Annotated in this window: 48 protein-coding genes (2 of these 48 cut by a window edge); 30 read left to right on the forward strand and 18 right to left on the reverse strand. The window is 54.7% G+C overall.

Annotation, left to right across the window (positions count from 1 at the left end):
• The 3 genes from AAIE03_RS19290 to AAIE03_RS19300 all read right to left on the reverse strand — a co-directional run.
• Positions 1-804 carry the 5' portion of an AI-2E family transporter gene (locus tag AAIE03_RS19290; RefSeq protein ID WP_013027580.1) on the reverse strand. It extends 252 nt beyond the left edge of the window, so only the first 804 of its 1,056 coding nucleotides appear in the window; the start codon lies at positions 802-804; the stop codon falls past the left edge of the window.
• A 265-nt stretch (positions 805-1,069) separates the two neighbouring features.
• Positions 1,070-2,449, reverse strand: a complete 1,380-nt coding sequence (locus tag AAIE03_RS19295) for a nucleobase:cation symporter-2 family protein (RefSeq protein ID WP_028715893.1) — start codon at positions 2,447-2,449, stop codon at positions 1,070-1,072.
• A gap of 241 nt (positions 2,450-2,690) precedes the next feature.
• On the reverse strand, positions 2,691-3,005 hold the full coding sequence (locus tag AAIE03_RS19300) for a hypothetical protein (RefSeq protein WP_210532377.1): 315 nt from the start codon (positions 3,003-3,005) through the stop codon (positions 2,691-2,693).
• Positions 3,006-3,134: 129 nt separating this feature from the next.
• Between AAIE03_RS19300 and AAIE03_RS19305 the strand changes: the two genes are divergently transcribed.
• Complete coding sequence (locus tag AAIE03_RS19305) at positions 3,135-4,640, forward strand: CoA-acylating methylmalonate-semialdehyde dehydrogenase (RefSeq protein ID WP_014604821.1); 1,506 nt, start codon at positions 3,135-3,137, stop codon at positions 4,638-4,640.
• Positions 4,641-4,697: 57 nt separating this feature from the next.
• Entirely contained in the window at positions 4,698-5,516 is an 819-nt protein-coding gene (gene iolB, locus AAIE03_RS19310; protein WP_014604822.1) for a 5-deoxy-glucuronate isomerase, read from the forward strand.
• Positions 5,517-6,061: 545 nt separating this feature from the next.
• On the opposite strand, the gene AAIE03_RS19315 is transcribed toward iolB, so the two are convergent.
• The 4 genes from AAIE03_RS19315 to iolD all read right to left on the reverse strand — a co-directional run bounded on the left by AAIE03_RS19315 (position 6,062) and on the right by iolD (position 11,086).
• A complete protein-coding gene (locus AAIE03_RS19315; protein ID WP_013027575.1) occupies positions 6,062-6,913 on the reverse strand; it encodes a MurR/RpiR family transcriptional regulator in 852 nt (283 codons plus the stop codon).
• Positions 6,914-7,152: 239 nt separating this feature from the next.
• Complete coding sequence (gene iolE / locus AAIE03_RS19320; protein ID WP_013027574.1) at positions 7,153-8,049, reverse strand: myo-inosose-2 dehydratase; 897 nt, start codon at positions 8,047-8,049, stop codon at positions 7,153-7,155.
• Positions 8,050-8,074: 25 nt separating this feature from the next.
• Positions 8,075-9,085, reverse strand: coding sequence for a bifunctional inositol 2-dehydrogenase/D-chiro-inositol 1-dehydrogenase (gene iolG, locus AAIE03_RS19325; protein ID WP_013027573.1), 1,011 nt, complete (start codon positions 9,083-9,085; stop codon positions 8,075-8,077).
• Between the two features lie 60 nt (positions 9,086-9,145).
• On the reverse strand, positions 9,146-11,086 hold the full coding sequence (gene iolD, locus AAIE03_RS19330; RefSeq protein WP_019106369.1) for a 3D-(3,5/4)-trihydroxycyclohexane-1,2-dione acylhydrolase (decyclizing): 1,941 nt from the start codon (positions 11,084-11,086) through the stop codon (positions 9,146-9,148).
• 513 nt (positions 11,087-11,599) lie between these two features.
• On the opposite strand from iolD, the gene AAIE03_RS19335 reads away from it, so the two are divergent.
• A complete protein-coding gene (locus AAIE03_RS19335; protein WP_014604825.1) occupies positions 11,600-13,519 on the forward strand; it encodes a bifunctional 5-dehydro-2-deoxygluconokinase/5-dehydro-2-deoxyphosphogluconate aldolase in 1,920 nt (639 codons plus the stop codon).
• A gap of 106 nt (positions 13,520-13,625) precedes the next feature.
• Here the strand turns inward: AAIE03_RS19335 and AAIE03_RS19340 are convergent, their stop codons facing one another.
• On the reverse strand, positions 13,626-14,180 hold the full coding sequence (locus AAIE03_RS19340; protein WP_013027570.1) for a DcrB family lipoprotein: 555 nt from the start codon (positions 14,178-14,180) through the stop codon (positions 13,626-13,628).
• A gap of 117 nt (positions 14,181-14,297) precedes the next feature.
• A complete protein-coding gene (locus tag AAIE03_RS19345) occupies positions 14,298-14,963 on the reverse strand; it encodes a 7-cyano-7-deazaguanine/7-aminomethyl-7-deazaguanine transporter (RefSeq protein WP_014604826.1) in 666 nt (221 codons plus the stop codon).
• 205 nt (positions 14,964-15,168) lie between these two features.
• On the opposite strand from AAIE03_RS19345, the gene tusA reads away from it, so the two are divergent.
• A complete protein-coding gene (gene tusA, locus AAIE03_RS19350) occupies positions 15,169-15,420 on the forward strand; it encodes a sulfurtransferase TusA (RefSeq protein ID WP_014604827.1) in 252 nt (83 codons plus the stop codon).
• A gap of 26 nt (positions 15,421-15,446) precedes the next feature.
• Here tusA and AAIE03_RS19355 read toward each other — a convergent pair whose 3' ends face one another.
• Positions 15,447-17,732 carry a zinc/cadmium/mercury/lead-transporting ATPase gene (locus AAIE03_RS19355; RefSeq protein ID WP_210476302.1) on the reverse strand — a complete coding sequence of 762 codons (2,286 nt, stop codon included), beginning with the start codon at positions 17,730-17,732 and terminating at the stop codon, positions 15,447-15,449.
• Positions 17,733-17,820: 88 nt separating this feature from the next.
• On the reverse strand, positions 17,821-18,450 hold the full coding sequence (locus AAIE03_RS19360; RefSeq protein ID WP_013027566.1) for a lysoplasmalogenase: 630 nt from the start codon (positions 18,448-18,450) through the stop codon (positions 17,821-17,823).
• Positions 18,451-18,602: 152 nt separating this feature from the next.
• Between AAIE03_RS19360 and AAIE03_RS19365 the strand changes: the two genes are divergently transcribed.
• Positions 18,603-18,959, forward strand: coding sequence for a DUF2500 domain-containing protein (locus AAIE03_RS19365; protein ID WP_013027565.1), 357 nt, complete (start codon positions 18,603-18,605; stop codon positions 18,957-18,959).
• Positions 18,960-18,987: 28 nt separating this feature from the next.
• Here AAIE03_RS19365 and AAIE03_RS19370 read toward each other — a convergent pair whose 3' ends face one another.
• Together AAIE03_RS19370 and rsmD are read right to left on the reverse strand one after the other, a co-directional pair.
• Positions 18,988-19,257, reverse strand: coding sequence for a DUF1145 family protein (locus tag AAIE03_RS19370; RefSeq protein ID WP_013027564.1), 270 nt, complete (start codon positions 19,255-19,257; stop codon positions 18,988-18,990).
• The gene (gene rsmD, locus AAIE03_RS19375; protein WP_014594808.1) at positions 19,247-19,846 is read right to left on the reverse strand and encodes a 16S rRNA (guanine(966)-N(2))-methyltransferase; all 600 of its coding nucleotides are present in this window, start codon (positions 19,844-19,846) and stop codon (positions 19,247-19,249) included. Before rsmD ends, AAIE03_RS19370 begins: the two co-directional genes overlap by 11 nt.
• A gap of 233 nt (positions 19,847-20,079) precedes the next feature.
• Between rsmD and ftsY the strand changes: the two genes are divergently transcribed.
• The 4 genes from ftsY (at position 20,080) to rpoH (ending at position 24,578) form a co-directional block, all read left to right on the forward strand.
• Complete coding sequence (gene ftsY / locus AAIE03_RS19380) at positions 20,080-21,843, forward strand: signal recognition particle-docking protein FtsY (RefSeq protein WP_498563138.1); 1,764 nt, start codon at positions 20,080-20,082, stop codon at positions 21,841-21,843.
• Positions 21,844-21,848: 5 nt separating this feature from the next.
• Positions 21,849-22,517, forward strand: coding sequence for a cell division ATP-binding protein FtsE (ftsE, locus tag AAIE03_RS19385; RefSeq protein WP_013027561.1), 669 nt, complete (start codon positions 21,849-21,851; stop codon positions 22,515-22,517).
• Positions 22,507-23,490: a permease-like cell division protein FtsX gene (gene ftsX, locus AAIE03_RS19390; protein ID WP_019106693.1), complete on the forward strand. Its 984-nt coding sequence runs from the start codon at positions 22,507-22,509 to the stop codon at positions 23,488-23,490. Before ftsE ends, ftsX begins: the two co-directional genes overlap by 11 nt.
• A 230-nt stretch (positions 23,491-23,720) precedes the next feature.
• Positions 23,721-24,578, forward strand: coding sequence for an RNA polymerase sigma factor RpoH (rpoH, locus tag AAIE03_RS19395; RefSeq protein ID WP_013027559.1), 858 nt, complete (start codon positions 23,721-23,723; stop codon positions 24,576-24,578).
• A 45-nt stretch (positions 24,579-24,623) separates the two neighbouring features.
• Here rpoH and panM read toward each other — a convergent pair whose 3' ends face one another.
• The gene (panM, locus tag AAIE03_RS19400; protein WP_014604831.1) at positions 24,624-25,010 is read right to left on the reverse strand and encodes an aspartate 1-decarboxylase autocleavage activator PanM; all 387 of its coding nucleotides are present in this window, start codon (positions 25,008-25,010) and stop codon (positions 24,624-24,626) included.
• Positions 25,011-25,412: 402 nt separating this feature from the next.
• On the opposite strand from panM, the gene AAIE03_RS19405 reads away from it, so the two are divergent.
• From AAIE03_RS19405 to ugpQ, 10 genes are all read left to right on the forward strand, one after another.
• Positions 25,413-26,537 (forward strand): branched-chain amino acid ABC transporter substrate-binding protein, encoded by a 1,125-nt coding sequence (locus tag AAIE03_RS19405; RefSeq protein WP_013027557.1) that lies wholly within the window; start codon positions 25,413-25,415, stop codon positions 26,535-26,537.
• Positions 26,538-26,674: 137 nt separating this feature from the next.
• The gene (gene livH, locus AAIE03_RS19410) at positions 26,675-27,601 is read left to right on the forward strand and encodes a high-affinity branched-chain amino acid ABC transporter permease LivH (protein ID WP_014594805.1); all 927 of its coding nucleotides are present in this window, start codon (positions 26,675-26,677) and stop codon (positions 27,599-27,601) included.
• Positions 27,598-28,869 (forward strand): high-affinity branched-chain amino acid ABC transporter permease LivM, encoded by a 1,272-nt coding sequence (locus AAIE03_RS19415; RefSeq protein WP_013027555.1) that lies wholly within the window; start codon positions 27,598-27,600, stop codon positions 28,867-28,869. Before livH ends, AAIE03_RS19415 begins: the two co-directional genes overlap by 4 nt.
• On the forward strand, positions 28,866-29,633 hold the full coding sequence (livG, locus tag AAIE03_RS19420; protein WP_013027554.1) for a high-affinity branched-chain amino acid ABC transporter ATP-binding protein LivG: 768 nt from the start codon (positions 28,866-28,868) through the stop codon (positions 29,631-29,633). The genes AAIE03_RS19415 and livG overlap by 4 nt, the downstream gene beginning before the upstream one ends.
• 1 nt (position 29,634) lies before the next feature.
• On the forward strand, positions 29,635-30,342 hold the full coding sequence (gene livF, locus AAIE03_RS19425; RefSeq protein WP_013027553.1) for a high-affinity branched-chain amino acid ABC transporter ATP-binding protein LivF: 708 nt from the start codon (positions 29,635-29,637) through the stop codon (positions 30,340-30,342).
• A 274-nt stretch (positions 30,343-30,616) separates the two neighbouring features.
• Complete coding sequence (gene ugpB, locus AAIE03_RS19430) at positions 30,617-31,933, forward strand: sn-glycerol-3-phosphate ABC transporter substrate-binding protein UgpB (protein WP_013027552.1); 1,317 nt, start codon at positions 30,617-30,619, stop codon at positions 31,931-31,933.
• A gap of 55 nt (positions 31,934-31,988) precedes the next feature.
• On the forward strand, positions 31,989-32,876 hold the full coding sequence (gene ugpA / locus AAIE03_RS19435; protein ID WP_014594803.1) for a sn-glycerol-3-phosphate ABC transporter permease UgpA: 888 nt from the start codon (positions 31,989-31,991) through the stop codon (positions 32,874-32,876).
• The gene (ugpE, locus tag AAIE03_RS19440) at positions 32,873-33,718 is read left to right on the forward strand and encodes a sn-glycerol-3-phosphate ABC transporter permease UgpE (protein WP_013027550.1); all 846 of its coding nucleotides are present in this window, start codon (positions 32,873-32,875) and stop codon (positions 33,716-33,718) included. The genes ugpA and ugpE overlap by 4 nt, the downstream gene beginning before the upstream one ends.
• 2 nt (positions 33,719-33,720) lie before the next feature.
• A complete protein-coding gene (locus AAIE03_RS19445; RefSeq protein ID WP_029569238.1) occupies positions 33,721-34,794 on the forward strand; it encodes a sn-glycerol-3-phosphate import ATP-binding protein UgpC in 1,074 nt (357 codons plus the stop codon).
• Positions 34,791-35,534: a glycerophosphodiester phosphodiesterase gene (ugpQ, locus tag AAIE03_RS19450; RefSeq protein ID WP_014604832.1), complete on the forward strand. Its 744-nt coding sequence runs from the start codon at positions 34,791-34,793 to the stop codon at positions 35,532-35,534. The genes AAIE03_RS19445 and ugpQ overlap by 4 nt, the downstream gene beginning before the upstream one ends.
• Here ugpQ and AAIE03_RS19455 read toward each other — a convergent pair.
• Positions 35,531-35,818 (reverse strand): DUF2756 domain-containing protein, encoded by a 288-nt coding sequence (locus AAIE03_RS19455; RefSeq protein WP_014604833.1) that lies wholly within the window; start codon positions 35,816-35,818, stop codon positions 35,531-35,533. The genes ugpQ and AAIE03_RS19455 overlap by 4 nt on opposite strands.
• 203 nt (positions 35,819-36,021) lie before the next feature.
• On the opposite strand from AAIE03_RS19455, the gene ggt reads away from it, so the two are divergent.
• The gene (gene ggt / locus AAIE03_RS19460) at positions 36,022-37,773 is read left to right on the forward strand and encodes a gamma-glutamyltransferase (RefSeq protein ID WP_014604834.1); all 1,752 of its coding nucleotides are present in this window, start codon (positions 36,022-36,024) and stop codon (positions 37,771-37,773) included.
• Positions 37,774-37,806: 33 nt separating this feature from the next.
• On the opposite strand, the gene AAIE03_RS19465 is transcribed toward ggt, so the two are convergent.
• Positions 37,807-38,301 carry a GNAT family N-acetyltransferase gene (locus tag AAIE03_RS19465; RefSeq protein ID WP_498563139.1) on the reverse strand — a complete coding sequence of 165 codons (495 nt, stop codon included), beginning with the start codon at positions 38,299-38,301 and terminating at the stop codon, positions 37,807-37,809.
• A 363-nt stretch (positions 38,302-38,664) separates the two neighbouring features.
• On the opposite strand from AAIE03_RS19465, the gene AAIE03_RS19470 reads away from it, so the two are divergent.
• The 4 genes from AAIE03_RS19470 to gntU all read left to right on the forward strand — a co-directional run bounded on the left by AAIE03_RS19470 (position 38,665) and on the right by gntU (position 42,477).
• Positions 38,665-39,360, forward strand: coding sequence for a pirin family protein (locus tag AAIE03_RS19470; RefSeq protein ID WP_014594800.1), 696 nt, complete (start codon positions 38,665-38,667; stop codon positions 39,358-39,360).
• A gap of 99 nt (positions 39,361-39,459) precedes the next feature.
• Complete coding sequence (gntR, locus tag AAIE03_RS19475) at positions 39,460-40,455, forward strand: gluconate operon transcriptional repressor GntR (protein ID WP_013027543.1); 996 nt, start codon at positions 39,460-39,462, stop codon at positions 40,453-40,455.
• Positions 40,456-40,596: 141 nt separating this feature from the next.
• Positions 40,597-41,133: a gluconokinase gene (gntK, locus tag AAIE03_RS19480; protein WP_498563140.1), complete on the forward strand. Its 537-nt coding sequence runs from the start codon at positions 40,597-40,599 to the stop codon at positions 41,131-41,133.
• 3 nt (positions 41,134-41,136) lie between these two features.
• Complete coding sequence (gntU, locus tag AAIE03_RS19485; protein ID WP_013027541.1) at positions 41,137-42,477, forward strand: gluconate transporter; 1,341 nt, start codon at positions 41,137-41,139, stop codon at positions 42,475-42,477.
• 44 nt (positions 42,478-42,521) lie between these two features.
• Here the strand turns inward: gntU and AAIE03_RS19490 are convergent, their stop codons facing one another.
• Positions 42,522-43,115 carry a YhgN family NAAT transporter gene (locus tag AAIE03_RS19490; RefSeq protein WP_006121032.1) on the reverse strand — a complete coding sequence of 198 codons (594 nt, stop codon included), beginning with the start codon at positions 43,113-43,115 and terminating at the stop codon, positions 42,522-42,524.
• Between the two features lie 219 nt (positions 43,116-43,334).
• Here AAIE03_RS19490 and asd point away from each other — a divergent pair, with 219 nt between their 5' ends.
• The 6 genes from asd to glgP all read left to right on the forward strand — a co-directional run bounded on the left by asd (position 43,335) and on the right by glgP (position 54,763).
• Positions 43,335-44,444: an aspartate-semialdehyde dehydrogenase gene (asd, locus tag AAIE03_RS19495; protein WP_013027540.1), complete on the forward strand. Its 1,110-nt coding sequence runs from the start codon at positions 43,335-43,337 to the stop codon at positions 44,442-44,444.
• Positions 44,445-45,334: 890 nt separating this feature from the next.
• Positions 45,335-47,518, forward strand: a complete 2,184-nt coding sequence (gene glgB / locus AAIE03_RS19500; protein WP_015699381.1) for a 1,4-alpha-glucan branching enzyme — start codon at positions 45,335-45,337, stop codon at positions 47,516-47,518.
• Positions 47,515-49,494, forward strand: coding sequence for a glycogen debranching protein GlgX (gene glgX / locus AAIE03_RS19505; protein ID WP_167310104.1), 1,980 nt, complete (start codon positions 47,515-47,517; stop codon positions 49,492-49,494). Before glgB ends, glgX begins: the two co-directional genes overlap by 4 nt.
• A gap of 13 nt (positions 49,495-49,507) precedes the next feature.
• Positions 49,508-50,800 carry a glucose-1-phosphate adenylyltransferase gene (gene glgC / locus AAIE03_RS19510; protein ID WP_014604839.1) on the forward strand — a complete coding sequence of 431 codons (1,293 nt, stop codon included), beginning with the start codon at positions 49,508-49,510 and terminating at the stop codon, positions 50,798-50,800.
• A gap of 63 nt (positions 50,801-50,863) precedes the next feature.
• On the forward strand, positions 50,864-52,297 hold the full coding sequence (gene glgA / locus AAIE03_RS19515; protein WP_014604840.1) for a glycogen synthase GlgA: 1,434 nt from the start codon (positions 50,864-50,866) through the stop codon (positions 52,295-52,297).
• Between the two features lie 18 nt (positions 52,298-52,315).
• Complete coding sequence (glgP, locus tag AAIE03_RS19520; protein WP_013027535.1) at positions 52,316-54,763, forward strand: glycogen phosphorylase; 2,448 nt, start codon at positions 52,316-52,318, stop codon at positions 54,761-54,763.
• Between the two features lie 1,596 nt (positions 54,764-56,359).
• On the opposite strand, the gene glpD is transcribed toward glgP, so the two are convergent.
• On the reverse strand, positions 56,360-57,671 hold the 3' portion of the coding sequence (gene glpD / locus AAIE03_RS19525) for a glycerol-3-phosphate dehydrogenase (RefSeq protein ID WP_014604841.1). It continues 194 nt past the right edge of the window; the window shows 1,312 of its 1,506 coding nt (coding positions 195-1,506); the start codon falls outside the window, past its right edge — the gene reads right to left on this strand; it ends in the stop codon at positions 56,360-56,362.

Consider the following 57,671-nt stretch of genomic DNA (forward strand, 5'->3'; position numbering starts at 1 on the left):
AAACAGCGCCGCCACCATTGCCGCGTCAAACACGCTGTTGAGCAGCAGCGCCTGCAGGAAAGGAGGAATACCGGCAATAATCGGCCCGATATTGGGAATAAAGTTAAGGATAAAGGCCACCACGCCCCACAGTAACGCAAATTTCACGTCCAGCAGGTAGAGCGTCAGCCAGACCGCGATGCCGGTGATCAGGCTGATTAGCGTCTTCAATGCCAGGTAATGCGTCACCCCTTTTAAGGCCTTGTGTAAACCGGCGATACGAATTTTGGGGTTCACAAACGAGTTACGCATTTTATAAGGCAGATGGTGCACCTCAAACAGCATAAAGACCACGGTGAGGATCAGTAACACGGTATTGGTCATCGCGCCTGAAAAGCCACTCAGCGCCACACTGGCCAGATTCATAACGGTATTGGGGTCGAAACGCTGAACCAGGGCATCGGTTGAGATATTGAGATGGATGCTGGCTGCCAGATGCTGAACCACCGCCATTTTCTTTTCCATAATGGTGCGCAGTTGAGGATAGAGGTCGGAAAACTCACTCATCGAGCTTGCCAGTATGGCTCCCAGCAGCAGAATCACGATAAAAATCACCGTAATCACCAGGGTAATCGCCAACCCCCGCCGCAGCCCGCGCCGCATCAGTATCGTGACTAACGGATTCAGTACGATGGCAAAAAAGGCCGCCAGAAGTAACGGGACCAGAATGTCGGAGGCCGCTCTTATCCCGGCAAGGATAATCACCAGCATCGCGAGTTTGATTAAGATATTTTGTCCAATTTTTTCCTGCTGTAACGCGTTCATTCTGTATCTCTACGCATAAATAACTGATGAAAGTGTAGTTGAAGGAAAAGTAACGGTCTGATTTGTTAAGGGAAACGGTAAATCAGGCGAGTTTTTTACCCGATAAATGGCGGAATAAGCCGGATTTTCTGCTGTGTTGCCGTCTGGGTGTTAAAGGATTCTGGGGCGGATCCAGTGAGAAAGCTGTCGGAGACATCAAGGGCAGGGGGCCTGAGCGCACAGGCGGTCACCCGCAACGACTGCGTCGCGGGTGAATGAGGCAGGTTTACAATGACTGTGCGGATTCGCCCTCTTCTACTTCTTCACGTGCCGGCTTGTCTGCGCCAGGAATGAGAAGATTCAGGACAATGGCGACCAGGCCGCCGGTGGTGGCCGCGGAGCCAAACAGATTCTCAAACATGGGCGGCAGATGGGAAAGCGAAGCGGGAACGGATTCGATTCCCAGCCCGAAACTAAACGCCAGACCGACAATAAGTATTTCCCTGCGCGTTAGCGGAGCCTGGCTTAGGATGCGAATCCCCGCCGTGACGACGCAGCCGAACATCACCATTGTGGCTCCCCCCAGCACCGGTGTGGGAATCTGACGCAGTGCTTCGCTGAAAGGCGGAAACAGCCCCAGCAGGATAAGAATGACGCCGACGTAACGACCGACAAAACGACTCGCCACGCCCGTCATCTGGATCACGCCGTTATTTTGCGCAAAGGTGGTGTTGGGAAAGGCGCTCAGCATCGCCGCAATCATGCAGCTCAGTCCGTCTGCCAGAATGCCGCCCTTGAGACGGGCACTAAAGGTCTTGTCGGTAATAGATTTACCGGAAATCAGGCTGTTAGCAGTAAGATCGCCCACCGCCTCGATGATGCAGACCAGAGAGACCAGCACCACCGGAATGAAAAGCGTACTGTTGAAGTGAAAGCCAAACGGAAACAGAGAGGGTAAACGAAAGACGCTCTCGCCCAGATCGTGAACCTGAAATTTGCCACTCAGGGCAGCGGCAATACAGCCTGCTGCGATGCCGGCCACGACCGATGAAAGGCGTAGCCAGCGGTTACCGGAGCAGCTCAGCACAACGATGACGCCAAGCGTTAACGCACCCAGCGCCAGGTTACTGAGGCTGGCAAAATCCTGGGCTTTCTCACCGCCGCACCAGTTAATCACACTGACTTTGATCAGGCTGATACCAATCAGCGCAATCACGCTCCCCGTCACCACCGGCGTAAAGACCCGCTTTAAGGTATCGATGAAGCGGCTGACGATGACCGGCACCAGCGCCGCGACAAAGTTGACGCCAAACAGCATCGCCATGATGTCTTCTGGACTGCCGCCCTGTGCTTTGACCCACAGGCCGCCGGAGATGGCCACACCAAGAAAGGCAAAACTGGTGCCCTGCATGCATATCATGCCGGCACCTATGCCCCATACCCGGTTTGACTGCAGAAACGTCCCGATGCCGGAGGCAAGGAGCGACATGCTGATCAAATAAGGCAGCCACGCATCCAGACCCAGCGCCGTGCCGATCAGCAACGGGGGCGTAATAATGCCAACCAGGCCCGCCAGCACATGCTGTGAAGCGCTGAAGAAAGCCTGGAGTGGTGGGATTCGCTGGTCCAGTCCGTACAGTAAGCCGCTGTTTTTTGGGTCAGACATGATTATCTCTTTCGGGTGCAGGGAGGTCCGACGGTATTGCATAAAGCAGGCCAGGTTTTGCGTTGTGTCGAGGGATCTCATAAATAATGCTAATAATCATACAGATAGACCGTTACTCTGCGATGCAGGAAAGGCGGTAAGCTGTGAAACACATGATTCCTGATTTGCAATCAGGAAATTATTGGTTCAGAAAATGGCCGTGGTTGAGGGATTTTGCACCACTGTCGTGCACCAGTTTGGCTTAAGGGCGTTGCGCCAGCAGAGTGAACCTTGTCAAAGGCAGGCTGAGGGCAAGAGGTGCGTAAAAAGAAATATTCATTTCACTATGCGATTTAATGAAACTTAAAAGGAAGGCGGTGTTTTGTCTCTCCATGCTTATTTTGACGCCTGACCGGGAAGGGACGACCGCATCAGTGCAGGCTTCACGCTGGCGCTTGTCGTCACAGCATACAGGCACTAACTTCCCCCCAGACAAGTCATGTACAGCCATTGCTGGCGAGCCGTTCAGAGCGACATGCAAAAATGCGATCTGCCCCGCTAAAAAGTAATTTTTCAAAAATATTTATTTGAAAAATTTATTCCATTGTAATAGCTTCTCAGCATGCTTTTGGCTTTTCCTGCCCAGCCAGCATGCCACTTCTTGTGCTTTGCCTGCTGGAACCGTACATACCAAAGAGGCAACATCATGACTATCGTAGGAAATTTTATTGGCGGTAAAACCACGTTCAGTGCCAGCAACGAAACCATTCCTGTGTTCGATCCGGCAACCGGCAAGGTGATCCGTGAACTTACCCAATGCAGCGCAGACGAAGTGGCCCAGGCAATCGACGTGGCGCATGCAGCCTTTCCTGCCTGGTCCAAAACCGCCCCGCTGCGCCGCGCACGCGTGATGTTCAACTTTAAAGCCTTAATGGAACAGCATCGTGATGAGCTGGCGGCGCTGATCGTGTCCGAGCACGGCAAAGTCTGGTCTGATGCGTTGGGTGAACTGACGCGCGGGATTGAGGTGATTGAGTTCGCCTGCGGCATTCCTCACCTGCTTAAGGGGGAGAACTCGCCTAACGTGGGCGGCGGCGTAGACAGCTACTCGCTCATGCAGCCGGTCGGCGTGGTTGCAGGGATTACCCCCTTCAATTTCCCCGCCATGGTGCCACTGTGGATGTTCCCTATTGCCCTGGCCTGCGGCAACACCTTTGTACTTAAACCCCCGGCGCTGGATCCGTCTGCCGCCGTGCGCATGGCGGAGTTACTGAAAGAAGCGGGCCTGCCGGATGGCGTTTTCAACGTGGTACACAGTTCGAATGAGAATGCAGAACAGCTTTACAAAGATCCCCGAATTGCGGCCGTTAGCTTTGTGGGTTCGTCGGGTGTGGCTGAGCACATTTACAAAACGGCCAGCGCGCACGGCAAACGCGTGCAGGCATTTGGCGCGGCCAAAAACCACGCTATCGTCATGCCTGATGCTGACCTGGACGCCACGGTCAATGCCATCATGGGGGGCGCATTTGGCTCGGCGGGTGAACGCTGCATGGCGTTGCCTGTCGTGGTCGCAGTAGGCGATGACACCGCCGATAAACTGATTTCGCGCCTGACGCCGCTGATTAAAGCATTACGCGTCGGGCCGGGCATGAGTAAGGGCAGTGACGAGAATGAAATGGGGCCTGTCGTTTCGGCCGCCCATCAGAAGAAAGTGCTGGGTTATATCGACATCGGCGAGCAGGAAGGGGCAACGCTGGTTGTGGATGGTCGTCACCAGAAGGTTGCAGGTTATGAGGACGGCTACTATGTCGGTGGAACGTTATTCGATCACGTAACCCCAGAGATGGTGATCTGGCGTGAAGAAATCTTTGGCCCGGTGCTGAGCATCATGCGCGCGCCGGATTACGACAGTGCGCTGAAACTGGTTAACAGTCACGAATTCGGCAACGGCAGCGCCATTTTTACCAGTAATGGTCACACGGCGCGTGAATTTGTCCAAAACGTCGAAGCCGGAATGGTCGGCGTCAACGTGCCCGTGCCGGTGCCAATGGCATTCCACAGTTTTGGTGGCTGGAAGCGCTCGGTGTTTGGCGCACTGAATGTCCACGGTCCGGACGGCGTACGTTTTTATACGCGCATGAAAACAGCGACCGTCCGTTGGCCGAGCGGCCAGCAAACGGTTTCTGAATTCAGTATGCCGACGTTGGGTTGAGTGGGCGCTGAGTGACAGCGTATTGACGATAAAGGGCGATGGATTAGGAGACGGCGGATGTCATTACTCTCAAAGGTAAAACAACCCGATGAGCAGGGGCGCATACAGCAGGTAACGCCAGACAGTGCGGGCTGGCGCTATGTGGGTTTCGAGTCTTTCCTGTTAAAACAAGGACAGACGCTCGACATGGCCAGCGGTGACAGCGAGCTTTGCCTGGTGCTGGTGGCAGGCCTGGCCTCGATTAGCACACGTCATGCAAACTTTCCGGGGTTAGGTAAGCGAATGTCGCCGTTTGAACGTACGCCGCCTTATTCCGTGTATGTCCCTCATGATGATGCAGTGACGGTAAGAGCGGACAGCGATCTTGAGCTGGCGGTCTGCAAGGCACCGGGGCAGGGCGACAACCTGCCCGCTCGACTGATTGCGCCAGAAGATGTCGGCGTTGAGCGGCGCGGCAAAGGCCACAACCAGCGACTTGTGCACAACATTCTGCCGGACAGTGAACCGGCAAATAGCTTGCTGGTGGTGGAAGTGTTTACCGATGAGGGCAATACCAGTTCGTATCCGAGTCACAAGCACGACCAGGAAAACAGCGAGAACGAAACCTATCTCGAAGAAACCTATTACCACCGTTTTGAACCCGAACAGGGCTTCGCGATGCAGCGCGTTTATACAGACGATCGTTCTCTGGATGAGTGCATGGCTGTTTATAACCGGGATGTCGTCACCGTACCGCGCGGTTACCATCCTGTAGCAACCCTGGCTGGCTATAACAATTACTACCTTAACGTTATGGCAGGGCCGGTTCGCCTGTGGAAATTCAGCTGGGAACAGGATCATGCCTGGATCAACAGCGATCGCTATCCGTCACGTTAATCACGGCTGAAAGCAAAACGGCAGCCTGAGGGCTAATGCGGGTCATTTAAGGCCCGGTTGACCGATCCAGTGGCAGGGATCAAAGGGGTTCATGTTCATCATGAACCCTTTTTTATAGAACTCTCACAGGCTCTGGGCATCATTCATTCCACTTTTCCCGAACGCGCCCGCTCGCTCTCTGATCTTATTCCCGCTGAGCCTCAGCAGAGCCATCAGTGAGATATCGCGGCTCCTGATGAGTTACCCCGGGCACGGTTCCGGGCGAACTGAGAACGCCGTATAAAAAGGCGAGATGGCTGATACTGCCGGGGCGAAGAGAACGAAACTTTCCGCGGGAGCTGCGAATAAGATCACGGAAATATGCCGATAAAAAAAAGCTGGTCACCTAAGTGACCAGCATTGAGCCTGAGGACTGCGTTTTTGTTGCTGCAGAGGGCGTTTCTTGCCGGGACGCGCGGGGGCGTTATGCTCCCGGCTTTATTGAGGGCGCGTGTATCATGGTTCAGGTATGACCTGTAAGCAGAGCCGCCGCAGCTGGCGGCATGTCAGGAGAGCTGACCGGACTGCGCATTCGCCAGCGCCAGGGATACGGCCAGCGTTTGTGCCAGGCACAGCGAGGCAACCTGAGAGCGAAAACCGTCAACCTGGGCTTCGCGTACAACGAAACAGACGTCACTGAAGGCGGCAAGTGGGCTGACCTGGCTGTCAGTGATCGCGATTAAGCTGGCACCGCGTTTGGCACCCAACTCGACCACTTCTACCGCCTCCCTTGCATAGGGTGAACAGCTGATGGCAATCACCACATCTTTGGGCGTGACCAGATTAAGCTGTTCTGTAAACATGCCGCCCAGCCCGTCAATCAGGAAGGCACGGCGTTCCAGATGGCGCAGGGCATACACTAAATAAGAGGCAACGCTAAACGACCGCCGCAGGCCGATTACGTAGACATTTTCGGCTTCGTTCAGAAGCTGCACGGTTTTGTCTAACTGGTCCGGGCTCACCTGCATAGCCAGCTGCTGCAGGGCCTGACTGTTGACCATGGTGAAAACATTGAGAATTTCAGCCGGACTTTCGGGCGAATTCGCAGCATCGTCCGCTGCTGTCTGACGAAACAGCCGCGCTCGTTCTGTATAGTTGACGGTCTCTTCCATCAGATGCTGACGAAAAACCTGTTTCATTTCGTTGAAACCGCTGAAGCCAAATGCATTAGCAAAGCGAATCAGCGTAGATGGCGGAACGTCGGCCTGCTGCGCAATAGAGGCCACGGTGTCAAAAGCAATACTGTTACTGTTATCAAGGATATAACGAGCCACCTGCTTCAGGCGCTTGCTCAGCGTTTCGTAGCGACGGCGAATCTCGTCCTGCAGCAGTGAAAGTTGGGAGGGATTATTACTCATGACATCTGCTCATTTGCGGAAAACGTGGCTGGATAATGAACGCTATGATATCAGATGGTTGGAAAATTTCATTTTTTTGTTATGTATGCAGCTTTTATTTCATTGGTTTATGAAATGACTCACAGATTCACCGCGACAGGGGCGACGCGCGGGCGAGCTGGCCACTAAAACAGGCTGCATCCGATGAGGGCACAGCCTTACACAAGACCTGATCATTCTCTTCAAGGCGGATAACAGTCTTACAGTCCGGTATTCTCCCGAATATATTTTCTTGCCTTTACCGCGTACTCGAACGGATTGGCCAACGCAGGATCCTGTTCAGCCTCAACCACCATCCAGCCTTGATAGCCGTAGTCATCAAGAATTTTGAAAACCGGTTTAAAATCAATCACGCCGTCGCCTGGAACGGTGAAGGTGCCCTTTTTCACACCGTCCAGAAACGACAGGTGCTGGTCACGCACTTCTGCGACAATCTCATCCCGCACGTCTTTCAGATGAACGTGGAAAATGCGCGGCAGATGGGTTTTCAGCACTGCCAGCATCACGTCCTGTGAGCCTTCAGAATAATAGATGTGGCCGGTATCATAGAGTAAACCGACATTGTCATGCGTGAGCGCCATGAAACGGTCGATTTCCGCGGGCGTCTGAATGCCGGTGCCCATATGGTGGTGCAGGCAAACGCGCATCCCTTTCGCGGCGGCAAGGTCGGCAAGCGTATTGTAGCCTTCCGCCGTTCTCTGCCACTCGTCATCGTTAAACACCGGTTTGTGATCGAACACTGCCCGTGCTGTGCCCTGAATACTTTTACTCTGCTCTGAACAGCCGATCACCCGGGCACCCATTTCATAGAGAAAATTCATGTGCGCCGTAAAACCCTCAAGGGTCTCATCTTTGTCACCCTGCGCAAAAAATGTGCTGAACCAGGCGTTGCAGATCTGAATGCCGCGAATATCGAGCATTGGCTTGAGAATGGCAGGATCGCGTGGGTATTTGCTACCCACTTCACTCCCTGAGAAGCCCGCCAGTGCCATCTCGCTGACGGTTTGCTGAAAGGTATTCTCGCTGCCCAGCTCGGGCATATCATCATTTGTCCAGCCAATGGGCGCTATCGCCAGCTTTACGTTATCGTTGTTCATTGTTTACCTGCCAAAGGCGAGAGATTTAGTTATAGAATGCCGGACGAGCGGGCATTTCAATCGGTTCAATGGCACCGCTTTTCTGCGCCTTGATACAGGCGTCAGCGGCGACGGAGGCGGCAAAACCATCCCAGGCAGACGGACCGGTTAACTGCCCGGCTTTCACGTCGTTGATAAACGCCTGCAGTTCGACGTCGTAAGCCTCGATAAAGCGGTCTTTCCAGTCGACTAAAATGGTGTTGGAAAGTTTGGCCTGTTTGCGCAGCTGCACTGACGAAGGCTCCGGCAGTCTGGCGATGCCTTCTTCACCCACTACCTCACACTGAATGTCGTAGCCGTAGGTACAGTTAACAAAAATTTCTACATCGATGCGCACGCCTTTTTGCGTTTCAAACAGGACGATTTGCGGATCTTTCAGATGCGGACGCGCTTTGGAACTGACGCGCGGGAAAACCACCTGCACGCTTTTGTAGTCGTCACTCGTCAGCCAGCGCAGTACGTCAAGTTCATGAATTAACGTATTGGTGATCGCCATTTCCGTATTGTAATTTTCGGGCACCGTCGGATTGCGATGCGCGCAATGCAGCATGAGCGGCTCGCCGATTTCACCGTCGGTAATCACTTTTTTCAGCGCCCGGTAGCCGGCATCGTAAGGCCGCATAAAACCCACCTGAACCAGCCGCTTACCGTGCTGAATTTCTGCTTCGACTACCCGACGGCAACCCTCTGCGCTCATGGCCAGCGGTTTTTCACAGAACACCGGCTTACCCGCCGCGATGGCCGCCAGGGTAAACTCTTCATGCGTCGGATCCCATGAGGTCACCAGCACCGCATCCACATCAGGTGACTGAATCACCTCATAGCCATCCTTGCAGACTTGCGCATCACTATTCAGCCGTTGCAGTGCAGCCTGCGCGCCTTCAACGTTGATATCGGATACCGCGACCACTCTTGCCCCTTGTAAGACATTGTTGCAGCGGCGAATGTGTTCCTGACCAATCGCGCCTGTTCCAATCACACCAAGTTTCAATGTCATAATTACACCTGTAGGGTTAAATCGAAGAGAAGAAACAAGGGCCGTCAGACGGCCCGGAAATCAGTATTTGCGGGCCTGTGCCAGATGCGCATTCAGTTTGTCCGCCACATCCTGCGTGCGCGCCGATTGGGCAGTTTGTGCAACGCCAACGTGCCACCAGCTGAAATATTTATGAATCATGGTCTTGGGCAGTACTTTAATATCTATCAGCGTAGAAACCTGCTGTGTTTTCGCATCGTCCAGCGCAGCCTTAAGCTGTTCCAGCGTGCTGACGCGATAGGTCTTGCACCCATAACCGGCAGCAATTGCGGCAAAGTCTACCGGCACCAGGCTGCCGTTTAGCTTACCGCTGTCCGTATTGCGGAAGCGAAACTCGGTAATGAAGCTGTCCATACCGTGCTCCATTTGCAGGTTGTTAATGCAGCCATTGCTCATGTTATCCAGCAGCACCACGTTGATTTTGGCACCCTCCTGAATGGAGGTCACCAGCTCGGAATGCAGCATCATAAAAGAGCCGTCGCCGACCAGGGCATAGACTTCCCGCTGGGGCTCCGCAAGCTTAACGCCTAACGCCGCATTCACTTCATATCCCATACAGGAATAGCCGTATTCGAGGTGATAGCCGTTATAGCCGCGCGTGCGCCAGACGCGTTGCAGGTCGCCGGGCAGGCTGCCTGCAGCACCGACGATGACGGCATCGGCAGGCAAATGTTGGTTGAGGGTACCCAAGACACTGCTCTGGGTCAGCAGAGACTGCGTCAAGCGATTGAATTCGGCGTAGACGGCGTCCCGATCTAGGTGGTCGGCAATCTCGGGCACAAATTCAGCATCGTTATGTGTAACGTGATACACGCGCTGTCTTTCTTCTTCTAACTGGTGCCGCGCCTCGGCAACCTGCGTGCCCCAGTCGTTGCCGTAGTGCTGCGAAACCAGCCCATGACTGAGCGCCAGCAGGGCTTCACGCGCATCGGCAAGCAGCTGCACGCCATCCAGTTTGTAGCTGTCAAAATTGCTGACGTTGATGTTAAGAAAGCTCACCTCGGGATGCCGGAAAATCCATTTCGATGAGGTGGTAAAATCGGTATAGCGTGTGCCAATCCCAATCACCAGATCGGCGTCTTTTGCCAGCAGGTTTGCCGCCAGACAGCCGGTTTCACCTACGCCGCCAACGTTGAGCGGATGATCGGACAGCAGCGTCCCTTTTCCGGCCTGCGTTTCAGCGAACGGAATCTGATACCGTTCAGCGAACGCCTGCAGCGCCTCGCCCGCCCCCGAATATTTGACGCCACCGCCGCAGATAATCAGCGGCTTACGTTTGCGGATAATAAGCTTCAGCGCATCTTCAAGTTGGGCCACGGTGGGCTGACGACGGTCCAGTCGGTGCACGCGTTTCTGGAAGAAATAGTCGGGGTAATCCCAGGCTTCGCCTTGCACATCTTGCGGTAAAGAGAGCGTGACGGCCCCGGTTTCAGCGGGGTCGGTGAGCACGCGCATCGCATTAATACAGGCGCTCATTAACTGTTCAGGGCGGCTGATGCGATCCCAGTATTTACTGACCGCTCTGAAGGCATCATTGGTGCTGATGCTCAGATCCCAGGATTGCTCAATCTGTTGCAACACCGGGTCAGGTTGTCGGGTGGCAAAAACGTCACCGGGCAGCAGCAGCAGGGGAATTCGGTTCGCCGTCGCCGTGGCCGCCGCCGTTAACATGTTGGCCGCACCCGGGCCAACAGAAGAGGTGCAGGCGATGATCTGACGCCGCAGGGATTGTTTGGCAAAGCCGGTTGCAGCGTGCGCCATTCCCTGCTCATTGCGTCCCTGGTATACCACCAGATCCCCACTGTCCTGTTCCAGTGCCTGGCCCAGACCCAGTACATTGCCATGGCCAAAAATGGCAAAAATGCCATGGACAAACTTCGTCTCATGCCCGTCTACGTCAATGTATTGATTATCAAGAAATTTAACTAATGCCTGTGCGGTAGTCAGTTTGATGGTGGCCATAAACTTTCCTCAACGTGCTGGCTGTAGCGGCGTCCGGCCCCGCGTATAAACGGCGTGACGTAACGGAGAGAGCTACCGGGATAACTTAAATGTCAGAGGATTATAAACAAATGCATTTTTCATAAAATACAATTACAGAAGAAATATTTCATTTTGCGAGGGGGATCAAATTTACATTCCTGCCGATCCCACGTAATACGCAGGAAAGGTGGGAACTGGAATAATTGGTGAGAGTTGCCGTTTTTTAAGATATTTCATTTCATTGTCAGGTCAGCCCTAAAAGACGGGCGGTGAGTCTGCCGCCTTGTGGTACGCGGTGCGCAGGGCATGGCGATAAAGTACCGGGGAGCGACAGATTTTTAACTGGTTCACATAATTGCATTGTAAGTTTCATTTTGAATTGAGTTTGGAATATTTGTTCCTCATACTGTGTTTATCGCTAATCAGACACCTTCAGACCCCGATATCCAACTTGTCCACAGTGTCTGCTCATCACAGAAGGAAACCAGAAGCATGAGTACACAACAGAAGCGTCTTGATGTGATTTGTATTGGACGCATCGCCGTAGACTTCTATGGTCAGCAAATTGGCGCGCGACTGGAGGACACCACGTCCTTTGCCAAATATCTTGGCGGTTCATCGGGTAACGTCGCTTATGGCACCGCTATTCAGGGGTTGCGTTCAGCCATGCTGGCGCGCGTGGGCGATGAGCATAACGGCCGTTTTTTACGTGAAAGCCTGCAAAGGGTTGGGTGTAATACCGATGCGCTGATAACGGATAAAAAACGCCTTACTGCCCTGGTGATTCTCGGCATCAAAGACGACGAAACGTTCCCACTCATTTTTTATCGTGATAACTGCGCCGATATGGGGCTGGTGCCAGAGGATATTGAGGAGTCCTTTATCGCCTCCTCCCGCTCGGTAGCGGTCACCGGCACGCACTTGTCACATCCCCAGACCCGGGCGGCTGTGCTAAAGGCGCTGGAGCTCGCCCGCAAAAACGGCCTGCGAACGGCGCTGGATATCGACTACCGGCCAGTATTGTGGGGATTAACCTCGCTGGGTGACGGTGAAACACGTTTCATTGCATCGTCAGAGGTAACGGCGCAACTGCAGCAGGTCGTCCACTATTTCGATCTTATCGTAGGCACCGAAGAAGAATTCCATATCGCGGGCGGCAGCACCGATACGCTGACGGCGCTGAGAAATGTCCGTGAGGTCAGTAAGGCTACGCTGGTCTGTAAGCGGGGTGCAATGGGATGCGTTGTCTTTGAACATGAGATTCCGGAAAGCTGGGAGCAGGTAACGCTGCACAGCGGCGTGCGCGTCGAGGTGTTAAACGTGCTGGGCGCAGGTGACGCGTTTATGTCGGGCCTGCTGCGTGGCTGGTTAAATGATGAAGGCTGGGAGCAGGCCTGCCGTTATGCCAATGCCTGCGGTGCGTTGGTGGTTTCACGCCACGGTTGCGCGCCGGCGATGCCGACCCGAGAAGAACTGGACGATTTTCTGAGCCGCGAAAACGCCGTCAAGCGTCCGGATCTGGACAGTCGATTAACGCACCTGCACCGCGTGACCACCCGGCAGCGTGCCTGGCCGGAACTCAATATCTTTGCCTTTGACCATCGTAAGCAACTGGTCGATATGGCCAAGGCAGCGGGGGCTGACGTCAGCCACATTCCTCAACTCAAGCTCCTGCTGCTCCAGGCCGCAGAGCAGGCGGTACAGCAGGCAGGCATTGAAAGCAAAAGCGGCATTCTGGCCGATACCACCTTCGGGCAACGGACGCTTAACGCCATTACCGGCAAGAACAGATGGATCGGGCGGCCGATAGAGTTACCGGGATCCCGACCGTTACGCCTTGAACACGGCAATATCGGCACACAGCTTGCCAGCTGGCCAATGGAGCACGTGGTAAAATGTCTGGTGTTTTATCACCCGCATGACAGCGCCGAACTGCGTGAAGAGCAGGATGCCGTGTTGCTGGATGTCTGGAAAGGCTGTAACAAAAGCGGGCATGAACTGCTGTTGGAAGTGATTCTGCCAGAGGGGCAGCCAGACCGTAATGAAGCCTGTTATCTGGCGGTTCTGAGCCACTTTTATGCGTTGGGAATCAAGCCGGACTGGTGGAAATTACCGCCCCTGTCAACAGCGAGCTGGCAGGCCATTGGCACCCTGATTGAGGCGCAGGATCCTCACTGTCGCGGTATCCTGTTGCTCGGGCTGGATGCGCCAGAGGAGACGCTGAAACTCGGTTTCGCTGCGGCTGCGGCTGCGCCATGGGTGAAAGGCTTCGCGGTGGGACGGACGATTTTTGCCCAGCCTTCAAGTCAGTGGTTGCAGGGTGAAATTGACGACGCGGCGCTGGTAACGGCTGTAAAAGATAACTATCTGCGTTTGATTGATTACTGGCGCACGGCACGTGAGCAGGCGTGAAAAGAACCAGAATCGAGCCGTGTGGAGACGTGCTTTTCCACGCGGCTCGCTGTTTTCAGGGCGGGAACCTGAAATAACACCCATATCAGGCAAGGGCCTGTTGCGGTTATTTCAGTTTAATGCTCTTCACTACCGTTTCAGCATCGCTTTGCGCCTGCTGCTGGTTCTGGCCCGGCAGCGTGATCTGCATGGTCATCAGCTTACCATCCACCTTTGCCAACACGACGGAAGACCAGGAGGTCTGGTTATTGGCTGAGATCACGGTGTCCAGCTGCTGTGCAGGTTCGCCACCCAGGGTGACCGCTTTGTTAGAGACAACCTGTAGCTGCGGATCGCGGTTACGCTGCTGTTGTTCCATGCGCTGTGATAAAACATCCAGCCCTTCGTTAGTGGGATCACCTGCAATGACGATAATCGCCCGCGCGCCGCTTTCATCAGCATACACGTGCATATTGGTGCTTTGTGAGCCCAGCTTGCCGCTCTTATCGGACATGCCCGGCGGTAAGGCGAAGCTTAACTTGCCATCCATCAGCGTCACGGTTTGTGCCGACTGACTGGCAGATGCGCCGTTGTCGTTTGCCGCGTCATCTTTCTTTTGGTCACAGGCGGCAAGGCCGAGGACCAGCAAACCAATTCCCGCATATTTCACTAAATTACGCATCAGAATCCCTTTTTAAATTTCCACTCAGGCGTTTATACAACAGGAATCAGGCTGCAAACGCAACCTGAGTATTGTCAGAAGATTTTAGCGGATTGTCAGGAAAGGCTGTATTGCCGGTTAGCCGAAATGTATCTGTGGTTGAGCCTGGCGTTCGGCCAGACGTTTCAACGCCGCATTGAGCAACACACCATAGGCAGGCAGGAAGAACACCATGCAGATCAGCACCTTAAAACTGTAATCGACCAGGGCGATTTCCACCCAGTGCTGCGCCATAAACGCATCGGAGCTTTTATAGAAGGCGATAAAAAAGAACGCCAGCGTGTCGCTGATATTACCTAAAAACATGGCACAGCCGGGCGCTATCCACCACTGCGGCAGGCGACGCAGGCGGTTAAAGACATGCACATCCAGAATCTGGCCCAGCGCGTAAGCCATAAAGCTGGCGCAGGCGATACGGGCGACAAACAGGTTCACCTGCTGCAATGCCTGCCAGCCTTGCCACTCGCCCTGATAAAACAGGCTGGAGATGGTATAGGAGATAAACAACGCCGGCACCATGACCGCCAGAATAATCCGCCGTGCAAGCGGCGCGCCAAAAATGCGGACGGTGAGATCGGTTGCCAGGAAGATAAACGGGAAACTAAAGGCGCCCCAGGTGGTATGGAAACCAAAAAGGGAGACGGGCAACTGCACCAGATAATTACTGGAGGTAATCACCAGCAGGTGAAACAGGGACAGCCAGAAAAGCGCATAAGTGCGCTGACGCGGAGTAAATGCGAGCATAGTTAGCCTTTTTAATCGTGGGGTGAGGGAACCCATTGCAGGGCGCAGAACGGTCCGCGCACTACGGTTTCATGAACAAAAAACGGCCGCATCTTACCCTGGTGTGCTATTAATGCAATGGCTAATTTTAACGCAATCGTTATCGCCTTGCGTCAAAGGGCTGACGCGCTAGAATAAGCGCCCGCCAACCTGAATTGAGATCGTGATGAGTGATGCATTTTCTTCCGCCGACCATCAACTGGATGCGTTAGGCCTGCGCTGTCCCGAACCGGTCATGATGGTTCGCAAAACCGTGCGCGGGATGCAGGATGGTGAAACGCTACTGATCGTGGCTGACGATCCGGCGACCACGCGGGATATTCCCGGTTTTTGCCGCTTTATGGAGCATCGCCTGTTGGTCGCGCAAACCGACACGCTGCCTTATCAGTTTTTGATCAGAAAAGGGATGGGCGAATAACGGCGGCACCTGCCGCCGTCAGGTTGTTAATCCCGCGTGCGCAGCAGCCGCAACGCGTTCGCCGTGACCAGCGCGGTCGCGCCAGAATCAGCCAGCACCGCCAGCCACAATCCGGTCAGTCCGAGAAGCGTGGTAACCAGAAACAGCGCCTTAAGCCCTAACGCAATGCCGATATTCTGACGAATAATTGCCCGGGTGCGACGCGCCAGACCGATCATTGGAGCCAGATGGCTGAGCTGATTGCGCGTCAGAGCCGCATCGGCTGCTTCCAGCGCGACATCGGTGCCGCTGCCCATGGCGATGCCCAGCGTGGCCGCCTTCATGGCTGGCGCATCATTGATGCCGTCGCCCACCATTGCCACAACCTGATGCTGACTGAGCTGGCGAACCCGCTCAACCTTGTCGGCGGGTAATAAGCCTGCGTGCCACGCGATATCCAGTTGTTGCGCCACCACAGCCGCCGCTCGCGGGTTATCCCCTGTGAGCATAATGCTGTTGATGCCGAGCGCCTTTAACGCCTGCAACGCGGCAGGCGTTTCACTGCGCAGCCGATCGCGCAACGCGAGCGCACCCAGCGCATCACCATTACGCAGCACAATCACCAGGGTTTCGCCCTGGGCTTCCTGCTCGCTAATCATGTCCAGTTGCCGGGCGTTCAGCGCGTTGACGTAAGCCGGTGCCAGCAGTTCAATGCGCTGGCCTGCAACCTCGGCCCTGATGCCGCTGCCGGCGATGGCCTGTTGATGCGCGGCTGCCGGAATTGTCAGGGATTTCGCCTGGGCCGCAGCCACAATTGCCGTAGCCAGCGGATGCGTGGAGCCTTGTTCAACGGCGGCGCCCAGCAGCAGAATCTCGTCTTCACTGAGATCGCCGAATGACAAAATGCGGGTTAACTGCGGTTTGCCTTCCGTGAGCGTCCCGGTTTTATCGAACGCAATCGTCTGCACCGTACTCAGGCGTTCCAGGGCTGCACCGCCCTTGATTAAAGCGCCGCGCCGCGCCGCGGTCGCAAGGCCAGACGTAATGGCCGCTGGCGTCGAGATCACCAGTGCACAGGGGCAACCGATGAGAAGTAACGTCAGCCCTTTGTAGATCCACGGTAGCCATGGACCCGCGCCGAGCAGCGGCGGTATGACCATGACCAGCAGCGCCAGCAGCATGATTGCAGGCGTGTAAATGCGGCTGAAATTATCGATAAAGCGTTCCACCGGAGCACGATGGCTTTCGGCTTCCTCAATCAGCTGCAAAATGCGGTCAATCGCGCTCTCGCCGGGTTTTGACACCACGTCCAGCGTCACCAGCCTGTCCACGCTGGTGGCGCCAGCAAGCACCTTATCGCCCCGCATGCGAAGAACCGGCAAAGACTCGCCGGTTAAGGCGCTTTCATCGAAGCTGGCGCTTTCCGCGACCAGGCATCCGTCAACCGGCAGGCGACCACCGGCGGCAACCTCTATACGGTCGCCTGGCTGCAGCGCCGCCAGTGGAACCTCACTGCGAACGCCATTTTGCAGGCGCACGGCCGATTCGGGACGGATCGCCATCAGCTGACTCACGCCACTGCGCGCACGGATTGCCGCATAGGCCTCCAGGCGTTCACCCAGTTGGAACAGCAGCAACACCATGGCTGCTTCCGCATGGGCGCCAATCAACAGCGCGCCCGCCGACGCCAGCGTCATCAGGGTTTCAATCGTAAAAGCGGAGCCGGTTCGTAGACGTTGCCAGGCTTTACGCGCGACCGGTGCCAGACCAACCAGCGTGGTGAGAATAAATAATCGATCGCCCCACACAGCATTGACCTGGCTGAGCGCAACGCTGGCCAGCATTAACCCGGCGAGCAGAAAAAGGGGGATATGTGTTTGCCAGGGGGCGGGTGAAGAAGCGGAAGCAGCGGCGGAGGAGAGTTGAAATCCGGCTTTTCTGACGGCGTCTTCTATCGCGCCTTGAACCGGTGCGCGGGCGTCAACAATCAGCTTCTCACTGGAGAATACGACGCGGGCCTGGGTGACGTCAGGAAGCTGACGAACGGCCGTTTCGATAGCGCGGGCACAGCTCGGGCAGTCCATGCCGCTGACCAGCCAGCTGAACTGAAAAGCATCTGAGGACCGTCGTCGGTCACCTTCGTCATTGGCTTCACTGCTGGATGAACTGCCGCACGCGCAGTCACCACCGCAGCCATTGCCGTCAGAAATTTCAGGCGTTGCCGCAGTAACAGACAGCGTACCGGAACGAACAGGGCGGATTGCACAAAGCGGTTTTGCGGCACGGTGCGTACCGCAGGGCTTACCGCAGCCACAAGCATGATGTTGATGCATATAACCTCCGGAAAACGTGGGCACCATGCCCACGCCTTATCTTACACCCGACGGTTTATTCCATCTTCAGATTTATTGTGACGCTTTCTTAGTAAATCCACAGGGAGCGGACAATCATAAAGTGGCCCGCAAAATAGCAGGCTGCGACAATGGCGCTGTCTGCGCTAAAGCGGCGACGGTAATGGCTGATAAACCACACAATATTGGCCAAAAGAAGCAGGGCCGAACCGACGAGAATCGAAAAGCTGTAATCGCTGGGACGGAAAAAATATTGCTCTGCCGCCATCCAGTTCATCACCAGCGTCATGCCGATAAGCGTACAGACCGGCCAGCGTAGCGTTTCCAGCTTGCTCCACAGAATGCCAATCACGACAACCCCGATGATCAAAAAGGTCAGCGGAATGGGCCAGTAGAAACTCATCGTCATGTTGGCGGCGAAGCACAGCGTATAGAGCAGATGCGACAGGAAAAACGCGCCCAGCGCGTAGAGCGTCTGCTGACGTGGAAGCAGCGTCAGCGTATCGCCGACAAGTGTGGCGACCAGCCCGGCCACAATCAGATAGTCTGACGTGTTGCGCGTGGGGGCTTGCCAGGCGAGGCCGACTAACAGCAGTAAGGTTACCGGCTTGAATAACCAGCGTTGCCATTGAGGTCCCCGGTAAGAGGCATCCACATACAGCCAGCCGGAGAAAAGTACCGCGAGAAAGGACCAGAGCATTGCTTCTCCCTATTGACCAAAAATGGTGACAGTTCCTGAAATACTCCTGTCAGTCTAGGTTACGCCAGCCTGATGTGACAATCGGTCAACTCTGGTTGTATGCTTTAGCGCGCCATGTACGCCATCTGTAACCTGAGAAACGTTGGGATATTATGAAACCACCGCTACTTTTTATCATTGTGCTGGCTGTTATCGCCGTTTTAGCGACTCGCCAGTTCATCAAACAGCGGCGTGAAGCCGCCGTCAACGATGCCTCGCCGGTTCGCACCCTGACAGTCGAAGTGAAAACCAAACGTGAGTTTTCTGTTTCCAGCCGGCGCTCGCGTGAACGGGAAGTGATCGCCGGTGATGAAATGCGCTATGAGGCCTGGTTTCATCCGCTGAACGGCGAAAGCGATATTAAGATGCGGGTAAGTGAAAGCGACTACCATCTGATGGACAAGGGCACGCAAGGGGAACTGACTCTGCAGGGCTCGCGCTTTATTCAGTTTACGCCCGCCCGGCACTGACGGCGGGCCAGGTGCCCGCCGTGACGACTTACTTACGTGGAAAGTTTTTTTTCTGCCACGCGACCAGTTCGAATACGCCAAACAAAAAGACTTTTATCTGGGTGACACGATCGATCGGCGGCGCATCTTTACCTTGGGTGGTGCGCAGCAGGACCAACTGCAGACCATGCATCAGAATCATAAATATCAGAGCCACATTGATAAACCAGGTCAGTGGCTTAGGATAAGGATGAATCAGGTTAAACAGTAAAAAACCCCATACGCACAGCATCAGCAGGCGTCCTAAATTAAGTAACATCGTGTGTCTCCTGTTGGCGCTGATATAAGCGATAGGCCACCTGGCCGGCAATTTTTTCGCGGTATAGATCCCAGTGTGCTGGAACCGGGGGAGCACCGCGTTCAACTTCACTTTCAACGTAGATGAGTGCGTCAGCAGTCAGCCAGCCGTTATTCTCCAGCAGTTGCAGCGTTTGTTCCAGCAGGCCCTGACGAAACGGCGGGTCGATAAATACGATATTAAACGGCTTACCGCTCTGCGCCAGCCATGTCAGCGTATTGGTCTGCACAACCTGGCCGTTGGCGGCCTGAAGCGTCTGTAAATTTTTGGCCAACTGCTGCGCCACCGGGCGTTCCAGCTCCAGTAACGTTGCCGACGCGGCGAAACGCGACAAGGCTTCCAGCCCCAGCGCACCACTGCCGGCAAAGCAGTCCAGACAGTTGGCCGCCTGAATAGAGGGCGCCAGCCAGTTAAACAGCGTTTCACGCACTCTGTCGGTAGTCGGACGCAGTCCGGCGCTGTCCGGCACCGGCAATTTGCGGCCGCGCCACTGTCCGCCAATAATGCGGATTTGGCCTGCACCACCAGTCTTACGGGGAGGTTTTATCATCTTGCTCACAAATCTTCATAATTTGTTGCGTAGTTTAACGGGCGAAACGATGAGAAGAAACGTTAAAAAAGGGTGCTGTGGTGAGCTGGCTGGAAAGTGTTAGACTACAGCGTTGCTGCTGTTATGCATAATTCTGCGGTTTGACGCTCATCTGGCGTTTATCACCAATACTGTTTTTAACCCTGGGAACATTGTGCTACCGGGATGAAGCCATCGAGGAGTGTGGTTACACAATGGCAAAAGAGAAAAAACGAGGCTTTTTTTCCTGGCTGGGATTTGGCAAAGAAGAAGAGAAACAACCCTCAACGGAAGCGCAGGCATCACAAACTGCACAACCGGAAGTCCAGCAGCCAAAACAGGAAGCCCCGGCAATAAGTCAGGCGGAGATCCACGCGGAAGAGACCGTTGCAACGACTGAAAAAGTCGTTGAACAGCAACACACAGCGGATCCCGATAGCGAAGTAAAGCTGACAGCAATTACCCCATCGGCTGAAAACGTGCCTGATCCGCATGATGGCGTTATCACGCCCGCAGAACCTGCGTCCGAGCCTGTGGACGATGAGGCACCGCTCAGCGATGACGAACTCGCCGCACTGGCGCTGGCCGATGCAGAGATCGTGGAGGTTACGCCGCACGAGCCTGAAATTCTTCAGCACGAACCTGTCCCGGTGGCAGACAAGGCGCCGCTCAGCGATGACGAACTCGCCGCACTGGCGCTGGCCGATGCGGATATCGTGGAGGTTACGACGCACGAGCCTGAAATCCTTCAGTCCGAATCTGTCCCGGTGGCTGACGAGGCACCGCTCAGCGATGACGAACTCGCCGCGCTGGCGCTGGCCGATGCGGATATCGTGGAGGTTACGCCGCACGAGCCTGAAATCCTTCAGTCCGAACCTGTCCCGGAGGCAGACGAGGCGCCGCTCAGCGATGACGAACTCGCCGCACTGGCGCTGGCCGACGCGGATGCCGTTCAGGATGTTCCAGAAAACGCCGATCGGGTGGAGCCAACAGATACCGTCAGCGATCTTCCTTTAGCCGCCGCGCCACTGGTGACGCAGGAGCAGGATCGTCCGACAAAAGAGGGCTTCTTTGCCCGCCTGAAACGCAGCCTGGTGAAAACCCGTCAGAACCTGGGATCGGGTTTTATCGGCCTGTTCCGTGGCAAAAAGATTGATGATGAGCTGTTTGAAGAGCTCGAAGAGCAACTGCTGATTGCGGATGTGGGGGTCGAAACGACGCGCCGTATCATCACCAGCCTGACGCAGCATGCCGACCGTAAACAGCTTCGCGATGCAGAGGCGCTTTATGGCCTGCTGAAAACTGAAATGGCCGACATTCTGGCGAAAGTGGAAGAACCGCTTAATGTTGAAGGCAAAACGCCTTTTGTCATTTTGATGGTCGGTGTTAACGGCGTAGGTAAAACGACCACCATCGGCAAGCTGGCTCGTCAGTATCAGGCAGAAGGCAAGTCGGTCATGCTGGCGGCGGGCGACACCTTCCGTGCAGCGGCTGTTGAACAGCTTCAGGTATGGGGCCAGCGTAACAACATTTCTGTGGTGGCGCAGCATACCGGTGCCGATTCCGCTTCGGTGATTTTCGATGCGATTCAGGCCGCGAAATCCCGTGGCGTTGACGTGTTAATCGCCGACACCGCAGGCCGTTTGCAAAACAAATCGCACCTGATGGAAGAACTGAAGAAAATTACGCGCGTCATGAAAAAGCTGGATGAGCAGGCGCCGCATGAAGTCATGCTGACAATTGATGCCAGCACCGGGCAAAATGCCATCAGCCAGGCCAAACTGTTCCATGAAGCGGTCGGTCTGACCGGTATTACCCTGACAAAACTGGATGGCACGGCCAAAGGCGGTGTGATTTTCTCGGTGGCAGATCAGTTTGGCATCCCTATCCGGTATATCGGTGTCGGAGAAGGCATCGAAGATTTACGGCCGTTCAAGGCCGAGGATTTTATTGAGGCATTGTTTGCCCGAGAGGACTAATTAGGATGATTCGCTTTGAAGAGGTCAGTAAGGCATATCTCGGCGGACGTCAGGCGCTGCAGGGCGTAGATTTTCATCTACGTCCCGGTGAAATGGCGTTTCTGACCGGCCATTCTGGCGCAGGGAAAAGTACCTTGCTGAAGCTGATTTGTGGCATTGAGCGTCCCAGCGCCGGACAAATCTGGTTTAGCGGGCATGACATTTCACGCCTGCGTAACAGCGAGGTGCCGTTTCTGCGCCGTCAGATTGGTATGATCTTTCAGGATCACCACCTGCTGATGGATCGTTCTGTCTATGACAACGTGGCCATTCCGCTGATCATCTCCGGTGCCAGCGGGGAAGATATCCGGCGGCGTGTTTCAGCCGCGCTAGATAAAGTGGGCCTGCTCGACAAAGCGAAAAGTTATCCTATTCAACTTTCCGGTGGTGAACAGCAGCGCGTGGGTATTGCACGCGCCGTGGTGAATAAACCGGCGGTGCTGTTGGCTGATGAACCAACCGGTAACCTGGATGAGGCGCTGTCTGAAGACATCCTGCGCCTGTTTGAAGAGTTTAACCGCGTTGGGGTGACGGTCCTGATGGCGACACACGATGTGGGGCTAATCGGTCGCCGAAATTATCGGGTGATGACGCTAAATAAAGGACGCCTGCACGGAGGCCACGATGGTCAATAAACGCAACAAACGCGCGCCCGCGCCGAAGGCGAAGCAACCGTCGAAAAGCAAAGCGTTACGCGGCGGCTGGCAGGAGCAGTGGCGCTATGCGCTGCGCGGTACGTTGTCTGACATGTGGCGTCAGCCGTTAGCGACGTTGCTGACGGTGATGGTTATCGCGATCTCTCTGACGTTGCCCAGCGTGTGTTACATGGTGTGGAAAAACGTTAGCCAGGCCGCCACTCAGTGGTATCCCGCGCCGCAGCTGACGGTCTATCTCTCCAAAACGCTGGATGATGCCGCCGCCGAAAACGTGACGACTCAGCTGAAGCAGGTCGATGGCGTGGACCACGTTAACTACCTGACGCGCGAAGAAGCCCTGAACGAATTCCGTAACTGGTCAGGCTTTGGCGGCGCGATGGATATGCTGGAGCAGAATCCTCTTCCGGCCGTGGTCATCATTACGCCTAAACTGACCTTCCAGAATTCCGACACGCTACAAACGCTGCGCGACAGGGTGGCGAAAGTGAAGGGCGTTGACGAAGTGCGCATGGATGACAGCTGGTTTGCTCGTCTTGCGGCGCTGACCGGGCTGGTGGGGCAGATTGCCTCCATGATCGGTATCTTAATGATCGTGGCGGTGTTCCTGGTGATTGGCAACAGCGTCAGGCTGAGCATTTTTGCCCGGCGCGATACCATCAACGTGCAGAAGTTGATCGGGGCGACCGACGGGTTTATTCTGCGTCCGTTCCTGTATGGCGGTGCGTTGTTAGGTTTCTCTGGTGCCGTGTTATCGCTGCTTCTTTCCGAAGTGCTGGTCCTGCGTTTGCAGTCCGTGGTGGCGCATGTTGCCTCGGTGTTTGGCACGACCTTCTCGCTGGAAGGGTTCTCCTGGGATGAGGCACTGTTGTTGCTGCTGATCGCGGCGATTATTGGATGGGTTGCGGCCTGGCTGGCTACGGTACAACATTTACGCCGATTTACGCCGCAGTAAACCTCTGCAACATTTTTTTGTTATAATCATCCTCTGCTGCCGACAATGGGTGCAGAGGATATTGCCCCGCTGTCATCTGTGTGTAAAATATTCACTGCTAAAATTGAACTTGTGGATAACTTTGTTTTCCAAGTAGCACAGATTGCTTTTGGTTTTCCTGCGACGTTGACATAATGTGACGTGCGCTTAAGGAAAGATGCGGCAATTCCACTGATTTTGTGAGGGTTTGAATGACCAAAGAAATGCAAACTTTAGCTATTGCTCCTCTGGGCAACCTGGAATCTTACGTTCGGGCTGCCAACACCTGGCCGATGCTGTCGGCAGAAGAGGAAAAGGCGTTGGCTGAACGGCTGCATTACCAGGGCGATCTGGATGCGGCTAAGACGCTGATCCTGTCTCACCTACGCTTTGTTGTTCATATCGCTCGTAACTACTCAGGTTACGGCCTGCCTCAGGCTGACCTGATTCAGGAAGGTAACATCGGCTTGATGAAAGCCGTTCGTCGCTTTAATCCTGAAGTTGGCGTCCGTCTGGTATCCTTTGCCGTACACTGGATTAAAGCGGAAATTCACGAATATGTGCTGCGTAACTGGCGCATCGTGAAAGTGGCGACCACGAAAGCACAGCGCAAGCTGTTCTTTAACCTGCGTAAAACCAAGCAGCGCCTGGGCTGGTTTAATCAGGACGAAGTAGAAATGGTCGCGCGCGAATTGGGCGTGAGCAGCAAAGATGTGCGGGAAATGGAATCGCGCATGGCCGCTCAGGATATGACCTTCGATATGTCCGCTGATGACGAAAGCGGTGAAGGTAAATCCATGGCGCCGGTGCTGTATCTCCAGGATAAAACCTCTGATTTTGCCGACGGTATCGAAGAGGATAACTGGGAGTCACATGCAGCCGACAAGCTGACGTACGCAATGGAAGGCCTGGACGAGCGCAGCCAGCATATCATTCGCGCCCGCTGGCTGGATGAGGACAACAAAACTACCCTGCAGGAACTGGCCGATCGTTATGGCGTTTCCGCAGAGCGCGTCCGACAGCTTGAAAAGAACGCGATGAAGAAACTCCGAATGGCTATCGAAGCCTGACGAGACAGGGCGACTTCAGGTCGCCCTTTTTTATTGTCTGTTTTTTTATTTTACCCAGCCGTCAACCTGGGCGCGAAAACCACAGGCCTGCATAAACGCCGCCCGAATACGTTGATCGTCACTGCCGTCATCGGCAATCCACCAGTCGTTTAACGATGGATTCTGCTTCATCGTCTCTTCCAGCAAATACTGTCCTACGCCACGTCGCCGGGTAACATCTCTTACAGCCAAATGATGCACTTTGCCGTGAATACCTGAAATTTCAAGTTGTAATGCAGCCAGTAGACGATCGTTGAAGCGCGCCGCATAAAGACGATGGCTTTCATTCAACGCTGTCTCCAGCTTTTCTATATCGATCTCAGGCCAGATTTTCCCCAGATCTATCCGGTCCTGTAGCGTCAACGAGGTGAGACGCAAAATGGTGAGCTTCATAATAAACACCTGTGCGTGTAAAAGTCGTTAGTGTAGTCAATTCCCGTTACCGGAACCCTGGCACATTTTAGGCAATAAAACAGGTCAAAACAGCGACAGAGTGCCAGGATAATAGCTATAAACATGATATCCGCTTTTAAAGGCAGCATAACGCGCTGGCCTGGTGAGTAAAAGCCACGCATTGGCTCCAGAGGATTATGCTGCTTTTGGCTGCGAATCATGAATATGTCAGTTGCTTTACAGAATAAACTTCCTGTTTAATAGACTGAAATATAAAGCCTTATTATTAATAAAAGCCAGAAAAGCGTGCTAACTCATTATTGTTAAATCAGTTTTCCACTTTATCTGGCAGAAAATAAAACCACTCACAACAAACACGACACAACTGATGGGGTAGTTCGCATGAAAATGACAGGTCGCGCGTTACTGGCAGGATGCGTTGCATTGGCGATGAGCCATGCGGCAATGGCGAAAGAGATTAAAATAGCTATCGTAGGCGCCGCTACTGGTCCGGTCGCGCAATATGGTGATATGGAATTTACCGGCGCTGCGCAGGCGATTAAAGATATTAATGCCAAAGGCGGCGTGAACGGCGACAAACTGGTCGGTGTGGAATATGACGACGCCTGCGACCCAAAACAAGCGGTTGCGGTGGCGAACAAGGTGATCAACGACGGCATTAAGTATGTTATCGGCCACCTGTGCTCCTCCTCAACTCAGCCCGCTTCAGATATCTACAACGACGAAGGCGTGCTGATGATTACCCCCGCGGCCACGGCACCTGAACTCACGGCACGTGGCTATGCAGATGTGATGCGCACCACCGGTCTGGATTCTGACCAGGGCCCAACGGCGGCGAACTACATTCTGGATGTGATCAAACCTAAACGTATCGCTGTGGTGCATGACAAACAGCAGTACGGCCAGGGCCTCGCGGAATCCGTACAAAAAACCCTGAAGGCCAAAGGCGGCAACGTGGTGATGTTCGAAGGTATCACCGCGGGCGATAAAGATTTCTCTACGCTGGTTGCGCGTCTGAAGAAAGAGAACGTGGATTTCGTGTACTACGGTGGTTACTACCCGGAGCTGGGCCAGATTCTGCGCCAGGCGAAAGCGGCAGGCCTGAAAGCCGGCTTTATGGGACCAGAAGGTGTGGGTAACGCCTCGCTGTCTAACATCGCAGGCGACGCTTCTGAAGGGCTGTATGTAACCTTACCAAAACGTTACGACCAGCTGCCGCAGAACAAGGCGATTGTTGAAGCCATTAAAGCGAATACCGCGTCTAACCGCAAAGATCCAACTGGCCCCTTTGTCTGGACAACCTACGCGGCGATCCAGTCTCTGGTAACTGGTATTGAACGCAGTAAGAGCGATGAGCCAGATGCGATTGCGAAGAACCTGAAAACCGGTGCGCCTGTGCCGACAGTGATGGGTGACCTGAGCTGGGATCAGAAAGGCGATCTGAAAGGCTTCGAGTTTGGTGTCTTCAAATGGCACAAAGACGGTTCATCCACCGCGGTTAAATAAGGTCATGACGCTTCCCTGCAGCCTTTGCTCGGGGAAGCAGGCCAAAGCGATGCGCCCTGTGGGGCAATGCTTTCGCCTTGCTAACCCTCTCCTGCTGGCAGGAGAGGGGTTTTCTGGTTTCTGAGTAGGTCCTCATTATGTCCGAGCAGTTTCTCTATTTCATTCAGCAGATGTTCAACGGGGTCACCCTCGGGAGCACCTACGCGCTGATCGCCATTGGCTACACCATGGTTTACGGCATTATCGGCATGATCAACTTCGCCCACGGCGAGGTCTATATGATCGGCAGCTATGTCTCTTTTATGGTGATTGCTGCCCTGATGATGATGGGCATTGATACCTCATGGCTCATGATCGCCGCCGGCTTTGTGATGGCAGTGATTATTTCCAGCGCCTATGGCTGGAGCATTGAGCGCGTGGCTTACCGGCCGGTTCGCTCTTCCAAGCGCCTGATTGCGCTGATCTCCGCCATCGGAATGTCCATCTTCCTGCAAAACTACGTCAGCCTCACCCAGGGCTCGCGCGATCTTGCGTTGCCGAGCTTAATTACCGGCCAGTGGACGCTGGGAGAAAGCAATGGTTTCGCGGCCACGCTGTCGACGATGCAGCTGGTGATCTGGGTGGTGACGTTCCTGACCATGCTGGCGCTGACCCTGTTTATTCGCTATTCCCGCATGGGCCGCGCCTGCCGAGCCTGTGCTGAAGACCTGAAAATGGCCAGCCTGCTGGGCATTAATACGGATCGCGTCATTTCGCTGACCTTCGTGATTGGTGCCGCGATGGCGGCGGTGGCCGGCGTGCTGTTAGGCCAGTTTTATGGCTCCATCAACCCCTTTATCGGCTTCATGGCGGGCATGAAAGCCTTTACCGCAGCGGTGCTGGGCGGCATTGGCAGTATTCCCGGCGCGATGATTGGCGGTCTGGTGCTGGGCATTGCTGAAGCCCTGACCTCGGCTTATCTCTCCACGGAATATAAAGATGTGGTGTCGTTTGCCTTACTGATCGTGGTGCTGCTGGTGATGCCGACCGGCATTCTGGGCCGTCCGGAGGTAGAGAAAGTATGAAACGCCTTGGTCTGGTCAATGCGCTGATCTCTACGGTCATGTTGCTGGTTCTGGCTGCGTTCTTTATGGGAATGCGCCTCGATCTGAATGGTACGAAGCTACAGGTGGTCAATGCCGGTAGCGTGCGCTGGAACTGGATATTTATCGGTTGTGCGGTGGTGTTTCTGTTCCAGCTGCTGCGTCCGCTGCTTCAGGGCAAGCTGAAGCGCAGCAGTGGCGGTCTGGTGCTGCCTGGGTTTGATGGTTCCACGCCGAAGCAAAAACTTGTCATGGCGTTAATGATCGCTGCTGCCGTTATCTGGCCTTTTCTGGTCTCGCGCGGCAGCGTTGATATTGCGACGCTGACGCTCATCTACATCATGCTGGGCCTGGGGCTGAACGTGGTGGTTGGGCTATCGGGGCTGCTGGTTCTGGGCTATGGCGGCTTCTATGCCATCGGTGCCTATACCTTTGCTTTGCTCAATCATTACTATGGTTTCGGTTTCTGGCAGAGCCTGCCGCTGGCCGGATTAGTGGCCGCGGCCTTTGGCCTGCTGCTGGGGTTCCCGGTATTGCGGCTGCGCGGCGATTATCTGGCTATCGTGACGCTGGGCTTCGGCGAAATCGTCCGTATTCTGCTGCTTAACAATACCGCGATTACAGGGGGACCGAACGGCATTGCCCAGATTCCTAAACCCACTTTCTTCGGCCTGGAGTTCGGCCGCCGCGTCAGTGAAGGGGGATGGGGCACGTTTCACGAGGTCTTTGGCATGAAGTACGATCCCAGCGACAGGGTGATTTTCCTGTATCTGGTGGCGTTACTGTTAGTGGTGTTGACGCTGTTTGTGATTAACCGTCTGCTGCGTATGCCGCTTGGACGGGCCTGGGAAGCACTGCGTGAAGATGAGATTGCCTGTCGCTCGCTGGGCTTAAGCCCGACCCGTATCAAGCTGACTGCCTTTACTATCAGTGCGGCTTTTGCGGGGTTTGCCGGTACGCTGTTTGCCGCCCGCCAGGGATTTGTCAGTCCCGAATCCTTTACCTTCGTTGAATCCGCGTTTGTGCTGGCCATCGTGGTTCTGGGCGGAATGGGATCGCAGTTTGCGGTGATTCTGGCCGCCATTCTGCTGGTGGTGTCGCGTGAACTGATGCGCGACCTCAATGAGTACAGCATGCTGGTCCTCGGTGGGTTGATGGTGCTGATGATGATCTGGCGGCCGCAGGGTTTATTGCCGATGAAGCGTCCACACCTGAAACTCAGGCAGGGTAAACAAGGAGAGCAGGCATGAGTCAGCCTTTATTAGCCGTTGAAGGCCTGATGATGCGCTTCGGCGGTTTGTTAGCCGTAAACAACGTCAAACTGGAACTGCGTCCACAGGAAATCGTGTCGCTTATCGGTCCGAACGGAGCAGGCAAAACCACCGTGTTCAACTGTCTGACAGGTTTCTACAAGCCAACAGGCGGCAGCATTACCTTGCGTGACAAGAATCTGGCCGGTTTATCCGGGCAGAAGATCGCGCGCATGGGGATTGTCCGTACCTTTCAGCATGTGCGCCTGTTCCGCGAAATGACGGTGATAGAAAACCTGCTGGTCGCGCAGCACCAACATCTGAAAAGCGGGGTCTTTTCCGGCCTGATTAAAACGCCCGCCTTTCGCCGCAGTGAAGGCGAGGCGCTGGATCGTGCCGCCACCTGGCTCGAACGCGTCGGGTTGCTGGACATGGCCAACCGCCAGGCCGGTAATCTGGCCTACGGTCAGCAGCGCCGCCTGGAGATCGCCCGCTGCATGGTGACGCGTCCGGAGATTTTAATGCTGGATGAACCGGCCGCCGGGCTTAACCCCAAAGAAACGCACGAGCTTGATGAATTGATTGCCGAGTTACGTGGCGAACATAAGGTTTCCGTTTTATTGATTGAGCACGACATGAAACTGGTCATGGGCATTTCCGATCGTATCTATGTGGTTAATCAGGGAACGCCGCTGGCTAACGGCACGCCGGAAGAGATTCGTAACAATCCGGACGTGATCCGTGCCTATTTAGGAGAGGCGTAATATGGCCATGTTAACCATTGATAACGTCAGTGCGCATTACGGCAAAATTCAGGCCCTGCATGGCGTAAGCCTGCATATCGATCAGGGTGAGATCGTCACGCTGATTGGTGCCAACGGTGCCGGTAAAACCACGCTGCTGGGTACGCTGTGCGGCGAACCGCGCGCCACCAGCGGCACCATTACTTTTGATGGCAAAGCCATTACCGACTGGCAAACGGCGCGCATTATGCGTGAAGCCATTGCCATCGTGCCTGAAGGCCGTCGCGTATTTTCACGTATGACCGTGGAAGAGAATCTGGCGATGGGCGGTTTTTTTGCCAGTCGTCAGCAGTATCTGCAGCGCATCGAACGTGTTTACCAGCTGTTCCCGCGTCTGGCTGAGCGTAAAATTCAGCGGGCAGGCACGATGTCCGGTGGCGAACAGCAGATGCTGGCTATCGGTCGGGCACTGATGAGCCAGCCGCGCCTGTTGTTACTCGATGAGCCTTCTCTGGGCCTGGCGCCGATTATTATTCAGCAAATATTCGATACGATTGAGCAGTTACGCAGCGAAGGCATGACGATTTTCCTGGTCGAGCAAAACGCGAACCAGGCACTGAAACTGGCCGACAGGGGCTACGTACTGGAAAACGGTCACGTGGTGCTGGAGGACAGCGGTGAGGCATTGCTTTCTAACGAGGCCGTGCGCAGCGCGTATCTGGGCGCCTAGCTTTCTGGCCTGACGTTCCTGCCAGGCCAGGATCCGGCAGCGCCCCTCCTCGTAAAGGTGTGGGCGCTGTTTCTCAGCGCTGCCTTAGCTGCATTCTTCTGCACTCGCTTGTCGTCATCATGCATTAATCCCGCTTATCCCTGTCATCTTCTGACATTCTGTCGTCATTTTTCCGTCATCTGACTGTTATTTTTCCGTCATTTCCGCGTGTCATGTTACTTCGCGAGCAAAAAATGCGTGATAACGCGCGTACCTACCTGAACAGGAAAATTCTATGTCCGTTGTTACTTTTCGTCGTAGCCTGATGAGCGCACTGCTCGGTCTGGCGATCAGTGGTAATGCACTGGCCGTAACTGAGATCCCTTTCTGGCACTCAATGGAAGGCGAGTTAGGCAAAGAAGTTGACTCACTGGCACAACGTTTTAACCAGGAGCACCCCGACTACAAGATCGTCCCGGTGTATAAAGGGAACTACGAACAGAGTCTGGCGGCAGGTATCGCTGCGGTCCGCACAGGAAAAGCCCCTGCGCTGTTACAGGTTTATGAAGTAGGTACGGCAACCATGATGGCCTCCAAAGCCATCGTGCCGGTGTACCAGGTGTTTAAAGATGCTGGCATCCCAATGGATGAGAAGCAGTTTGTGCCTGCGGTCGCCGGTTACTACAGCAACGCACAAGGCCAGCTGATCTCTCAACCCTTCAACAGCTCTACGCCCGTGCTGTACTACAACAAAGACGCGTTTAAAAAAGCGGGCCTGAATCCGGACCAGCCGCCAAAAACCTGGCAGGAACTGGCAAAGGATGCTGACGCGCTGCGTAAGTCAGGCATGAGCTGCGGCTATGCCAGCGGCTGGCAGGGATGGATCCAGATTGAAAACTTCAGTGCCTGGAACGGTCTGCCGGTGGCGACCAAGAACAATGGTTTCGACGGCACTGATGCCGTGCTGGAGTTCAACAAGCCGGCACAGGTTCGTCATATCCAGCTACTGGAAGATATGAACAAGAAAGGTGACTTCACCTATTTTGGTCGTAAAGATGAATCGACCGCCAAGTTCTACAACGGGGATTGTGGTATGACGACGGCCTCATCCGGCTCGCTGGCCGACATCCGTCATTATGCCAAATTCAACTACGGCGTAGGCATGATGCCTTACGATGCGGATATCCCGAATGCGCCACAGAACGCGATTATCGGCGGTGCCAGCCTGTGGGTGATGAAGGGCAAAGATGCTAACACCTACAAAGGTGCAGCGGAATTCATGAAATTCCTCACCGAGCCAAAAATTGCGGCGGAATGGCATCAGAAAACCGGCTACCTGCCGATTACCACTGCGGCATATGAGCTGACGAAGAAAGAAGGCTTCTACGATAAAAATCCAGGCGCGGATATCGCTATTCGCCAGATGATGAACAAGCCACCATTGCCTTACACCAAAGGCATGCGTCTGGGGAATATGCCTCAGATCCGTACCATTCTGGATGAAGAGCTGGAAGGCGTCTGGACCGGCAAGCAGTCACCGCAGGCGGCACTGGATAACGCAGTGAAACGCGGTAACGAACTGCTGCGTCGTTTCGAGCAACAGAACAAGTAATCCGGTGTGCAGGCCAGCTCCGGCTGGCCTTTTTTCCCCAAAGTCAGAGAACGTTATGTCTCCATCTCGCCCGGTGTTTCGCAATCGCCTGTTACCCTATTTGCTGGTGCTCCCGCAGCTCCTGATCACCGCTATTTTCTTTGTCTGGCCAGCGGGTGAAGCGCTGTGGTATTCCCTGCAAAACCTGGATCCCTTCGGTATCTCCAGCACCTTTGTCGGGTTGGATAACTTCAAACGGCTGTTTTCCGATAGCCTCTATCTGGATACCTTCTGGACCACGATCAAGTTCAGCGGGATGGTGGCGTTTTTTGGCATGGTATCGTCTTTGCTCCTGGCGGCACTGGTGGACTATGTCGTGCGGCTGCGCAAGCTGTATCAGATGCTGCTGCTGCTGCCCTACGCCGTGGCGCCGGTTATTGCCGCGGTATTATGGATGTTTCTGTTCAGCCCCGGCCTGGGTTTACTCAGCTATCTGCTTAACCACATGGGCTATAACTGGAACTTTGCCCAAAACAGCGGTCAGGCTATGTTTCTGGTGGTGCTGGCCTCGGTGTGGCAACAGATGAGCTACAACTTCCTGTTCTTTTTTGCGGCATTACAGTCGATACCGAAATCGCTGGTCGAAGCCGCCGCCATTGATGGCGCGGGGCCGGTGCGCCGTTTCTTCTCGATTTCGCTCCCGTTGATCACGCCGGTAAGCTTCTTTCTGCTGGTGGTCAATCTGATCTATGCCTTCTTCGATACCTTCCCGGTGATTGATGCCGCGACAGGCGGTGGTCCGGTTCAGGCAACGACCACGCTTATCTATAAAATTTACCGGGAAGGCTTCACTGGCCTCGATCTCTCCTCTTCAGCCGCGCAGTCCGTGGTGTTAATGCTGCTGGTGATTGGCCTGACGGTCATTCAGTTCCGTTTTGTTGAGCGTAAGGTGCAATACCAATGATTGAAAATCGTCGCGGGCTGGACATATTCAGCCATGTGGTGCTGGTACTGGGCATCCTGACCATTCTGTTTCCGCTCTATGTCGCCTTTGTGGCGGCTACGCTGGATAACGACGCCGTGTATAACGTCCCGATGACGCTGATTCCCGGCACGCACCTGTGGGAAAACATTTCGAACATCTGGACGCGCGGGGTTAACGGCAACGGTCCGGCCTTTAGCGTGATGCTGATGAACAGCGTCATCATGGCGCTGGGTATTACGATTGGCAAAATCCTGGTGTCGATTCTGTCGGCCTTTGCGCTGGTGTGGTTTCGTTTTCCACTGCGTTCGCTGTTCTTTTGGATGATCTTTATTACCCTGATGCTGCCGGTTGAGGTGCGCATTTTCCCGACGGTGCAGGTTATCGCCGATCTTAATCTGCTGGACAGCTACAGCGGGCTGACCCTGCCCCTGATGGCCTCGGCTACCGCCACTTTTCTGTTTCGGCAGTTCTTTATGTCGCTACCGGATGAGTTAATCGAAGCGGCGCGCATTGACGGGGCCAGCGCGATGCGTTTTTTCTGGGACATCGTGCTGCCGCTGTCAAAAACTAACCTGGCGGCGCTTTTCGTGATCACCTTTATCTATGGCTGGAACCAGTATCTCTGGCCGCTGTTAATCATTGATAACGCCAACTTGGGCACTGCCGTGGCTGGCATTAAAAGCATGATCTCCACCAGCGGTTCGCCGACCCAGTGGAACGAAGTGATGGCGGCAATGTTGTTAACCCTGATTCCACCGGTGGTGGTGGTATTTGTTATGCAGCGCGCCTTTGTGCGTGGTCTGGTTGAGAGCGAGAAATAAAGATGGCAGGCGTAACCCTTCAGGCGGTGACCAAGTCTTACGACGGTAAAAATCAGATCATCCAACCGCTCAACGTCACGATCAACGACGGCGAGTTTATGGTGATGGTGGGCCCTTCGGGCTGTGGCAAATCGACGCTGTTGCGTATGGTCGCCGGACTGGAGCGGGTGAGCTCTGGCGATATCTATATTGCCGATAAACGTGTCACTCACGAAGAGCCAAAAGACCGCGGCATTGCCATGGTGTTTCAAAACTATGCGCTCTATCCTCATATGTCCGTCGAAGAGAACATGGCTTACGGCCTGAAAATCCGCGGCATGAGTAAAGAACATGTTCGTCAACGTGTGCTGGAAGCCGCACGGAGCCTGGAGCTGGATCACCTGCTGACGCGCCGTCCGCGTGAGTTATCGGGTGGGCAGCGCCAGCGCGTGGCCATGGGCCGCGCTATCGTGCGTGAGCCTGCCGTGTTTCTGTTTGATGAGCCCCTCTCTAATCTGGATGCCCGCCTGCGTGTCCAGATGCGCCTGGAGCTTCAGCAGCTGCACCGTCGTCTGCAAACCACCAGCCTGTACGTGACGCACGATCAGGTCGAGGCGATGACGCTGGCACAGCGCGTCATGGTCATGAACAAAGGCATACTGGAGCAGATCGGCACGCCGGTAGAGGTCTATGAACGGCCCGCTAGCCAGTTTGTCGCGTCTTTTATGGGCTCACCGGCCATGAATCTGATCCATGGCAATATCAGCCAGGAGGGGACGCGCTTTACGATTGATGCCTCCCACGGGATAGCCATTGGCGAGGGAAAAGCGAAGTGGGCCAACCGTCCCGTCGTCCTTGGCGTACGACCAGAACATATTCAGATCAGCAGCCAGGCGCAGGGCGGAATTCCGTTCCGGGTGGAAACCCTGGAAATGCTCGGGGCGGATAATCTGGCGCATGGCCGCATCGGTGAGGCACGTTTAGTGGTACGCTTGCCCCACAGCGAGCGCCCTGAAGCAGGCAGTACCTTATGGCTGCATCTGCCCGTGGGGTCGCTACATTTCTTCGATTCAACGCACGGGAAACGTCTGGAATGAGCAAAAAACAGTGGCCTTATCCGCCCATCGTCGCCCATCGGGGCGGAGGAAAGCTGGCACCGGAAAATACACTTGCGGCAATTGATACGGGCGCCAGATATGGTCACCTGATGATTGAATTCGACGCCAAACTGTCGGCCGATGCGCATATTTTCCTGCTGCATGACGATACGTTAGATCGTACCAGCAACGGCTGGGGCGTAGCGGGTGAACTGCCCTGGGACAAGCTGTCGCAGCTGGATGCGGGCGGCTGGTTTAGCGATGTGTTTCAGGGGGAAAAGCTGGCCCGGCTGGATGAGGTCGCCGAGCGCTGTCGCCAGCATGGCATGATGGCCAATATCGAAATTAAACCTACAACAGGAACGGATGCAGAAACCGGGCGCGCCATTGCCCAGGCAGCCGCCGCGCTGTGGCAGGGACAAACGCTGCCATTGCTGTCATCATTTTCCTTTAAGGCGCTGGAAGCCGCGATGCAGGCTGAACCTCAGCTACCGCGTGGGCTGTTATCCCATAGCTGGGACACCGCGTGGAAAGCGAAAACCCGCGCGCTCGACTGCACCTCCATTCATCTCAATCATAAGGTGTTAACCGAGGCGCGGGTGGCAGAACTGAAAGAGGCCGATCTGCATATTCTGGTTTATACCGTAAACAGCCCTGACCGGGCCAGAACGCTGTTGAAATGGGGCGTTGATGCCATCTGTACGGACAGCATCGACATCATCGGCCCCGATTTCCGCTAATACTGACTCTGTTGATTCTGCTGCTGGCCCGGCTGCGATTTAATCACTCGCTGCTGGGCACTGTCTCGTTGTTCCTGCAGTTTACGCTGTAAATCCTGATTCTGACGCTGCTGATCCTGTTGCAGTTTGTTCTGTTGTTGCTGCGACTGGTTGAGCATCTGCGTTTGCATGCGCTGCTGGCTAGGGTTATAGCCGGGTTGATTAGGATTGTTGGTGTTATTCAGCATGTTCGCCATGCCGCTTAACGGCAGCAGGGCGGCAAAAACCATAAGCCACTTTTTCATTTTTATCCTCCAGTAAACGACCGGGTGCTGTGTGTGCGTGCCCAAATCGGGTCACGAGGTCGTTATCGTCATTCTATGCACGGGTTCAGATTCCTGCTCCAGGAGTGCACTGAATTTGCGTTAATTCTTGATATTCGACTGTGTTTGTAGTCAGTTACATAAAGAATAAAGAAATGTAAATAAAAGTGGAGAGTGGAAACAACATGATGATGCAAGGCAAACTGCGCCAGCTGGGCTGGTCATTATTGATGAGTTTTACTGTTGTGACCGGGGCGGGTGCCGCGCCGGTTCAGGCACCGCCCGTCTCTTATGGTATCGACAGCGATACGTTTCATCCGGTTAAGGCGCATAACGGTATGGTGGCCTCAGTGGATGCGCTGGCAACCCAGGTCGGCGTTGATATCCTGCGCCAGGGCGGTAACGCCGTGGATGCCGCCGTTGCGGTGGGCTTTGCGCTGGCGGTCACGCATCCGCAGGCGGGCAACCTGGGCGGTGGGGGCTTTATGCTGCTGCGCACGGCATCAGGACAGACCACGGCCATCGATTTCCGTGAAATGGCCCCGGCGGCGGCTTCACGCGATATGTTCCTGGATAAGCAGGGAAATGCCGATAGCAAGCTTTCCCTCACTTCGCACCTGGCCTCAGGTACGCCCGGCACCGTGGCGGGTTTTGCTTTAGCCGTCAATAAATATGGCACGCTGCCGCTCAGCAAGCTGCTGGCGCCTGCTATTAAACTGGCGCGTGACGGTTTTGTCGTCAACGATGCGCTGGCGGATGACCTGAAAACCTACGGTAAGGAAGTGCTGATCACGCATCCCAATAGCAAAGCCATTTTCTATAAGCCCGATGGCACGCCGTGGCAGAAGGGCGACCGTCTGGTGCAAAAAAATCTGGCCCACAGCTTACAGCTGATTGCGCAGCAAGGCCCGGATGCCTTCTATAAAGGGAAAATTGCCGATCAAATCGCTGCCGAAATGGCCCAGCATGGCGGGTTAATTAATAAAGCCGATTTAGCAGCCTATCATGCGGTTGAACGTAAGCCCGTCAGCGGCACCTATCGTGGTTATGAGGTGTTTTCCATGCCACCGCCTTCATCGGGCGGCATTCATATCGTGCAGATCCTGAATATCCTGGAAAATTTTGATTTGGGCAAAATGGGCTTCGGCAGCGCGGACGCGATGCAGGTCATGGCGGAAGCGGAGAAGTATGCTTACGCGGACCGTTCCGAATATCTGGGCGATCCGGATTTCGTTAAGGTGCCCTGGCAGGCGCTGACCAGCAAAGCCTATGCGAAGTCACTGGCGCAGCAGATTGATATTGCCAAAGCCCGCCCGTCCAGCGAGATCAAGCCGGGTAAACTGGCCCCTTACGAAAGTAATCAAACTACTCACTTCTCCGTGGTGGACAAAAGTGGCAATGCGGTCGCTGTCACCTACACGCTTAACACCTACTTCGGCAGCGGTATCGTCGCCGGTAACAGCGGCATTCTGATGAATAACCAGATGGATGATTTCTCTGCCAAGCCGGGCACGCCGAATGTTTACGGGTTAGTCGGCGGCGAAGCCAATGCCGTGCAGGCCGGGAAGCGTCCGCTGTCTTCGATGTCACCGACTATCGTGGTGAAAGACGGCAAGACCTGGCTGGTAACGGGTAGCCCGGGCGGCAGCCGCATTATCACCACGGTATTGCAGATGGTGGTGAACAGTATTGATTACGGGATGAACGTGGCAGAGGCGACCAACGCGCCGCGCTTCCATCATCAGTGGCTGCCCGATCAGCTGCGTGTTGAAAAGGGATTCAGTCCGGATACCTTGCGGTTACTGGAGGCCAAAGGCCAGCATGTGAAAGTGCTGCCGTCGATGGGCAGTACCCAAAGTATTATGATTGGGCCTGACGGTACGCTGTATGGCGCGTCCGATCCACGCACCGTAGATGACCTGAGCGCAGGTTACTGATGAAAACGGGCAGCCCTTTGGCTGCCCGTAATCTTATGTTTTCAGCCTCGCCATATAATGTGTATCGATCAAGGCACCCTCACGCATGGCGAAGCCTTGCGCGGTGCCTTCAATTCGGAAGCCGAACTTGTGATACAGCGCTATCGCGTTGTCATTGTCGGCAAACACCGTGAGTTCAATGCGCGTAACCTGTAGCCAGTTGTCGCAGAGATCGATCATCGCGGCCATCAGGGCGCTGCCAATCCCGCGACGATGAAACGCCGGATCGACGCCCATCCCCAGGCTGGCACAATGCCGTCGCCGTTCGGCCGTCATTCCCTCAAGCGTAAGTTGCCCAACGACCTGCTCACCGAGACAGGCAACGAGCATATAAACGCCCGCGCGCGGGTTGGCGAGTTTCTGCTCCCACAGCGAGGGGGAAGGATAAGGCAGGTGCAGGGTAGCCGCCTGCGTTTCGGGCTGGCTGTAAAGACGCGTTAATGCGGATGCGTCAGAAGGGATAGCATGACGAATGGTTACCGTGTTCATAGCGCTTATCCTTGTTGGCAGGGTGATAACCCTTTCAACTTCAAGGTATTTACGCATGACGTCAATAAAAGAATGTGCAAAAAGACTTTACAGATGCGAATGATAATGATTATTATTGTCATGCTTTCTCGCGTGTCATCGACACGGTAGAACGCACGACATTGCTCACATTGCTTCCAGTATTATTTAGCCAGCCGGGTGCTGGCTTTTTTTTTGCTACCTCTTCCCGCCAGGCCTCCTTCAGCCCCTTTCAACAACCCGTGATTTAATGTTCATAATTTTTGAACAGAGAGGTGAAGTTTTTCAGCTATCAATCTTTTACGCCGGATACCACACTATAAAAAACAGTGAGGAGATTTGAACATGATCTATTTACGTAAAGCTGAAGAACGCGGTCACGCGAATCACGGTTGGCTGGACAGCTGGCATACCTTTTCCTTTGCCAACTATTACGATGCCAATTTTATGGGCTTTTCGGCGTTACGCGTCATTAACGAAGACGTGATCGATCCGGGTCAGGGCTTTGGTACGCATCCCCATAAAGACATGGAAATTCTGACCTATGTGCTGTCAGGTACCGTTGAACATCAGGACAGCATGGGGAATAAAGAACAGATACCGGCAGGCGAATTCCAGATTATGAGTGCCGGTACGGGCGTGCGTCATTCAGAATATAACGCCAGCCAAACCGAACCCCTGCACCTCTACCAAATCTGGATTATTCCAGAAAGTACAGGGATAGAGCCGCGCTACGCTCAGCGCCGTTTTCCCGACGTACAGGGACGCCAGTATATTCTGACGCCTGATGCCCGTGACGGATCGCTCAAAGTCTGGCAGGACATGACGTTGTCGCGCTGGGTATTTGCGGCGGGCGACAGCGACAGCGTGGTACCCGACGCGGGCCGCCGTATCTGGATCCAGGTGGTGAAGGGCCAGGTCAAGGTAAACGGTCAGCCAGCGACAAACAGCGATGCTTTTGCCATCTGGGACGAAAGCAGCCTGGTGCTCGAAGCAGACAGCGCCGCGGAAGTCCTGCTGTTTGATCTGCCGCCGGTATAAGCCTGTTGGGGCGGGCATATCTCGCCCCACTGGCAATCTGGCTGCAAAAAAGTGATAGACTCGTCGTAACTTGCTTTCAGGGCTATCCAGGCGCTTACGATGAAGAAGAAAAGACCGGTTTTACAGGACGTTGCCGATCGTATCGGTATCACCAAAATGACTGTCAGTCGTTATCTGCGTAATCCCGAGCAGGTGTCCGTTGCGCTGGGGAAAAAGATTGCCGTGGCGCTGGACGAACTGGGATACATACCGAATCGTGCCCCGGATATGCTGTCGAATGCGACCAGCCGCGCCATTGGCGTGTTGCTGCCTTCCCTGACCAATCAGGTTTTTGCCGACGTACTGCGTGGCATTGAAGCCGTCACCGATGAGGCCGGTTATCAGACGCTGGTGGCGCACTTTGGCTATAACCCGGAAAAAGAAGAGCGTCAGCTACGGTCGTTGCTGGGCTGGAACATCGACGGCGTTATCCTGACGGAACGCACCCACACGCCCGGCACGTTGCGCATGCTGGAAGTGGCGGGGATTCCGGTCATTGAAATGATGGACAGCGTTACCCCTTGTCTTGATATGGCGGTCGGCTTTGACAATGTCGAGGCGGCCCGGCAGATGACGCTGGCCATCATCAATAAAGGTCATCGGCACACCGTTTATCTGGGCGCGCGTCTGGATGAGCGAACGCTGCAAAAACAGCGCGGTTATGAAGCCGCCATGCGCGAGGCCGGATTAACTCCGCGCAGCGTGATGATGGAAGAAGCCTCCTCGTTTAGCGCAGGCGGCGATCTGCTGCGTGAAGCGCAGCGCCGTTATCCTCAGACAGACAGCCTGTTCTGTACCAATGACGATCTGGCGGTCGGCGCGATGTTTGAGTGTCAGCGACAGGGACTCAAGGTGCCTTCCCAAATGGCGATTGCCGGTTTCCACGGCCATGATATTAGCCAGGTTGTCACGCCGCAGCTGGCAACGGTACTCACCCCGCGCGACCGAATGGGACGTGAGTCTGCTGCATTATTACTGGCGCGTATCGCCGGGGAACACAGCGTTACACCACCGCTGGATATCGGTTTTGAGATTCTGGAAGGTGGCAGTATCTGATTAACGCGATTTTATGAAGCAGCTCACACTTTAACGCTTTGGGATGTAAAAAGGTTGCCAGCATGGAATGCCACCAGGACAATGTGCTCCACCATTGTTATCGGTAACATGGCAGACTGACTGAACTTGCCGGAGTAAAAAATGACCACGCAATCTTCGCCACATCACGTTTTTATTCTGATGGGTGTTTCAGGCAGCGGTAAATCCGTTGTCGCTAACCCGGTTTCTCACCAGTTGAACACCGCGTTTCTCGACGGTGATTTTCTTCATCCGCGTGCCAATATCCTGAAAATGGCAGAAGGCCATCCACTGGATGATAACGATCGTCTGCCCTGGTTACAGGCTCTGAACGACGCGGCTTTCGCGATGCAACGCACCCAGGCCATTTCCATCATCGTCTGTTCAGCCCTGAAAAAGCATTACCGCGATATTCTTCGTCAGGGCAATGACAACCTGCGTTTTGTGTATCTGAAAGGGAATTTCGATACCATCGAAGCCCGTCTGAAGGCGCGTAAAGGCCACTTCTTCAAGCCGCAAATGCTGGTGACGCAGTTTGCCACCCTGGAAGAGCCGGGCAGTGATGAAAAAGATGTGCTGGTCGTGGATATCGCGAACCCGCTGGATGAGGTTGTGGCGGCGACGGTTGCGACCATCAAGGACGCCATTAATCAAGGCTAGGCCATGAATACCGCAACACTTATTTTAACCGCAGCAGGCTCTGTCCTGCTGCTGCTCTTTCTGGTGATGAAAGCCCGCATGCATGCCTTTCTTGCCTTGATGCTGGTTTCAGTCGGGGCCGGGCTGTTATCCGGTATGCCACTGGATAACATCGCCGAAACCATGCAGAAAGGCATGGGCGGCACGCTGGGCTTTCTGGCAATTGTGGTGGCGCTGGGCGCGATGTTCGGCAAGATCCTGCATGAAACCGGTGCCGTTGACCAAATTGCGATTCGCATGCTCAAGACCTTTGGCGAAAACCGCGCCCACTTTGCCATGGGAATCGCCGGGCTAATCTGCGCCTTACCGCTCTTCTTTGAAGTTGCCGTGGTACTGCTTATCAGCATTGCTTTCGCCGTCGCCCGACGCACGGGGGATAATCTGGTGAAGCTGGTGATACCGCTGTTTGCCGGAGTGGCGGCCGCCGCGGCCTTTCTGCTGCCGGGGCCTGCGCCCATGTTGCTGGCGTCTCAGATGCATGCAGATTTTGGCTGGATGATTTTAATCGGCCTGTGCGCTGCGCTGCCGGGCATGCTGATTGCCGGGCCGCTGTTTGGTAATTTTATCGCCAGACGCGTTTCGTTCAGCGCGCCTCCTGAAGATCATCAGCCGGATATTGATGAAAACAAGCTGCCCTCTTTTGGTTTTAGCCTGGCGTTAATCCTGTTTCCTCTCGTGCTGGTCGGGTTAAAAACCATTGGCGCACGCTTCACCACGGAAGGCACCGCGCTTTATCAATGGCTGGAATTTATCGGCCATCCTTTTATCGCCATTCTGCTGGCCTGCCTGGTGGCTATTTACGGCCTGGCTTATCGTCAGGGCATGGAAAAAGAGAAAGTGATGCAGATCTGCGGCAGCGCACTGCAGCCAGCGGGCATTATTTTGCTGGTGATTGGTGCGGGCGGCGTCTTTAAACAGGTACTGGTCGATTCCGGCGTAGGGCCTGTGTTGGGAAATGCCCTGACCGGTGCCGGGCTGCCCGTTGCGCTGGCCTGTTTTATTCTGTCTGGGGCGGTCCGGGTGATTCAGGGATCGGCCACGGTCGCCTGTTTGACGACAGTGGGACTGATCATGCCTGTGATTGAGCCACTGCATTATAACGGCGCGCAGCTGGCGGCCTTGTCCATCTGTATCGGTGGCGGTTCCATTATTATCAGCCATGTTAACGATGCAGGTTTCTGGTTGTTTGGGCGATTTACCGGCGCCACGGAAGGGGAAACCTTAAAGACGTGGACATTGATGGAGACCATTTTGGGCACCGTCGGTGCCGTAGTCGGCATGATCGCCTTTACGCTGCTTTCCTGATGCGTTGTAACCGGGCAGGGCTGCCCGGTTACAATCGACCATGGTTACAACTTCAGATACACGCGAATCCCGTCTAAGAACATCTGCGTTGCCAGCATAATCAGTATCAATCCCATCAGACGTTCCAGCGCATTAACGCCCTTATCGCCCAGCAGCCGAAGAAACAGGCCTGACAACAGCAGAATCATGACCGTTACGCCCCAGGCAATGAGCAGGGCACCCACCAGATGCGACATTTGATTGGGATACTGATGCGACAGCAGCATCAGGGTCGCCAGCAATGACGGCCCGGCCACCAGGGGAATCGCCAGCGGCACCAGAAAAGGCTCTTCTCCCGCCGGTAAGCCCGTGCTACTGCTTTCAGGTGACGGGAAAATCATTTTGATGGCGATTAAAAACAGGATGACGCCACCAGATATGGACACGGTTTCGGTACGCAGGTTGAGAAAGGCCAGAATTCGCTCGCCGGTAAACAAAAACAGCAACATGATGATGAGCGCAATCAGCATTTCACGAATAAGCACGACTCGCCGACGTTTCGGTTCCAGATGCTTTAAAACCGACATAAAAATCGGCAAATTGCCTAAGGGATCCATTATTAACAACAATAATATTGTTGCCGAGATCATTTCAGTCATTCGTTTTACGTCTTCTCGTTATAGATAAAGTCAGGTTATTAGCGGTGTTGCTGAAAAAGTTGGCCTGATTACATTAATTCACTTGCCAGAAAAGCTGCATTTTGTAGAGTAAATCATCACAGGCAGATCTGATTATTACGCAGAGTGGCGTGAGAGTACCACGACACTTTTCCCTTCGATAAGAAAGTCAGGTGTTTATCATCCTGAAACGGACATGACATGAAGAATGTAGGTTTAGTTGGTTGGCGCGGTATGGTTGGCTCAGTGCTGATGTCCCGCATGAGCGAAGAACGGGATTTTGATGTGATCAATCCGGTCTTCTTCTCTACCTCGCAGCACGGTGAAGCGGCCCCGACGTTTGCAGGCAAGCAGCAGGGTACGTTGCAGGATGCCTTTGATATTGAGGCGTTGAACGCGCTGGATATCATTATCACCTGTCAGGGTGGTGACTACACCTCTGAGATCTATCCAAAACTGCGCGCCAGCGGCTGGAATGGCTACTGGATCGATGCGGCGTCAACGCTGCGTATGAAAGACGATGCCATCATTATTCTCGATCCGGTTAACCATCAGGTTATTCGTCAGGGCATCGACAGCGGCGTAAAAACCTTTGTTGGCGGTAACTGCACCGTCAGCCTGATGTTAATGTCGCTAGGCGGTCTGTTTGCACAGGATTTGGTGGAATGGGCCTCAGTGGCAACCTATCAGGCTGCATCCGGCGGCGGCGCGCGTCATATGCGCGAACTGCTGACGCAGATGGGCATGTTGCACGATCACGTGGCGACTTCTCTGCAAAACCCGGCTTCGGCGATTCTGGATATTGAGCGAAGCGTAACGGATTTCACCCGCTCTGGTACGCTGCCAACGGATAACTTTGGCGTGCCGTTGGCGGGCAGCCTGATTCCGTGGATCGACAAGCAACTCGAAAACGGTCAGAGCCGCGAAGAGTGGAAAGGTCAGGCCGAAACTAACAAAATTCTGGCGACCCCGCGCGTCATTCCGGTTGACGGGCTGTGCGTCCGCGTGGGCGCGCTGCGCTGCCACAGCCAGGCCTTTACGCTTAAGCTTAAAAAAGACCTGCCGCTGGCGGAAATTGAGCAACTGCTGGCTTCCCACAATGAATGGGTGAAAGTGGTGCCTAACGATCGTGAACTCACCCTGCGTGAACTCACCCCAGCCGCCGTGACCGGTACGCTGAATACACCGGTAGGACGTCTCCGCAAGTTGAATATGGGGCCAGAATATCTTTCTGCCTTTACTGTCGGCGATCAGCTCCTTTGGGGCGCTGCCGAGCCGCTGCGTCGCATGTTGCGTTTGCTCATCGACTAAATCTGAAAGCATCAAAAGACCGGACTTGTCCGGTCTTATTCCCACAATTCACTGCAAATTGTTCTACTGTTACGATCGCTAAGTGATCCGCTTCCCCTTTTTGCCTGTCCAGAAATAAATTTTTGCTTATCTGCTCTTATAACCGCTGTCATCAAGCTATGATTTAACAAGGGTGCGCCGCGAGTTAACTGTTTTACTTTATTAACTAAATGGTTGTTGTAGATGGGAAAGACATTTTTTCGAGGAACGTACTGGCACTGTTTTTCACCGATGTCCATCCAACCGATGAGGCGGATAAATCATATCTGACTGGCAGCGCTTAACCCGCGATGCTGGCGGCTTCGCTCTGCGTTAAAACCCGGCTGCGCCTGAGATACGCGGTGCAGCAGCGGGGCGGTAAAACGTCCTCCTCCCGGCCGGTCTTTCCGAAAAAAAGAACGGCTTAAGCGGAATGGCGGGCTCTTAGCGAAAAGTGGCCGGTTTTTATTAAATAAGATGAAACGCGAATCTGTTATACATTAATATAATTTAATTTTTTGCGGGGCGGTTCGCAAAAATAAAAGGCGGGTGTTCTCTCTTAAAAACGGCCTTACATCAGATGATGTAGGTGATGACTGCCTTTTTTAGCCAGGGCCGGCTTGCACGTGAAAGTAAAAGTTATTTAATGTCTGGAGGCTTGCCGGATGGGCATCTGGCGGTACTACGGGCTTTGCATTGAGCAGACAGGCTTGATGCTAACTGGTTGTGATTTAAGGAGGCGCGTGGTGAGGAGCGTTTCGTTTTGACACCCACGCCGCTGTACTCATGGCTCAATGAAGAGCAGCGCAACAGACCTGCGATAACACGACGTCGTGGTCTTTTCGCCTGCCAACTATCACAGGAAGAAAGTCATGTCAGAGCTACCCGATCGCCAGGCGATCAATGCCCTTTTTGCGGGTAATTATTCCGACCCCTTTTCACTGCTGGGGATGCATAAAACCGAAAATGGTCTTGAAGTGCGTGCGCTGCTTCCGGAAGCCCTGGAAGTCTGGGTCATTGAAACCTCAACAGGACGCAAACTGGTCCAACTGAAGTGTGATGATTCTCGTGGTTTTTTCAGTGGCGTCGTTCCTCGTCGTAAAAATCCGTTTCGCTATCAACTGGCGGTTAACTGGCACGGCCAGCAGAACCTCATTGATGATGCCTACCGCTTTGGCCCTTTGTTGCAAGAGATGGACTTGTGGCTGCTGGCAGAAGGCACGCACCTGCGGCCCTATGAAACGCTGGGCGCCCACGGCGACGTCATTGATGGTGTGATTGGTACGCGTTTTTGTGTCTGGGCACCTAACGCACGCCGCGTATCGGTTGTCGGTGATTTCAACTTTTGGGACGGCCGTCGTCATCCGATGCGTCTGCGTCAGGAAATGGGCGTCTGGGAGCTGTTTGTTCCTGGCGCTGTTAACGGGCAACTCTATAAATTTGAAATCATCGATGCCCATGGACAGCTCCGTATCAAGGCCGATCCTTTAGCGTTTGAAGCACAAATGCGTCCGCAAACCGCATCAATGATTTGCGGCCTGCCCGAAAAAGTGGAGATGTCGGCCTCACGCAAGGCGGCAAATGAGTTTGATAAACCCATCTCTATCTACGAAGTGCATCTGGGATCGTGGCGTCGCCATACTGATGACAACTTCTGGCTCAGTTACAAAGAGCTGGCTGAGCAGCTGGTGCCTTACGTTAAAGAGATGGGGTTTACCCATATCGAGCTGCTGCCCATTAACGAACATCCGTTTGACGGCAGTTGGGGTTATCAGCCGCTCGGTATGTATGCGCCCACCCGCCGTTTCGGTACCCGTGATGATTTCCGCTACTTTATCGACAGCGCCCATGCGGCAGGGCTGAATGTGTTACTGGACTGGGTGCCAGGCCATTTCCCGAGCGATGATTTTGGTCTGGCAAAGTTTGATGGCACCGAACTGTATGAGCACAGCGATCCGCGTGAAGGTTACCATCAGGACTGGAATACGCTGATTTACAACTTTGGCCGTCGGGAAGTCAGTAACTTCCTGGCAGGCAATGCACTGTACTGGATGGAGCGCTTCGGTATTGATGGCCTGCGTGTCGATGCGGTGGCTTCAATGATCTATCGTGATTACAGCCGCGCCGAAGGCGAGTGGATCCCCAATCAATACGGTGGTCGCGAAAATCTCGAAGCCATTAATTTCCTGCGCTATACCAACCGTACTTTGGGACATGTCGCCCCAGGTTCAGTGACGATGGCTGAAGAGTCCACAGACTATCCTGGTGTTTCACGACCGCCTGAAGGTGGCGGCCTGGGGTTCTGGTACAAATGGAACCTGGGCTGGATGCATGACACGCTGGACTATATGAAACTCGACCCGGTACATCGCCGCTACCATCATAATCTGATGAGCTTTGGCATCATGTACAACTACAGCGAAAACTTCGTCCTGCCGCTGTCGCACGATGAAGTGGTGCACGGAAAACGCTCTATTCTTGATCGCATGCCGGGAGATGCCTGGCAAAAATTCGCTAACCTGCGTGCCTACTACGGCTGGATGTGGGCGTTTCCGGGTAAGAAGCTGTTATTCATGGGCAACGAATTTGCGCAGGGCAAAGAGTGGAATCACGATGTCAGCCTTGACTGGCACCTGCTTGAAGGTGAGGACAACTGGCATCACGGCGTTCAGCGTCTGGTGCGCGATCTGAACCATACCTATCAGCATTACACCTCCCTGCATCAGCTTGATTTCGATCCATCGGGGTTTGAGTGGCTGGTTGTTGATGATGCAGAGCATTCCGTCTTTGCGTTTGTACGTCGCGACCGCGATGGCAATGAAGTGATTATTGTCAGCAACTTTACCCCTGTCCCGCGTCCGGGCTATCGCTTCGGCGTGAACCAGGCGGGCAGCTGGCGCGAAGTGCTTAATACCGACCAGCATGAATACCACGGCAGCGACGTGCGCAATCATCTGGTGCACACCGATCAGCAGGAAAGTCATGGCCGCCCGCAATCGCTGAGCCTGAATTTACCGCCACTGGCGACGGTATGGTTCGTGCGGGAGGGGGAATGATATTACGTGCCGGACATCCCCAACCGCTGGGTGCCAGCTACGATGGGAAAGGGGTCAATTTTACGCTGTTTTCCCATCACGCTGAGCGTGTTGAACTGTGCCTGTTCGATGAGAACGGCCTTGAGCAGCGCGTTGAACTCACTGAGCGAAGCGGCGATATCTGGCACGGCTATCTGCCCGGACTCAAGCCCGGACAGCGTTATGGCTATCGGGTACACGGGCCGTGGGCGCCCCAGCAGGGGCACTTTTTTAATCCTGCCAAACTGTTAATCGATCCCTGCGCCAGAGCAGTGCAGGGCGATGTCCCCGACGATCCGCGCTTTCACTGCGGGTATGGCGAGCCTGATGGTCGTGATAACGCCGCCCTCGCTCCCAAGAGCATTGTCGTGACGGACGATTTCGACTGGCAAGGGGATGTGCCGCCGCGCACGTCGTGGGGCGATAGCGTCATTTACGAAGCGCATGTCCGCGGTCTGACGCAGCTGCATCCCGGCATTCCCGAACCCCTGCGCGGCACCTATGCTGCTCTGGGCCATCCGGTGATGGTGGATTACCTGCTGAAAATGGGCATCACCGCCATTGAGCTCCTGCCCATTGCGCAGTTCGCCAGCGAGCCTCGCCTGCTGCGCCTGGGACTGACTAACTACTGGGGTTATAACCCCTTTGCCCTCTGGGCTGTCGATCCCCGCTATGCATCGGGTCAGGATGGCCTGTCTCCTCTGCAAGAGTTTCAGCAGGCGGTAAAGCGTCTGCACGCTGCCGGGATTGAGGTGTTGCTGGATGTGGTGTTTAACCACACGGCGGAACTGGATGACACCGGACCGACGCTTTCCTTTCGCGGCATTGATAACGCCAGCTATTACTGGCTGGACGAACAGGGCGATTATCACAACTGGACCGGCTGCGGCAATACCCTGAACCTCAACCATCCGCAGGTAATGAACTGGACGCTGGAGGCGCTGCGCTACTGGGTGCGCGTCTGTCACGTCGATGGTTTCCGCTTTGATCTTGCGCCGGTGCTGGGTCGCGAACCGGATTATCACCGCGATGCGGCTCTGTTTGAGGCCATCCGCGCCTGTCCGATACTGTCAAAAGTCAAACTGATCGCCGAGCCCTGGGATATCGGTCCAGGTGGTTATCAGGTAGGCAATTTTCCTGCGCCCTTTGCAGAATGGAACGATCAATTTCGCGATACGACCCGGCGCGCATGGCTGCATGGTGACGTCAGCCTGGGGGAATTTGCCTGCCGGTTTGCCGCGTCAAGCGACCTTTTTCAGCATGACGATCGCAGGCCGCACGCGACCATCAATCTGATTACCGCTCACGATGGTTTTACCCTACGCGACCTCGTGAGTTTCAACAATAAACATAACGAAGTTAACGGTGAAGAAAACCGTGACGGGCACGGTAACAACTATAGCCACAATCATGGTACAGAAGGTCTGGAGAGCAGTGCGGAGGTGGCGCAGCGCCGGCGCCGCAGCATGCAAGGGCTGCTGACCACGCTGCTGCTTTCTCAGGGAACGCCCATGCTGCTGGCGGGAGACGAACGGGGTCAAAGTCAGCAGGGCAATAACAATGCGTATTGCCAGGACAATCCTCTGAGCTGGCTCAACTGGCACGATGACGAAAAAGCGCTGGTCGATTTTACGGCGTCGCTGATTCAACTGCGCAAGCGAATTCCTGCACTCACAGCAGATCGCTGGTGGCAGAACGATGACGGCAATGTCCAGTGGCTGGACGCCCAGGGTAATCCCGTAGATGAAGCTGGCTGGAAGCAGGGCATGTGTAGCCTGCAGATTCTGCTTTCAGACCGCTGGTTAATAACAATAAATGCGACAGATTCGATATGTGATATCGCCTTACCAGACGGAGAATGGCACGTCCTTCCTCCTTTCACCGGGGAATGTCACCCCATCCGGTTAACTGTCTGGCATGGTCCCGCACACGCTGTGTGTGTGTTCCAAAAGCAATGATAAGGAGTCAGACATGGTCAAATTAGAAAGAGCAGAACATCTCATGCTGGCGCGCCAGCTCCCTACACAAACCGTTGCCCTTGTACTGGCTGGTGGACGCGGTACGCGTCTGGTCGATCTTACCGCTAAGCGTGCCAAGCCCGCCGTTCACTTTGGTGGCAAATTCCGCATTATCGACTTTGCACTTTCCAACTGTGTGAACTCAGGGATTCGCCGCATTGGGGTCATTACGCAATACCAGTCTCATACGTTAACTCAACATATTCAGCGTGGTTGGTCTATCTTCAACGAAGAGATGAATGAATTTGTTGACCTGCTACCTGCGCAGCAGCGCTTCTCGACGGAGCAATGGTATCGCGGAACAGCGGATGCAGTAACACAGAACCTTGACGTTATCCGACGCTATGGCGCGCAGTACGTCGTCATCCTGGCCGGTGATCATATCTATAAGATGGATTACTCAAGGATGTTGCTGGACCACGTGCTGAACGATGCGCGATGCACCATCGCCTGTCTGCCCGTGCCGGTGCATGAGGCGACCGCATTTGGTGTGATGGCCGTCGACGAAAACAATAAAGTAATCGATTTCGTAGAGAAGCCGCCGAAGCCACCGACAATGCCGGGCGATGACACCAAATCGCTGGCCAGTATGGGAATTTATGTCTTCGACGCCGAATACCTCTATGGCTTGCTGGAAGCCGACCTGCATGAAGCAGGTTCAAGCCACGATTTCGGCAAAGATATTCTGCCAAAAGTGGTCGCGAGTGGAGAGGGCTACGCCCATTCGTTTGCGATCTCTTGTGTGCAAAACGATCACGAGGCACCGCCCTACTGGCGGGATGTGGGTACGCTGGAAGCCTACTGGCGCGCCAACCTTGATTTAGCCTCTGTTACACCCGAGCTGGACATGTACGACAGCACCTGGCCGATTCGGACGCACATGGAACCTTTGCCACCGGCAAAGTTTGTTCAGGACCGTTCCGGCAGCCATGGTATGACGATGAACTCACTGGTCTCCGGTGGCTGCATTATCTCGGGATCGGTGGTGGTGAATTCGGTCATGTTTTCCCGCGTGCGGGTGAACTCATTTTGCAATATCGATTCAACGGTACTGCTACCTGATGTGGTAGTCGGCCGATCCTGTCGTCTGCGCCGCTGCGTCATTGACCGCGCCTGTGTGCTGCCAGAAGGGATGGTGATTGGTGAAAACCCTGATGAAGACAGCCGCCGGTTTTTCCGTTCAGAAGAAGGCATTGTACTGGTTACGCGCGCCATGCTGGCCAAACTAAATAGCGCGGGATCATAAACGACAAGCGGCACACAACCCATCGGCACGAGGATCGTGCCTGGTAACTTAATGAGGTCGAGGATGCAGGTTTTACATGTCTGTTCAGAACTTTTCCCGCTGCTGAAAACGGGCGGGCTGGCTGATGTAGTCGGAGCATTACCTCAGGCACAAATTGCGGGTGGAACAGATACGCGTGTGTTGTTACCCGCGTTTCCTGCATTACGTAAAGGAATACCCGATACGCAGGTGGTTGCGGAACTGCAAACCTTTGCCGGTCCGGTGCGCCTGCTTTTTGGGCGATTCGATGGGGTAGGTATCTATCTTATCGACGCTCCCGATCTCTACGATCGGCCGGGCAGTCCTTATCATGATGAATCGCAGTTTGCCTACGTCGACAACTATTTGCGCTTTGCTTTACTGGGGTGGATGGGCTGTGAGTTAGGCTGCGGGCTGGATAGCTACTGGCGACCGGATATTGTTCATGCACACGACTGGCATGCGGGTCTGACGTGTGCTTATCTGGAGGCGCGTGGCCGTCCGGCTAAGTCTGTCTTCACCGTGCATAACCTGGCTTATCAGGGGCTTTTTTCGGCGCACCATTTGGATCAGATTCAGCTGCCACAATCGTTTTTTAACATGTTTGGTCTGGAGTTCTTTGGCCAGATCTCTTACCTGAAGGCCGGCTTGTTCTACGCCGACCACGTGACGGCAGTCAGCCCAACTTACGCGCGTGAAATTACGACGCCAGAGTACGGCTATGGCATGGAAACGTTGCTGGCACAGCGTATGCGTGAAGGTCGCCTGAGCGGCGTTCTGAACGGCGTGGACCCGGCTATTTGGGATCCTTCTCACGATCTGTTGCTGAGCTCCCGCTACAACCGGGATACGCTGGAAGCTAAAGCGGAAAACAAGCGCCAGCTGCAGGTTGCGATGGGACTGAAGGTTGACGATAAAGCACCGGTGTTTGCCGTGATCAGCCGCCTGACCCGGCAAAAAGGGCTGGATCTGGTGCTGGAAGCGCTGCCGGGTTTACTGGCGCAGGGCGGACAGCTGGTGCTGTTAGGACAGGGTGATGCTGAGCTGCAGCAGGGCTTTCTGGCCGCCGCCGCCGAACATCCCGGCAGCGTGGGCGTGCAGATTGGCTACCACGAGGCATTCTCGCATCGCATCGTTGGTGGGGCCGATGTCATTATGGTACCGAGCCGTTTTGAGCCTTGCGGCCTGACACAGCTCTATGGACTGAAATACGGCACGCTGCCACTGGTCCGCCGCACGGGCGGGCTGGCGGATACGGTCAACGACAGTTCGCTAGAAAATTTAGCGGATGGCATTGCCAGTGGGTTCAGTTTCGAAGACAGTAATGCCTGGTCCTTATTAAGGGCCATTCGTCGTGCTTTTGTGTTGTGGTCTCGTCCTTCACTGTGGCGTTATGTGCAGCGTCAGGCGATGGGAATGGACTTTAGCTGGCAGGTTGCCGCTCAAGCCTACCGCGATCTTTACCAACGTTTGTTGTAACGGATTGGGAAACAGAAAATGAATACACCATTCACTTACGCTTCACCTACGTTGACGGTTGATGCCTTAAAGCACTCAATCGCTTACAAACTGATGTTCACCATTGGTAAAGACCCTTCGATTGCGAACAAACATGAATGGCTCAACGCCGCGTTGCTTGCCGTGCGCGATCGCATGGTAGAGCGCTGGCTGCGTTCTAATCGTGCTCAACTTTCCCAGGATGTGCGTCAGGTTTATTACCTGTCGATGGAATTCCTGATGGGCCGCACGTTGGGCAATGCGCTACTGGCCATGGGGATCTACGACGATCTCAATCTGGCACTGGACGAAATGGGCCTCGATCTGGCCGAACTCATGGAAGAAGAGAACGATCCCGGCCTGGGCAACGGGGGTTTAGGCCGTCTTGCCGCCTGCTTCCTGGATTCTCTGGCTACGCTGGGCATGCCCGGACGCGGCTACGGCATCCGCTATGATTACGGCATGTTCAAACAAAATATTGTGGACGGCGAGCAGAAAGAGTCTCCGGATTACTGGCTGGAATACGGTAACCCGTGGGAGTTTCAGCGCTTTAACACCCGTTATAAAGTTCGCTTCGGTGGCCGCGTTCAGCACGAAGGTGCCAAAGTGCGCTGGCTGGAAACCGAAGAAATTCTCGCTATGGCCTACGATCAAATTATCCCTGGCTACGACACTGACTCGACCAATACGTTACGTTTGTGGGGCGCGCAGGCCAGTAACGAAATCAACCTGGGTAAATTCAACCAGGGTGACTATTTTGCGGCTGTGGAAGATAAAAACCACTCAGAAAACGTGTCGCGCGTGCTTTATCCCGATGACTCGACCTATTCCGGGCGTGAGCTTCGTTTGCGTCAGGAGTACTTCCTGGTGTCAGCTACCGTGCAGGATATCCTGAATCGCCACTGGATGATGCACCGCACCTGGAACAATCTGGCTGATAAAATCGCCATTCACCTTAATGACACACATCCGGTGTTAGCGATTCCTGAGCTGATGCGGTTGTTGATTGATGAGCATAAATTCACCTGGGATGATGCGTTTGATGTGTGCTGCCAGGTGTTCTCTTACACCAACCACACGTTAATGACTGAAGCCCTGGAAACCTGGCCGGTAGATATGATCGGTAAGATCCTGCCGCGTCATCTGAGCATCATCTTTGAAATCAACGACTTTTTCCTTAAAACGATTCAGGAATACTATCCAGACGACTGGGATCTGCTGTCGCGTATTTCGATCATCGACGAGAACGACGGGCGTCGGGTACGTATGGCCTGGCTGGCTGTTGTTGTCAGTCATAAGGTTAACGGCGTTTCTGAACTGCACTCGAACCTGATGGTTCAGTCCCTGTTTGCCGATTTCTCGCGGCTGTTCCCAGGCCGATTCTGTAACAAAACCAACGGCGTAACGCCACGTCGCTGGCTGGCGCTGGCTAATCCGCCACTGTCAGAATTACTGGACGAACAAATTGGCCGTAACTGGCGCACCGATCTAAGCCAGCTCAGTGAACTCAAAAGCTGTGTTGATTATCCTGCGTTTATTGAGAAAGTGGCCGAAGCCAAGCTGGAAAACAAAAAACGTCTGGCGATCTGGGTGGCGAAGAATCTGGATGTCGTTATCGATCCTAACGCGCTGTTTGACGTACAGATTAAGCGCATCCATGAGTACAAGCGCCAGTTGCTTAACGTTTTGCACGTGATTACGCGCTACAACCGCATCAAAGCCGATCCGGACGCCGAGTGGGTGCCGCGTGTTAACATTTTTGCAGGTAAAGCCGCGTCCGCTTACTACGTTGCCAAGCACATTATTCATCTGATTAACGATGTGGCTAAGGTCATCAACAACGATCCTCAGGTTAAAAACAAACTCAAGGTCGTATTTATTCCTAACTACAGCGTGAGTCTGGCGCAGATTATTATTCCTGCTGCCGATCTCTCTGAGCAGATTTCAACGGCAGGTACCGAAGCATCGGGTACCAGTAATATGAAATTTGCGCTCAACGGCGCGTTGACTATCGGCACGCTGGACGGGGCCAACGTTGAAATGCTGGAGCATGTGGGTAAAGAGAACATCTTCATTTTTGGTAACACAACGCCGCAGGTCGAAGCCTTGCGTAAAGCAGGTTATAACCCGCGTAAATACTATGAAGAAGATGCAGAGTTGCATCAGGTGCTGACTCAGTTGGCCTCAGGCGTCTTTAGTCCGCAGGATCCCGGCCGTTACCGTAATCTGTTCGACCTGCTGGTCAACTTCGGCGATCACTATCAGCTGTTGGCAGATTACCGCAGCTATGTGGATACGCAGGATAAGGTTGATGAACTGTATCGCCAGCCGGATGTCTGGCAGCACCGGGCGGCTATGAACATTGCTGGCATGGGCTATTTCTCGTCTGACCGTACGATTCAGGAATATGCGGATGAGATTTGGAATATTTCGCCGGTAAGGTTGTAGTTTGGCGGTAACGTTTCTGCTCTGAGCAGGTTCCCCCCGCAACGGTTGTGCACCTGGCAGGTGTGGGGGCACGGTCTTGCATTGAGCAGGTTCCGCCCGCCAGGCGCCGGGGAGTTTCAGCCTGTCCGTGCAGGCGGTCGGGTTAAGGGGCTCGCGCCAGCCCCTTAACAATCCCGGCGTCCGGCAGCAGCCGCCGCTGTACCTTCGTCACTCACTGCGGCCTGACGGACCGTCCGGATGCGCCATCCCTGGCGCAGCCGTCCTCGTCGCGGCTTCCGTGCCGCGACGTCCTGGCCTTCGTTCTCTCCTCAGCGCGGCGGATGCCTTCTGAAAACCCCCGCCTGTGAGGGCTTATTCCTCATTGGGTTTGGCTCTGCCTGTGAGGCGGTGAGCATACCGTTATGCTCTGAGCAGGTTCCGCCCGCCAGGCACCGGGGAGTTTCAGCCTGTCCGTGCAGGCGGTCGGGTTAAGGGGCTCGCGCCAGCCCCTTAACAATCCCGGCGTCCGGCAGCCGCCGCTGTACCTTCGTCACTCACTGCGGCCTGACGGACCGTCCGGATGCGCCATCCCTGGCGCAGCCGTCCTCGTCGCGGCTTCCGTGCCGCGCCGTCCTGGCCTCCGTTCTCTCCTCAGCGCGGCGTATGCCTCCGGAAAACCCCTGCCTGTGAGGGCTTATTCATCATTGGGTTTGGCTCTGCCTGTGAGGCGGTGAGCATACCGTTATGCTCTGAGCAGGTTCCGCCCGCCAGGCGCCGGGGAGTTTCAGCCTGTCCGTGCAGGCGGTCGGGTTAAGGGGCTCGCGCCAGCCCCTTAACAATCCCGGCGTCCGGCAGCCGCCGCTGTTCCTTCGTCATTCACTGTGGCCTGACGGACCGTCCGGATGCGCCATCCTTGGCGCAGCCGTCCTCGTCGCGGCTTCCATGCCGCGCCGTCCTAGCCTCCGTTCTCTCCTCAGCGCGGCGGATGCCTCGAGCAAACCCTCGCCTGTGAGGGCGTATATTTTTCCCAAAGGCCTGCTTTGCCTGCTTGTTGTGAACATGCGCAATCAGAACTGAAGACAGGAAGGCCTGACGAAAATGAAAAAATGAACAGCAATAAGCTGTGATGCTTTTCTGGCATCTGAAGCGATGTTTTCTGACATCTGAAGCGATACAGGCATTGGTTTTCACACAGTTATCAAAGCGGGGGAGTTGGGCCGGCCTTCCCGTACCGCTGAGCGGATGCAGGATTTCCGGATGAGCCGACAGGACGTCGGCGAAAGTCAGGCCGCGCCAGGGATGGCGCGTCCGGGCGGTCCGGCAGAAATCCTGAAGCAGCGAAGGCACCGCGCAGCGGCGGGTGGGCAGGACGGGAGCCGGGGGTCAAGGGGCCGCGGCGACTGGCGGCCCCTTGTCGGTCGCCCGCACGGGGCGGACTGAAACTGCCCGCCGCCTGGCGAGCGAAACCTTCTCAGAGTTACATAACTGGATGCCGCTCAGGCAACCAACCAAAAGCCACGTTCATGCAATGAACCTTGACACGCCGCCGCTAAGGCAAAAAAAAGCGGCACAACAGGCCGCAACCTGTTGCACCGCGCTTTCAGCGCTGACGCGCGACTACGATGCCAGCGACAGCGTAGGCTTCGCCTTAGCCGCCAGCCATTCGGCAATGCGTGCCTGCTGGGCTTCGTTCAGCCACATACCTTGCTTGGTACGGCGCCAGATAGCATCATCCACTTCACGCACCCACTCATGCTGCACAAGGTAACGTAACTCCGCCTCATAAAACTCATGACCGAAGTTTTCACCCAGGTCTTCCAGCGATGTCGCGTCTTTAAGCAGCACTTCGGTGCTGCTACCGTAAGTGCGGGCGTAGTGACGTGCCATGTTTTCAGTAATGAACGGGTAACGGCGGCGCAGGCTGGCAGCGTAATCGTCGCTGCTGCCGGAAATATTACCGCCGGGCAGCACGCAGTTTTTAGTCCATGCTGCGCCCGCATCAGGATAATACTTCGACAGCTTCTCCAGCGCATGCTCGGCCAGTTTACGGTAAGTCGTTAATTTACCACCGAAAACGGACAACAGCGGCGTCTGACCGTTGTCATCGCGGACATCCAGGGTGTAATCGCGAGTGATCGCCTGCGGCGAATCGGACTCGTCATCACAAAGCGGACGCACGCCGGAATAGGTCCACACAATGTCGTCAGGCGTCAGCTGCTTTTTGAAATGGCCGTTGTACACCTTCAGGATGTAGTCGATTTCATTATCATCAATAGCGACGCTTTTCGGATCGCCTTTGTATTCCACGTCGGTGGTGCCGATGATAGAAAACTCATCCATCCACGGAATAACAAACACAATACGGTTATCTTCGTTTTGCAGGATATAAGCCTGCTTCTCATTGTGAACGCGCGGCACCACAATATGGCTGCCTTTGATCAGGCGAATACCGTAAGGCGATTTCAGCTCCAGGCCATCGTCGAAGAACTGCTTAACCCATGGACCGGCGGCGTTGACCAGGCCTTTGGCCTGCCAGGTGAAGGTTTTGCCGCTGTCGATATCCTCAGCTTCTACCATCCACAGGCCGTTCTCACGCCATGCGCGAGTCACGCGAGTGCGGGTACGCACCTCACCACCATGTTTAACCACTTCCTGCGCATTGAGTACCACCATTCGGGCATCGTCCACCCAGCAGTCGGAATACTCAAAACCGCGCTTAATTTCAGGCTTAAGTGCAGACTCTGCACCAAAGCTCAGGCTTTTACTGCCCGGCAGGCTCGTGCGCTTGCCCAGGTGATCGTACATAAACAGGCCAGTACGGATCATCCACGCCGGACGCAGATGCGGGCGGTGTGGTAAGCGAAAGCGCATTGGGAATGCGATATGGGGTGCCATCTTTAACAGCACTTCGCGCTCGGCCAGCGCTTCG

Source organism: Pantoea sp. Ae19-2, assembly GCF_059801205.1.

Bases quoted from the DNA above. Each gene is read 5' to 3' on its own strand.
- AAIE03_RS19295 (WP_028715893.1), bottom strand. From the start codon at position 2,449: ATGTCTGACCCAAAAAACAGCGGCTTACTGTACGGACTGGACCAGCGA.
- AAIE03_RS19305 (WP_014604821.1), top strand. From the start codon at position 3,135: ATGACTATCGTAGGAAATTTTATTGGCGGTAAAACCACGTTCAGTGCC.
- iolB (WP_014604822.1), top strand. From the start codon at position 4,698: ATGTCATTACTCTCAAAGGTAAAACAACCCGATGAGCAGGGGCGCATA.
- AAIE03_RS19315 (WP_013027575.1), bottom strand. From the start codon at position 6,913: ATGAGTAATAATCCCTCCCAACTTTCACTGCTGCAGGACGAGATTCGC.
- iolE (WP_013027574.1), bottom strand. From the start codon at position 8,049: ATGAACAACGATAACGTAAAGCTGGCGATAGCGCCCATTGGCTGGACA.
- iolG (WP_013027573.1), bottom strand. From the start codon at position 9,085: ATGACATTGAAACTTGGTGTGATTGGAACAGGCGCGATTGGTCAGGAA.
- iolD (WP_019106369.1), bottom strand. From the start codon at position 11,086: ATGGCCACCATCAAACTGACTACCGCACAGGCATTAGTTAAATTTCTT.
- AAIE03_RS19335 (WP_014604825.1), top strand. From the start codon at position 11,600: ATGAGTACACAACAGAAGCGTCTTGATGTGATTTGTATTGGACGCATC.
- AAIE03_RS19340 (WP_013027570.1), bottom strand. From the start codon at position 14,180: ATGCGTAATTTAGTGAAATATGCGGGAATTGGTTTGCTGGTCCTCGGC.
- AAIE03_RS19345 (WP_014604826.1), bottom strand. From the start codon at position 14,963: ATGCTCGCATTTACTCCGCGTCAGCGCACTTATGCGCTTTTCTGGCTG.
- tusA (WP_014604827.1), top strand. From the start codon at position 15,169: ATGAGTGATGCATTTTCTTCCGCCGACCATCAACTGGATGCGTTAGGC.
- AAIE03_RS19355 (WP_210476302.1), bottom strand. From the start codon at position 17,732: ATGCATCAACATCATGCTTGTGGCTGCGGTAAGCCCTGCGGTACGCAC.
- AAIE03_RS19360 (WP_013027566.1), bottom strand. From the start codon at position 18,450: ATGCTCTGGTCCTTTCTCGCGGTACTTTTCTCCGGCTGGCTGTATGTG.
- AAIE03_RS19365 (WP_013027565.1), top strand. From the start codon at position 18,603: ATGAAACCACCGCTACTTTTTATCATTGTGCTGGCTGTTATCGCCGTT.
- AAIE03_RS19370 (WP_013027564.1), bottom strand. From the start codon at position 19,257: ATGTTACTTAATTTAGGACGCCTGCTGATGCTGTGCGTATGGGGTTTT.
- rsmD (WP_014594808.1), bottom strand. From the start codon at position 19,846: ATGATAAAACCTCCCCGTAAGACTGGTGGTGCAGGCCAAATCCGCATT.
- ftsY (WP_498563138.1), top strand. From the start codon at position 20,080: ATGGCAAAAGAGAAAAAACGAGGCTTTTTTTCCTGGCTGGGATTTGGC.
- ftsE (WP_013027561.1), top strand. From the start codon at position 21,849: ATGATTCGCTTTGAAGAGGTCAGTAAGGCATATCTCGGCGGACGTCAG.
- ftsX (WP_019106693.1), top strand. From the start codon at position 22,507: ATGGTCAATAAACGCAACAAACGCGCGCCCGCGCCGAAGGCGAAGCAA.
- rpoH (WP_013027559.1), top strand. From the start codon at position 23,721: ATGACCAAAGAAATGCAAACTTTAGCTATTGCTCCTCTGGGCAACCTG.
- panM (WP_014604831.1), bottom strand. From the start codon at position 25,010: ATGAAGCTCACCATTTTGCGTCTCACCTCGTTGACGCTACAGGACCGG.
- AAIE03_RS19405 (WP_013027557.1), top strand. From the start codon at position 25,413: ATGAAAATGACAGGTCGCGCGTTACTGGCAGGATGCGTTGCATTGGCG.
- livH (WP_014594805.1), top strand. From the start codon at position 26,675: ATGTCCGAGCAGTTTCTCTATTTCATTCAGCAGATGTTCAACGGGGTC.
- AAIE03_RS19415 (WP_013027555.1), top strand. From the start codon at position 27,598: ATGAAACGCCTTGGTCTGGTCAATGCGCTGATCTCTACGGTCATGTTG.
- livG (WP_013027554.1), top strand. From the start codon at position 28,866: ATGAGTCAGCCTTTATTAGCCGTTGAAGGCCTGATGATGCGCTTCGGC.
- livF (WP_013027553.1), top strand. From the start codon at position 29,635: ATGGCCATGTTAACCATTGATAACGTCAGTGCGCATTACGGCAAAATT.
- ugpB (WP_013027552.1), top strand. From the start codon at position 30,617: ATGTCCGTTGTTACTTTTCGTCGTAGCCTGATGAGCGCACTGCTCGGT.
- ugpA (WP_014594803.1), top strand. From the start codon at position 31,989: ATGTCTCCATCTCGCCCGGTGTTTCGCAATCGCCTGTTACCCTATTTG.
- ugpE (WP_013027550.1), top strand. From the start codon at position 32,873: ATGATTGAAAATCGTCGCGGGCTGGACATATTCAGCCATGTGGTGCTG.
- AAIE03_RS19445 (WP_029569238.1), top strand. From the start codon at position 33,721: ATGGCAGGCGTAACCCTTCAGGCGGTGACCAAGTCTTACGACGGTAAA.
- ugpQ (WP_014604832.1), top strand. From the start codon at position 34,791: ATGAGCAAAAAACAGTGGCCTTATCCGCCCATCGTCGCCCATCGGGGC.
- AAIE03_RS19455 (WP_014604833.1), bottom strand. From the start codon at position 35,818: ATGAAAAAGTGGCTTATGGTTTTTGCCGCCCTGCTGCCGTTAAGCGGC.
- ggt (WP_014604834.1), top strand. From the start codon at position 36,022: ATGATGATGCAAGGCAAACTGCGCCAGCTGGGCTGGTCATTATTGATG.
- AAIE03_RS19465 (WP_498563139.1), bottom strand. From the start codon at position 38,301: ATGAACACGGTAACCATTCGTCATGCTATCCCTTCTGACGCATCCGCA.
- AAIE03_RS19470 (WP_014594800.1), top strand. From the start codon at position 38,665: ATGATCTATTTACGTAAAGCTGAAGAACGCGGTCACGCGAATCACGGT.
- gntR (WP_013027543.1), top strand. From the start codon at position 39,460: ATGAAGAAGAAAAGACCGGTTTTACAGGACGTTGCCGATCGTATCGGT.
- gntK (WP_498563140.1), top strand. From the start codon at position 40,597: ATGACCACGCAATCTTCGCCACATCACGTTTTTATTCTGATGGGTGTT.
- gntU (WP_013027541.1), top strand. From the start codon at position 41,137: ATGAATACCGCAACACTTATTTTAACCGCAGCAGGCTCTGTCCTGCTG.
- AAIE03_RS19490 (WP_006121032.1), bottom strand. From the start codon at position 43,115: ATGACTGAAATGATCTCGGCAACAATATTATTGTTGTTAATAATGGAT.
- asd (WP_013027540.1), top strand. From the start codon at position 43,335: ATGAAGAATGTAGGTTTAGTTGGTTGGCGCGGTATGGTTGGCTCAGTG.
- glgB (WP_015699381.1), top strand. From the start codon at position 45,335: ATGTCAGAGCTACCCGATCGCCAGGCGATCAATGCCCTTTTTGCGGGT.
- glgX (WP_167310104.1), top strand. From the start codon at position 47,515: ATGATATTACGTGCCGGACATCCCCAACCGCTGGGTGCCAGCTACGAT.
- glgC (WP_014604839.1), top strand. From the start codon at position 49,508: ATGGTCAAATTAGAAAGAGCAGAACATCTCATGCTGGCGCGCCAGCTC.
- glgA (WP_014604840.1), top strand. From the start codon at position 50,864: ATGCAGGTTTTACATGTCTGTTCAGAACTTTTCCCGCTGCTGAAAACG.
- glgP (WP_013027535.1), top strand. From the start codon at position 52,316: ATGAATACACCATTCACTTACGCTTCACCTACGTTGACGGTTGATGCC.